General features: G+C 71.0%; 45 protein-coding genes and 2 tRNA genes. 26 read left to right on the top strand and 21 right to left on the bottom strand.

The window, feature by feature from the left end:
* Nucleotides 1–42 precede the first annotated feature (42 nt).
* The 8 genes from JAN01S_RS08760 to JAN01S_RS08725 all read left to right on the top strand — a co-directional run bounded on the left by JAN01S_RS08760 (nucleotide 43) and on the right by JAN01S_RS08725 (nucleotide 8474).
* The gene (locus JAN01S_RS08760) at nucleotides 43–783 is read left to right on the top strand and encodes a 16S rRNA (uracil(1498)-N(3))-methyltransferase (protein WP_068316755.1); all 741 of its coding nucleotides are present in this window, start codon (nucleotides 43–45) and stop codon (nucleotides 781–783) included.
* On the top strand, nucleotides 780–1562 hold the full coding sequence (locus JAN01S_RS08755) for a hypothetical protein (protein ID WP_068316753.1): 783 nt from the start codon (nucleotides 780–782) through the stop codon (nucleotides 1560–1562). Before JAN01S_RS08760 ends, JAN01S_RS08755 begins: the two co-directional genes overlap by 4 nt.
* 49 nt (nucleotides 1563–1611) lie before the next feature.
* Nucleotides 1612–2664: a PhoH family protein gene (locus JAN01S_RS08750; RefSeq protein WP_084360119.1), complete on the top strand. Its 1053-nt coding sequence runs from the start codon at nucleotides 1612–1614 to the stop codon at nucleotides 2662–2664.
* The gene (gene ybeY, locus JAN01S_RS08745) at nucleotides 2661–3131 is read left to right on the top strand and encodes an rRNA maturation RNase YbeY (protein WP_068316750.1); all 471 of its coding nucleotides are present in this window, start codon (nucleotides 2661–2663) and stop codon (nucleotides 3129–3131) included. The genes JAN01S_RS08750 and ybeY overlap by 4 nt, the downstream gene beginning before the upstream one ends.
* Complete coding sequence (locus JAN01S_RS08740) at nucleotides 3128–4423, top strand: hemolysin family protein (protein ID WP_068316748.1); 1296 nt, start codon at nucleotides 3128–3130, stop codon at nucleotides 4421–4423. The genes ybeY and JAN01S_RS08740 overlap by 4 nt, the downstream gene beginning before the upstream one ends.
* The gene (gene era, locus JAN01S_RS08735) at nucleotides 4420–5352 is read left to right on the top strand and encodes a GTPase Era (RefSeq protein ID WP_068316746.1); all 933 of its coding nucleotides are present in this window, start codon (nucleotides 4420–4422) and stop codon (nucleotides 5350–5352) included. The genes JAN01S_RS08740 and era overlap by 4 nt, the downstream gene beginning before the upstream one ends.
* A 161-nt stretch (nucleotides 5353–5513) precedes the next feature.
* Nucleotides 5514–7373: a BCCT family transporter gene (locus tag JAN01S_RS08730; protein ID WP_084360118.1), complete on the top strand. Its 1860-nt coding sequence runs from the start codon at nucleotides 5514–5516 to the stop codon at nucleotides 7371–7373.
* Nucleotides 7374–7436: 63 nt separating this feature from the next.
* A complete protein-coding gene (locus tag JAN01S_RS08725) occupies nucleotides 7437–8474 on the top strand; it encodes an aspartate-semialdehyde dehydrogenase (RefSeq protein WP_068316743.1) in 1038 nt (345 codons plus the stop codon).
* Nucleotides 8475–8564: 90 nt separating this feature from the next.
* Here the strand turns inward: JAN01S_RS08725 and JAN01S_RS08720 are convergent, their stop codons facing one another.
* From JAN01S_RS08720 to JAN01S_RS08705, 4 genes are read right to left on the bottom strand one after another with little or no spacing between them, the layout of a single operon-like run.
* On the bottom strand, nucleotides 8565–8957 hold the full coding sequence (locus JAN01S_RS08720; RefSeq protein ID WP_068316740.1) for a universal stress protein: 393 nt from the start codon (nucleotides 8955–8957) through the stop codon (nucleotides 8565–8567).
* A complete protein-coding gene (locus tag JAN01S_RS08715; RefSeq protein WP_068316738.1) occupies nucleotides 8954–10465 on the bottom strand; it encodes a tripartite tricarboxylate transporter permease in 1512 nt (503 codons plus the stop codon). Before JAN01S_RS08715 ends, JAN01S_RS08720 begins: the two co-directional genes overlap by 4 nt.
* Entirely contained in the window at nucleotides 10465–10995 is a 531-nt protein-coding gene (locus JAN01S_RS08710) for a tripartite tricarboxylate transporter TctB family protein (RefSeq protein WP_174522285.1), read from the bottom strand. Before JAN01S_RS08710 ends, JAN01S_RS08715 begins: the two co-directional genes overlap by 1 nt.
* Entirely contained in the window at nucleotides 10992–11981 is a 990-nt protein-coding gene (locus JAN01S_RS08705) for a Bug family tripartite tricarboxylate transporter substrate binding protein (protein WP_068316735.1), read from the bottom strand. Before JAN01S_RS08705 ends, JAN01S_RS08710 begins: the two co-directional genes overlap by 4 nt.
* Nucleotides 11982–12084: 103 nt before the next feature.
* On the opposite strand from JAN01S_RS08705, the gene JAN01S_RS08700 reads away from it, so the two are divergent.
* The 3 genes from JAN01S_RS08700 (at nucleotide 12085) to leuA (ending at nucleotide 16289) form a co-directional block, all read left to right on the top strand.
* Nucleotides 12085–13680 (top strand): sensor histidine kinase, encoded by a 1596-nt coding sequence (locus JAN01S_RS08700; protein ID WP_218000017.1) that lies wholly within the window; start codon nucleotides 12085–12087, stop codon nucleotides 13678–13680.
* On the top strand, nucleotides 13677–14399 hold the full coding sequence (locus JAN01S_RS08695) for a response regulator (protein ID WP_068316730.1): 723 nt from the start codon (nucleotides 13677–13679) through the stop codon (nucleotides 14397–14399). Before JAN01S_RS08700 ends, JAN01S_RS08695 begins: the two co-directional genes overlap by 4 nt.
* 153 nt (nucleotides 14400–14552) lie before the next feature.
* Nucleotides 14553–16289 (top strand): 2-isopropylmalate synthase, encoded by a 1737-nt coding sequence (gene leuA / locus JAN01S_RS08690; protein ID WP_068316727.1) that lies wholly within the window; start codon nucleotides 14553–14555, stop codon nucleotides 16287–16289.
* A gap of 81 nt (nucleotides 16290–16370) precedes the next feature.
* Here the strand turns inward: leuA and JAN01S_RS08685 are convergent, their stop codons facing one another.
* Nucleotides 16371–16994 carry an alpha-ketoglutarate-dependent dioxygenase AlkB gene (locus JAN01S_RS08685; protein ID WP_068316724.1) on the bottom strand — a complete coding sequence of 208 codons (624 nt, stop codon included), beginning with the start codon at nucleotides 16992–16994 and terminating at the stop codon, nucleotides 16371–16373.
* Nucleotides 16995–17089: 95 nt separating this feature from the next.
* On the opposite strand from JAN01S_RS08685, the gene recO reads away from it, so the two are divergent.
* Nucleotides 17090–17851, top strand: coding sequence for a DNA repair protein RecO (gene recO, locus JAN01S_RS08680; protein WP_068316721.1), 762 nt, complete (start codon nucleotides 17090–17092; stop codon nucleotides 17849–17851).
* A complete protein-coding gene (locus JAN01S_RS08675) occupies nucleotides 17848–18630 on the top strand; it encodes an isoprenyl transferase (RefSeq protein WP_068316718.1) in 783 nt (260 codons plus the stop codon). The genes recO and JAN01S_RS08675 overlap by 4 nt, the downstream gene beginning before the upstream one ends.
* 234 nt (nucleotides 18631–18864) lie before the next feature.
* On the opposite strand, the gene JAN01S_RS08670 is transcribed toward JAN01S_RS08675, so the two are convergent.
* From JAN01S_RS08670 to JAN01S_RS08645, 6 genes are read right to left on the bottom strand one after another with little or no spacing between them, the layout of a single operon-like run.
* Entirely contained in the window at nucleotides 18865–19107 is a 243-nt protein-coding gene (locus tag JAN01S_RS08670) for a metallothionein (RefSeq protein WP_068316715.1), read from the bottom strand.
* 49 nt (nucleotides 19108–19156) lie between these two features.
* Nucleotides 19157–19558, bottom strand: a complete 402-nt coding sequence (locus JAN01S_RS08665; protein WP_068316713.1) for a Fur family transcriptional regulator — start codon at nucleotides 19556–19558, stop codon at nucleotides 19157–19159.
* Nucleotides 19555–20550 carry a metal ABC transporter permease gene (locus JAN01S_RS08660; RefSeq protein WP_068316710.1) on the bottom strand — a complete coding sequence of 332 codons (996 nt, stop codon included), beginning with the start codon at nucleotides 20548–20550 and terminating at the stop codon, nucleotides 19555–19557. The genes JAN01S_RS08665 and JAN01S_RS08660 overlap by 4 nt, the downstream gene beginning before the upstream one ends.
* Nucleotides 20547–21341 (bottom strand): metal ABC transporter ATP-binding protein, encoded by a 795-nt coding sequence (locus JAN01S_RS08655; protein WP_244884793.1) that lies wholly within the window; start codon nucleotides 21339–21341, stop codon nucleotides 20547–20549. The genes JAN01S_RS08660 and JAN01S_RS08655 overlap by 4 nt, the downstream gene beginning before the upstream one ends.
* Nucleotides 21338–22282: a metal ABC transporter substrate-binding protein gene (locus tag JAN01S_RS08650; RefSeq protein WP_068316706.1), complete on the bottom strand. Its 945-nt coding sequence runs from the start codon at nucleotides 22280–22282 to the stop codon at nucleotides 21338–21340. The genes JAN01S_RS08655 and JAN01S_RS08650 overlap by 4 nt, the downstream gene beginning before the upstream one ends.
* Before the next feature lie 48 nt (nucleotides 22283–22330).
* Nucleotides 22331–22639 (bottom strand): DUF6703 family protein, encoded by a 309-nt coding sequence (locus JAN01S_RS08645; protein ID WP_068316703.1) that lies wholly within the window; start codon nucleotides 22637–22639, stop codon nucleotides 22331–22333.
* A 60-nt stretch (nucleotides 22640–22699) separates the two neighbouring features.
* Between JAN01S_RS08645 and JAN01S_RS08640 the strand changes: the two genes are divergently transcribed.
* Both JAN01S_RS08640 and JAN01S_RS08635 read left to right on the top strand, forming a co-directional pair.
* Nucleotides 22700–24106: a glycine--tRNA ligase gene (locus JAN01S_RS08640; protein WP_068316701.1), complete on the top strand. Its 1407-nt coding sequence runs from the start codon at nucleotides 22700–22702 to the stop codon at nucleotides 24104–24106.
* Nucleotides 24107–24110: 4 nt separating this feature from the next.
* A complete protein-coding gene (locus JAN01S_RS08635; RefSeq protein ID WP_068316699.1) occupies nucleotides 24111–24854 on the top strand; it encodes an alpha/beta fold hydrolase in 744 nt (247 codons plus the stop codon).
* Nucleotides 24855–24857: 3 nt separating this feature from the next.
* Here JAN01S_RS08635 and JAN01S_RS08630 read toward each other — a convergent pair whose 3' ends face one another.
* From JAN01S_RS08630 to JAN01S_RS08620, 3 genes are read right to left on the bottom strand one after another with little or no spacing between them, the layout of a single operon-like run.
* Nucleotides 24858–25682, bottom strand: a complete 825-nt coding sequence (locus tag JAN01S_RS08630; protein WP_068316697.1) for a sulfurtransferase — start codon at nucleotides 25680–25682, stop codon at nucleotides 24858–24860.
* Nucleotides 25679–26641: a cation diffusion facilitator family transporter gene (locus tag JAN01S_RS08625; protein WP_068316694.1), complete on the bottom strand. Its 963-nt coding sequence runs from the start codon at nucleotides 26639–26641 to the stop codon at nucleotides 25679–25681. Before JAN01S_RS08625 ends, JAN01S_RS08630 begins: the two co-directional genes overlap by 4 nt.
* On the bottom strand, nucleotides 26638–27312 hold the full coding sequence (locus JAN01S_RS08620; RefSeq protein ID WP_169797194.1) for a DUF5808 domain-containing protein: 675 nt from the start codon (nucleotides 27310–27312) through the stop codon (nucleotides 26638–26640). Before JAN01S_RS08620 ends, JAN01S_RS08625 begins: the two co-directional genes overlap by 4 nt.
* A 49-nt stretch (nucleotides 27313–27361) precedes the next feature.
* Between JAN01S_RS08620 and dusB the strand changes: the two genes are divergently transcribed.
* Together dusB and JAN01S_RS08610 are read left to right on the top strand one after the other, a co-directional pair.
* Entirely contained in the window at nucleotides 27362–28597 is a 1236-nt protein-coding gene (gene dusB / locus JAN01S_RS08615; protein ID WP_068316757.1) for a tRNA dihydrouridine synthase DusB, read from the top strand.
* A 31-nt stretch (nucleotides 28598–28628) separates the two neighbouring features.
* Nucleotides 28629–30221, top strand: coding sequence for a N,N-dimethylformamidase beta subunit family domain-containing protein (locus JAN01S_RS08610; RefSeq protein ID WP_157075671.1), 1593 nt, complete (start codon nucleotides 28629–28631; stop codon nucleotides 30219–30221).
* A 3-nt stretch (nucleotides 30222–30224) separates the two neighbouring features.
* Here JAN01S_RS08610 and JAN01S_RS08605 read toward each other — a convergent pair whose 3' ends face one another.
* A complete protein-coding gene (locus JAN01S_RS08605) occupies nucleotides 30225–33599 on the bottom strand; it encodes a pyruvate carboxylase (protein WP_068316685.1) in 3375 nt (1124 codons plus the stop codon).
* 103 nt (nucleotides 33600–33702) lie between these two features.
* On the opposite strand from JAN01S_RS08605, the gene JAN01S_RS08600 reads away from it, so the two are divergent.
* The 8 genes from JAN01S_RS08600 to JAN01S_RS08565 all read left to right on the top strand — a co-directional run bounded on the left by JAN01S_RS08600 (nucleotide 33703) and on the right by JAN01S_RS08565 (nucleotide 40426).
* A complete protein-coding gene (locus JAN01S_RS08600) occupies nucleotides 33703–34935 on the top strand; it encodes a deoxyguanosinetriphosphate triphosphohydrolase (protein WP_068316682.1) in 1233 nt (410 codons plus the stop codon).
* A 73-nt stretch (nucleotides 34936–35008) separates the two neighbouring features.
* Nucleotides 35009–36085: a C2 family cysteine protease gene (locus tag JAN01S_RS08595; protein ID WP_068316679.1), complete on the top strand. Its 1077-nt coding sequence runs from the start codon at nucleotides 35009–35011 to the stop codon at nucleotides 36083–36085.
* 14 nt (nucleotides 36086–36099) lie between these two features.
* Nucleotides 36100–36372 carry a DUF6406 domain-containing protein gene (locus tag JAN01S_RS16910; protein ID WP_068316676.1) on the top strand — a complete coding sequence of 91 codons (273 nt, stop codon included), beginning with the start codon at nucleotides 36100–36102 and terminating at the stop codon, nucleotides 36370–36372.
* Nucleotides 36369–36731 carry a hypothetical protein gene (locus JAN01S_RS08585; RefSeq protein WP_068316673.1) on the top strand — a complete coding sequence of 121 codons (363 nt, stop codon included), beginning with the start codon at nucleotides 36369–36371 and terminating at the stop codon, nucleotides 36729–36731. Before JAN01S_RS16910 ends, JAN01S_RS08585 begins: the two co-directional genes overlap by 4 nt.
* Nucleotides 36732–36796: 65 nt before the next feature.
* On the top strand, nucleotides 36797–38719 hold the full coding sequence (gene dnaG / locus JAN01S_RS08580; RefSeq protein ID WP_068316671.1) for a DNA primase: 1923 nt from the start codon (nucleotides 36797–36799) through the stop codon (nucleotides 38717–38719).
* Between the two features lie 41 nt (nucleotides 38720–38760).
* Nucleotides 38761–39231, top strand: coding sequence for a hypothetical protein (locus JAN01S_RS08575; RefSeq protein ID WP_157075670.1), 471 nt, complete (start codon nucleotides 38761–38763; stop codon nucleotides 39229–39231).
* A 58-nt stretch (nucleotides 39232–39289) separates the two neighbouring features.
* Entirely contained in the window at nucleotides 39290–40288 is a 999-nt protein-coding gene (locus JAN01S_RS08570) for an isopenicillin N synthase family dioxygenase (RefSeq protein WP_068316666.1), read from the top strand.
* 65 nt (nucleotides 40289–40353) lie between these two features.
* Nucleotides 40354–40426: transfer RNA gene (locus tag JAN01S_RS08565), tRNA-Asn, on the top strand.
* A 75-nt stretch (nucleotides 40427–40501) separates the two neighbouring features.
* On the opposite strand, the gene JAN01S_RS08560 is transcribed toward JAN01S_RS08565, so the two are convergent.
* A complete protein-coding gene (locus JAN01S_RS08560; RefSeq protein ID WP_068316661.1) occupies nucleotides 40502–41479 on the bottom strand; it encodes a transporter substrate-binding domain-containing protein in 978 nt (325 codons plus the stop codon).
* A gap of 70 nt (nucleotides 41480–41549) precedes the next feature.
* Nucleotides 41550–41626, bottom strand: a tRNA-Ile gene (locus JAN01S_RS08555).
* Between the two features lie 227 nt (nucleotides 41627–41853).
* On the opposite strand from JAN01S_RS08555, the gene JAN01S_RS08550 reads away from it, so the two are divergent.
* Nucleotides 41854–42366, top strand: a complete 513-nt coding sequence (locus JAN01S_RS08550; RefSeq protein ID WP_068316659.1) for a DUF3145 domain-containing protein — start codon at nucleotides 41854–41856, stop codon at nucleotides 42364–42366.
* Between the two features lie 110 nt (nucleotides 42367–42476).
* Here the strand turns inward: JAN01S_RS08550 and JAN01S_RS08545 are convergent, their stop codons facing one another.
* The 4 genes from JAN01S_RS08545 to JAN01S_RS08530 form a co-directional block, all read right to left on the bottom strand.
* A complete protein-coding gene (locus JAN01S_RS08545; RefSeq protein ID WP_068316656.1) occupies nucleotides 42477–43343 on the bottom strand; it encodes an amino acid ABC transporter permease in 867 nt (288 codons plus the stop codon).
* Nucleotides 43340–44020 (bottom strand): amino acid ABC transporter permease, encoded by a 681-nt coding sequence (locus tag JAN01S_RS08540; RefSeq protein WP_068316652.1) that lies wholly within the window; start codon nucleotides 44018–44020, stop codon nucleotides 43340–43342. Before JAN01S_RS08540 ends, JAN01S_RS08545 begins: the two co-directional genes overlap by 4 nt.
* Before the next feature lie 76 nt (nucleotides 44021–44096).
* Nucleotides 44097–44927, bottom strand: coding sequence for a glutamate ABC transporter substrate-binding protein (locus tag JAN01S_RS08535; RefSeq protein WP_068316649.1), 831 nt, complete (start codon nucleotides 44925–44927; stop codon nucleotides 44097–44099).
* A 31-nt stretch (nucleotides 44928–44958) separates the two neighbouring features.
* Entirely contained in the window at nucleotides 44959–45717 is a 759-nt protein-coding gene (locus tag JAN01S_RS08530; RefSeq protein WP_068316645.1) for an amino acid ABC transporter ATP-binding protein, read from the bottom strand.
* Nucleotides 45718–45799 lie beyond the last annotated feature (82 nt).

The following is a 45799-nucleotide window of genomic DNA, read 5'->3' as shown; positions in this document are numbered from 1 at the left end:
CCCGCCGCTGTGGCGGGCCCGACCAGAGGCAGGATTGGGGCCATGACCGCACCACTCTTCGTCGTCGACCCCGGTGCCCTCGACCGTCTCGGGGTCGCCGACGTCGTCGACCTCACCGGGCCGGAGGCCCACCACGCCGCGGCCGTCGTGCGGCTCGCGGTGGGGGAGCACGTGCTCGTCGCCGACCGGCAGGGCGCCCGCGTGCTCACCGAGGTCACCGAGGTCACCCGAGAGCTGGTGCGGCTGCGGGTGCTCGAGCGCGCCGACGAGCCGGAGCCCTCCCTTCGCCTCACGCTCGTGCAGGCCCTGTCCAAGGACGGACGCGACGAGGACGCCGTCGAGGCGGCCACCGAGCTCGGCGTCGACCGGGTCATCCCGTGGCAGGCCGACCGATCGATCGTGCGGTGGCGGGGGCCCAAGGCCGACAAGGGCCTGCGCAAGTGGGCCAACGTCATCGAGCGCGCCGCCAAGCAGTCGCGACGGGGCCGCTGGCCCCAGCTCTCGCCGATGGTCACGACGAGCGGTCTGGCGCTCGAGTGCCCTGGGCGCACCCCCTTCGTCCTGCACGAGGACGCGACGACGCCATTGGCCGGGATCGATCTGCCGACCGAGGGCGAGGTGCTCCTCGTCGTCGGGCCCGAAGGGGGGATCTCGCCGCAGGAAGTCGACCGCCTCGTCGCGGCCGGCGCGACCCCCGTGCGCCTCGGTCCGCAGGTGCTGCGGGCGTCCACCGCCGGGCCGGCGGCGATCGCGGTCCTGAGCGCCATGGGTCGCTGGCGGTGACGCGCGCCTTCTACCAGTGGTCCGGCGGGACCGAGGCGGACCACGCGGCGCTCGCGTGGTTCGCCGGTGCCCGGCCCGAGCAGATGGGTCCGCGCCTGGCCACCTTCCGAGGCGGCCTGACGGGACGAGCCTGGCTCGGCGCTCTCGTCCTGGTCTCGGTCGTGAGCATCGCCCTGTCGGTCCTCGTCGCGCTGCTCGCGCCCGACCCGGGGGTGGGCACGGTCGTGGGCACCTGCGTCGTGACTGCCGGTCTCTCGCTACTCGTCCTGCTCGCCGTGTGGCTCCTCGCCCGCCGTCACCGCTGCGACGTGCATGCTCACGGACTCGTCGCCTCCGGGGCCTGGGGCGGTGCCGAGGCCATCCCGTGGGCGACGATCGATCCGGGTCGGGTCTTCGTGGCCACGACGGTGCGGGCCATGACCCGGATGCCGCTGGCGCTCTACCGGCAACAGGCCACGCTCCCGCCGGGCGTCGTCGTCAACGGCTGGACGCAGCGTCCGGTCGGCACCACGTGGTGGTTCGAGGCCTTCTCCAGCGCCTACCGCTACCAGCCGCAGCCGAGCGACTCGCCCTTCGGGTGGTGGCAGCTGGGGCCCACCGACCCACGCGCCTTCCTCACGGCGATGGAGCAGGCCATGGTCGCGGACGGCTATCCGGCCGCCGGGCTGACCCCCTTCGCCCTCAGCCGGTCCGTCGACGCCGGTGACCTGCGGCGCGATCCCGCCCTGCAGCGCGAACGCCTGCTCACCGACCCTGTCCTCGGCCTGCCACGACGGTGAGCCAAACGGGTCGTCCCTGCGACCCGGCCCCCGTAGACTGGGCCGCACGATGCCTCAATCAGACCATCCCGACCTGCGCGCCCTCGACGCGATCCCCGACGAACCGCGAGCCGCCGCGCCGGGCAGCGCGCCCAGCGTTCGCCAGACCATCGTCCTGCCCGACAACGTGCCGATGGTCAGCCTGCTCGGCCCGACCGACGAGCTGCTGCGCACGATGGAGCGAGCCTTTCCCCGCACCGAGATCCTCGTGCGGGGCAACGAGTTCCGCCTCGAGGGCCCGCGCGGTGACCTCGAGGTCATCGACCGGCTCCTCGACGAGATGACCGAGATCGTCGAGGCCGGCCAGCCGCTCAACAAGGACGCCGTGGAGCGCTCGATCACCATGTTGCGCGGTCAGACCCGCGAGCGTCCCGCCGACGTGCTGACGATGAACATCGTCTCCAGCCGCGGCCGCACGATCCGCCCCAAGACCCTCGGGCAGAAGCACTACGTCGACGCGATCGGCGACAACACGGTGATCTTCGGCATCGGCCCCGCCGGCACCGGCAAGACCTACCTGGCCATGGCCAAGGCGGTCGCTGCGCTGCAGGCCAAGGAGGTCAACCGGATCATCCTCACCCGCCCGGCGGTCGAGGCCGGCGAAAAGCTCGGCTTCCTGCCCGGCACGCTCAACGACAAGATCGACCCGTACCTGCGCCCGCTCTACGACGCCCTGCACGACATGATCGACCCGGAGTCGATCCCGCGGCTCATGGCGGCCGGGACGATCGAGGTGGCGCCGCTGGCGTACATGCGTGGCCGCACGCTCAACGACGCGTTCATCATCCTCGACGAGGCGCAGAACACCTCGCCCGAGCAGATGAAGATGTTCCTCACCCGCCTCGGCTTCGGCTCGAAGATGGTCGTCACCGGCGACACGAGCCAGGTCGACCTGCCCGGCGGGATGGAGTCCGGCCTCAAGGTCGTCCAGCGCATCCTCACCGACATCGAGGGCGTCCACTTCGCCCACCTCGACGCCTCCGACGTCGTCCGCCACCGGCTCGTCGGGGAGATCGTCGGGGCCTACGACCGATACGACGCGACGAAGGGGCAGCGCCGATGAGCATCGACGTGCTCAACGAGACCGACCACGACGTCGACGAGGGCGAGTTCGTCGACCTCAGCCGCTACGTGCTCGAGCAGATGCGCGTGCACCCGCAGGCCGAGCTGTGCATCCGCTTCGTCGACGAGGCGACGATGACCGTCCTGCACGAGCAGTGGATGGACCTCGCCGGCCCGACTGACGTCATGAGCTTCCCGATGGACGAGCTGCGGCCCGGTCGCGAGGGCGAGACCTCCGCCGAGGGGGTCCTCGGCGACATCGTCGTGTGCCCGTCGGTCGCGGAGCGGCAGGCCGCCGCGGCGGGCCACGCCGCCATCGAGGAGATGCTCCTGCTGACGACGCACGGGATCCTCCACCTGCTCGGCTACGACCACGCGGAGCCCGATGAGGAGAAGGAGATGTTCGAGCTGCAGCGCCAGCTGCTGCTCACCTTCCTCGCCGGCCGCGGCCGGGAGGCCCAGGGGTGACCACCCTGATCATCGGCGCGGTCGTCGCGATCGTCGCCGCCTTCGTCCTCACCCTCGTCGACGCCGCCATCGGCTCGGCCTCCCGCGTCGCCGCGGAGGAGGCCGACAGCGCGGGACGAAGGGGGGCACCCGCCCTGCGCGAGATCCTCGCCGACAGCGCGGGACCGATCTCCGTCCTCGCCTTCCTGCGCGCCGTCGCCGAGGCGACCGCCGCGGTCCTGATCACCCTCGTCGTCGTCGACCAGGTCGAGCGCACCTGGGTGGCGCTGCTCGTCTCCGCGGCGATCATGGTCGTCGTGACCTTCGTCCTCGTGGGCGTCTCGCCGCGGACCCTGGGGCAGCAGCACAGCACGGCGATCGCGGTGGCGGCCGCCCCCTTCGTCATCGGGCTGCGACGCGTCCTCGGGCCGGTCGCCCGACTGCTCGTGTCCATCGGCAACGCCGTGACGCCCGGCCGCGGGTACCGCGACGGGCCCTTCCGCTCCGAGGCCGAGCTGCGCGACCTGCTCGACCTGGCGGGGGAGTCCGCGATCATCGAGGACGAGGAGCGCGACATGCTGCACTCCGTCTTCGAGCTCGGCGACACGATGGCCAGTGAGGTCATGGTGCCGCGCACCGACATGGTGACGATCGAGTCGGACAAGCCCGCCCGCAAGGGGCTCAACCTCTTCATCCGCTCGGGGTTCTCCCGCGTGCCCGTCGTCGGTGAGTCGAGCGACGACATCGTGGGGCTGCTCTACCTCAAGGACGTCGTGCGTCGCCTGCTCGCCGACGAGGAGACCCGCGACCTGCCCGTCTCCGAGTTCATGCGGCCGGCCCCCTTCGTCCCCGAGAGCAAGCCCGTCGACGAGCTGCTGCGCGAGATGCAGCGCGACCAGACCCACGCCGCGATCGTCGTCGACGAGTACGGCGGTACGGCGGGGCTGGTGACCATCGAGGACATCCTCGAGGAGATCGTCGGCGAGATCACCGACGAGTACGACCGCGAGGGACCGAGCGTGGAGGACCTCGGCGACGGCCGCCACCGCGTGCCGGCCGGACTGCACCTCGACGACCTCGGCGAGCTCTACGGCATCGAGCTCGACGACGAGGAGGTCGACACCGTCGGGGGACTCATCGGCAAGGTCACCGGACGGGTCCCGATCATCGGCGCGCACTGCGAGGTCGCCGGACTCTCGCTCACGGCTGAGAAGATGTCGGGGAGACAGCACCGCATCGCCACCGTCATCGTCGAGCCGGTTCCGACCGAGCAGGCGCACGGTGGGCGCGAGCACGAGGAGATCGGGGCATGAGCGTGGACCAGCCGCAGGAGACATGGCACGCAGGATTCGCCTGCCTCGTCGGTCGGCCCAATGCGGGCAAGTCGACCCTGACCAATGCCCTCGTGGGTGACAAGGTCGCCATCACCTCGAGCAAGCCGCAGACGACCCGGCACGTCATCCGGGGGATCGTGACGCGCGAGCAGCGGCAGCTGATCCTCGTCGACACGCCGGGGCTGCACAAGCCGCGCACCCTGCTGGGGGAGCGGCTCAACGACCTCGTCCGCGAGACCCTGCTCGAGGTCGACGTCATCGGCTTCTGCCTGCCGTCCGACCAACGGATCGGGCCCGGCGACACCTTCATCGCCAAGGACCTCGCCGAGCTGCAGCGGGCCAAGCGGGTGCCGGTCGTGGCGATCGCGACCAAGAGCGACAAGGTCGACCGCGAGCGACTCGCCGAGCACCTCATCGCCATCGACCAGCTCGGTGACTGGGCGGCCATCGTCCCGTGCTCCGCCACGCGGGGGGACCAGGTCGAGGACGTCCTCGAGGTGCTCGGGTACCACCTGCCCCCGTCGCCCGCTCCGCTGTACCCCGAGGACCAGCTCACCGACGAGGACGACGAGCGGATGATCGCCGAGCTCGTGCGCGAGGCCGCCCTCGAGGGGGTGCGCGACGAGCTGCCGCACAGCCTCGCCGTCGTCGTCGAGGAGATCGTGCCCCGCGAGGGCCGACCCGAGGACGACCCCATGCTCGACGTGCGGGTCAACGTCTTCGTCGAGCGTGACAGCCAGAAGGCGATCATCATCGGACGTGGTGGCTCACGGCTGCGCGAGGTGGGCACCAACGCCCGCGTCGGCATCGAAAAGCTGCTCGGCAGCAAGGTCTTCCTCGACTTGCACGTCAAGGTGGCCAAGGACTGGCAGCGCGACCCCAAGCAGCTGCAACGCCTCGGTTTCTGAGGTCACGAGTCGGTCACAAGGATTTGGGCCACGGCTCGCCCGTGGGCCATGGTGGGCGATTGGGCAGCATGCTGCCCGGTAACCGCCACCGACTCTGACTCGTAACGACTGATACCTGGGAGGAGCGGGCGGGACGACTCGCTCGCCCCGACCCGACCTGAATCGTGACTGAACCTACGCAACCACCCACCTCCGGCAAGGACGCCGCCCCGCGCGACACCCGTCGTGTCGACCACCCGGCCCTCGAGCCGCGGATCGTGCCCAAGTCCGACAAGGCCGGGCTCGACACCATCGTCTTCGGCGTGACCGCCGTCCTCGCCGTCGCCTTCGTCCTCTGGGGCGTCATCAGCACCGCCTCGCTCGCGGACGCGTCCGCCAGCGGGCTGGACTGGGTCGTCACCAACACCGGGTGGCTCTTCGCGCTCGCGTCGACCGGCTTCGTCTTCTTCGTCATCTGGCTCGCGGCGAGCAAGTACGGCAACATCCCGCTCGGCGCCGACGGCGAGCAGCCGGAGTTCCGCACCGTCTCGTGGATCGCGATGATGTTCTCCGCCGGCATGGGCATCGGCCTGATGTTCTGGGGCGCCGCCGAACCGCTCGCGCACTTCCTCACCCCACCGCCCGGCACCGGCGAGGCGGGCAACGAGCACGCGACGCGCACCGCGATGGCGACGACGCTCTTCCACTGGACCCTGCACCCGTGGGCCATCTACACCGTCGCTGGTCTGGCGATCGCCTACGGCGTCTTCCGCAAGGGTCGTGGGCTGACGATCAGCGCGGTCTTCGAGCCGCTCATCGGCAAGCGCCAGGTCCACGGGCCGGCCGGCAAGGTCATCGACATCTTCGCCATCTTCGCCACGCTCTTCGGCTCCGCGACGTCGCTCGGCCTGGGTGCCCTGCAGATCGCGTCCGGTGCCAAGATCGTCGGCTGGGCCAACGACGTGACCAACACGGTGCTCGTCCTCATCATCGTCGTGCTGACGATCTGCTTCATCTTCTCCGCCGTCTCCGGCGTCGAAAAGGGCATCCAGTGGCTGTCCAACACCAACATGGTGCTGGCGCTCGTCCTCGCCCTGTTCGTCTTCATCGTCGGCCCGACGATCTTCATCCTCAACCTGGTGCCCACGTCCCTCGGCACCTACATGCAGCACCTGATGGAGTACTCCGCCCGCACCAACGCGCAGGGTGAGCACGGCATCAAGTCGTGGCTGTCGGGCTGGACGATCTTCTACTGGGCCTGGTGGGTCAGCTGGACCCCCTTCGTCGGCATGTTCATCGCCCGCATCTCGCGCGGCCGCACCATCCGTGAGTTCGTCACCGGCGTGCTGCTCGTGCCGAGCACGGTCAGCCTGCTGTGGTTCGCCATCTTCGGCGGTGCCGCCATCAAGGCGCAGGAGATGGGCCAGGCCCTCGACAAGTTCGGCGACGGTGAGGAGAGCACGCTCTTTGCGCTGCTCGACTCCATGCCGTGGGCCGGTGTCACCTCCGTGCTCGTCATGGTGCTCGTCGCGATCTTCTTCGTCTCCGGCGCCGATGCCGCCTCGATCGTCATGGGCTCGCTCAGCGAGCACGGCACGCTCGAGCCCAACAAGGTCACGGTGGTCTTCTGGGGTGTCGCGACCGGTGCCGCTGCCGCGATCATGCTGATCATCGGTGGTGAGGACTCGTTGACGGGTCTGCAGCAGATCACCATCGTCGCGGCACTGCCCTTCGTCCTCATCATGATCGGCATGGCGGTCTCCTTGGTGAAGGACCTGCAGTCCGACCCGATGGCGGTGCGTCGTGCCTACGCGCGGGAGGCCCTCAAGCAGGCGGTCGTCACCGGTGTCACCGAGCACGGCGACGACTTCGTCCTGTCGATCGACCCGGTCCAGCCGGGCGAGGGCATCGACCGCGACCGGGTCGCGGCCGTCGTCACCCCGACCGAGGCGGCATCGAGCCCTGCGCAGGGGTCGAGCGCATCCGCTGACACTGCCGGCGAGAGCACCGACGAGGAGGGGCAGCAGCGCCCCACCTCCTGATCTGCTCGTCCGGGGCCTGAACACCGATGTGGGTGTTCAGGCCCCGACGCCTATCCTTGGACCATGCACATCGGAGTTTTCGGAGCCACCGGCCAGGTCGGACAGGTCATGCGAGCGCTGCTCGAGGAGCGGGACTTCCCCGTCACCTCGATCCGCTACTTCGCCTCTGCGCGGTCCGCCGGGTCGACCCTGCCGTGGAAGGACCAGGAGGTGACGGTCGAGGACACCGCGACCGCCGACTTCTCGGGTCTGGACATCGCGCTGTTCTCCAACGGCGGGTCCACCAGCAAGGAGTGGGCGCCCAAGGTCGCCGCCGCGGGCGCGACCGTGGTCGACAACTCGAGCGCCTGGCGCAAGGACCCGGAGGTGCCGCTCGTCGTCTCCGAGGTCAACGCCGACGACATCGCCGAGCTGCCCAAGGGGATCATCGCCAACCCCAACTGCACGACCATGGCCGCGATGCCGGTGCTGAAGCCGCTGCACGACGAGGCGGGGCTGGTCGCCCTTCGCGTCGCGACCTATCAGGCCGTCTCCGGCTCGGGTGGCGCGGGCCTGACCGAGCTCGACAGCCAGCTGCGCGCCGGCTACGCCTCGGGCGACCCCAAGGACCTCGCCCGGGACGGGTCCGCGCTCACCCTGCCCGCCCCGCAGGTCTACGAGGCCAACATCGGCTTCAACGTCGTGCCGGTCGCCGGGTCCGTCCAGGACGACGGCACCCTCGAGACCGACGAGGAGCAAAAGCTGCGCAACGAGTCGCGCAAGATCCTGCACATCCCCGACCTGCGCGTCAGCGGCACCTGTGTGCGCGTCCCCGTCTTCTCCGGCCACGCGCTGGCGATCCACGCGGAGTTCGACCGCGAGATCACCCCGGAGCGGGCGCAGGAGATCCTCGAGGCCGCGGACGGCGTCGTCGTCACCGACGTGCCCAACCCGCTCGAGGCCGCGGGCAAGGACGAGGTCTTCGTCGGCCGCATCCGCGCCGACCAGTCCGTCGTGGAGGGCAAGGGCCTCACCCTCTTCGTCGTGGGTGACAACCTGCGCAAGGGTGCTGCGCTCAACGCCGTGCAGATCGCCGAGCAGATCGTCGCCCGCCAGGCCTGATCCCGCTGGTCGAGGCACGAGCCTCGAGACCACGCAGGGCGCCGCTCACCATCACGGTGAGCGGCGCCCCGCGTCGTGGCCGCCCTCGGGTCAGCGCGGGGGCTTGACCGCCAGGACCGGGCAGGTCGCGTCGAGGAGGATGCGCTGGGCGGTGGAGCCGAGGAGCAGCTTGCCGACGGGGGTGCGGTGGCGCAGCCCGATGACGATGCAGGAAGCGTCGACCCGCTCGGCCTCGTCGAGGACGAGGTCGGCGATGTCGGGCCCCATCGGCTGGGAGATCTCGAACGGCACGCTCGACTCCTCGAGCTGCTGCCGGACCTGCCCGATCTCGGAATCGGTGCCGTAGCGGGTGTCGACGAAGGCATCCCCCTTCGTCGCGTTGACGACGAGGACCGACTCGCCGCGCCGGCGGGCCTCCTCGAGTCCGCGCTCGAGCGCCTGGGTGCTGGCGGGCTCCGGGGTGAAGCCGATGACGATGGTCATGCCGAGACCTCCGTGGTCGTGGGGGAGTTGCGGCCCCGCAGGTAGCCGGAGACCGTCAGGCCGATGGCGCCGAGGGCGATGATCGCGTAGACGATGACGGCGGTCGGCTCGCTGACGAGGCCGCCCCAGTCGCCGCTCGACAGGAGCAGCGTCTTGCGCAGCTCCTCCTCGACGCGAGGGCCGAGGATGACGCCGATGATCATCGGCAGCACGGGGACGCCGAAGCGGCGCATGCCCAGCCCGACGAGACCGAAGAACAGGAGCAGGGCCAGGTCGAACCACTGCAGGTTGACCGCGAGCGCACCGAGCGAGGCGAAGAAGAGGATGCCGGCGTAGAGGTACGGCCGTGGGGTGCGCAGGATCTTGGCCCAGAGCGGTGCCAGGGGCAGGTTGAGCACGAGCAGCAGCAGGTTGCCGATGAAGAGGCTCGCGATGAGGGCCCAGACGAGGGTGGACTCGGACTCGAAGAGTGCGGGGCCGGGCGGGATCCCGTAGCTCATGAGGGCGGCGAGCATGATGGCCGCGGTCGCGTTGGTCGGCAGGCCGAGGGCGAGCATCGGCACGAGCGTGCCTGCGGCCGAGGCGTTGTTGGCGGCCTCGGGGCCGGCGACGCCCTCGATCGCGCCCTTGCCGAACTCCTCGGGGTGCTTCGACAGCTTGCGCTCGGTGATGTACGACAAGAAGGTCGGCAGCTCGGCGCCGCCTGCCGGGACGGCACCGAAGGGGAAACCGAAGGCGGTGCCACGCAGCCACGGCCGCCACGAGCGACGCAGGTCGTCCTTGCCCAGCCACGGGCGGCCGACGGGGATGATCTCGAGCGGACGCCGGCGCAGGAAGGCCGCGACCCACAGCGCCTCGCCGATGGCGAAGATCGCGACCGCCACGACGACGATGTCGATGCCGTCGCCGAGCAGGGGGATGCCGAAGGTCAACCGGTTCTGCCCCGTGAGGCTGTCGATGCCGACGATGCCGACCGCCAGACCGAGGAAGAGCCCAATGAAGCCACGCAGCTTGGAGCTGCCGAGGACGGCCGTCACGGCGACGAGGGCCAGCACCATGATCGCCAGGTACGACGGGGCGCCGAGCTTCACCGCCTGGACGGCGATCCACGGGGCGAAGAAAGCCAGCAGGGCGGTACCGATCGTGCCGGCGACGAAGGAGCCGATCGCGGCGGTGGCGAGGGCTTGTGCGGCCCTGCCCGCCTTGGCCATCTTGTTGCCCTCGATGGCGGTGATGACCGAGGAGGACTCTCCCGGGGCGTTGAGCAGGATCGAGGTCGTCGACCCGCCGTACATGCCGCCGTAGTAGATGCCGGCGAACATGATGAGTGCGCTCGAGGGCTCGACGTTGTACGTGATCGGCAGCAGGAGGGCGACCGTCATGGCCGGTCCGATGCCGGGCAGGACGCCGACGGCGGTGCCGAGGAGGACGCCGACGCAGGCGAAGAGCAGGTTGGTGGGGGTCAGCGCCGAGCCGAACCCCTCGATGAGGTGGTTGAGGTTGTCCATCAGAGGATCCCGTCCAGGATGCCCGCGGGGAGCGGGACGCCGAGGGCGACGTAGAAGGCGTAGAAGGAGCCGACCGACAGGGCCGTGCCGATGACGAGGTCACGCAGCCAGGTGCGGCTGCCGAGGGTCAGGGAGCACCCGGCGAAGAAGAGGGCTCCGGAGATCGCCCAGCCGAGCAGGTCGACGGTGGCGATGAGGAAGACGAAGACGGCGACGAGCTTGGCCACGGTGAGCCAGTCGGCGCGCTGCGTGAGGTCGATGTCCTCGCCGCCCTCCTCCTCCGGGATCGAGCCGTGCAGGATGGCGATGCTCAGCAGGGCTGCGGTGAGGTAGAGGGCACCGGCGACGAACCAGGGGAAGAACTTCGGACCGACGGGGTCGGTCTCGGCGAAGTCGTTGCGCAGGCCGGACGCGTCGACGACGAGGATCGTCGCGACGACGACGAGGAAGGCCACGACGATGAACTGGGCCAGGTCGCGACGACGCTCGGGGGCGGCGGCCGGGGTGGTGGTCTCGATCGTGTCGCTCACAGCAGTCCCAGCTCCTTGAGGGTCGTCTCGACGCGCTCGTCCTGCGAGGTGAGGAACTCGCCGAACTCGTCGCCGGTCATCCACGCATCGGTCCAGTTGTTGGTCTTGAGCGCGTCGGCCCACTCCTGCGTGTCGTGCATCTGCTGCAGCAGGTCGATCAGCTGTCTCCGTCGCTCGGCGGAGATGCCGGGTGGCGCGAGGATCCCGCGCCAGTTGATGAAGGTCAGGTCGACGTCGGACTCCTTGAGGGTCGGGGCGTCGATCCCGGGCACCCGCTCCTCGCCGGAGACCGCGAGAACCTTGACCTGCCCCTTGTCGATCTGCTCGGCGTACTCGCCCAGACCGCTCATGCCGGCCTTGATCTTCGACCCGAGCAGGGCGGGGAGCAGGTCGCCACCGCCGTCGTAGGTGATGTAGTTGACGTCGCGGGGGTCGATGTCGACCGCCTTGGCGAACTCCATCGGGAAGAGGTGGTCGGGACCGCCGGGGGAGGAGCCGCCACCGATGCTGACCGCCTTGGGGTCCTTCTTCCAGGCGTCGATGAGGTCCTGGATGCTCTTGTGGGGGGAGTCGGCGGGGACGATGACGCCCTCGGACTCCTGGATGAGGCGGGCCAGGGGCGTCATGCTCGAGACGCGGGCCTGCGACTTGTTGGTGAAGGTCGCGCCGACCACGCCCAGACCCATGGCCATCATGAGGTCCTCGTTGCCACGCTCGTTGGACAGTCGCGCCATGGCGACGGTGCCGCCGGCGCCGATGACGTTGAAGACCTCGAAGCGGCTCGTGATCTCGGTGTCCTCCATGACACGCACGGCGGCACGACCGGTGAGGTCGTAGCCGCCACCGGGCGAGTTGGGGATCATCATGCGCAGCCGGGTCGAGCCGGCGTCGTCGCCGCGGGTGACACCGCAGGCGGCGAGCGAAGGGAGGGCGAGGGCTCCGAGGGAGGCCAGCAGCACGCTGCGGCGTGGGGGGCCGGGAGGCATGTCGGGCACTCCTTCCTGGGGATGGTGGAGGATGGGCACGTTCGATGGTCACCCGGTGGTGTGCCGCCCGTCACCATTGCGGACACAAAGGAGGTTGTGGTCATTGCGGTCACGTGCGCGTCACTGGAGCCTCGCCGCCCAGCTGCTCGTGTGGCAGCTCGTCGCGCTGCTGCTCGTGCTCCTCGTCGTCGCCGCGATCACGGTGCAGCAGTCGACCTCCGACTTCCGCTCATCGCGCCAGACCCGCATGCTGGCCGTCGCCGAGTCCCTCGCGGCCACGCCGGTGGTCCGGTCCGAGCTGGTCGAAGGGGGCAACCGTCGCGCCCTCGAGGCACAGCTGGGTCGGGCGGCGAGCCTGTCCGGTGCCCGTCGGGTCCAGCTCGTCGGGCTGGACGGCAAGGTCGCGGCCTCGACCGACGCCACCGACATCGGGACGACGGCCACGCTGGCGGTGCCCGTGGCGGACGGCCGCTCGTGGTCGGGTGACCTCCGGATCGACGGCACGCGGGCGGTCGGTGGGCAGGCACCGGTCATCGGCGACGACGAGCAGGTGCAGGGTGTCGCCCTCGTCGTCGAGGACTACCCTCCGTGGTCGGAGCGCCTCCTCGGCGCGGCGCCCGACCTGCTGCTCTTCCTCGGTGCCGCCGGAGTGCTCGGCATCGCGGGAGCCTTCGGCCTCTCCCGATTCATCCGGCGGCAGACCCGCGGGCTGGAGCCGGCCGACATCGGCCGCCTGGCCGACCACCAGGAGGCCTTGCTCACCGGCATCCACGAGGGCGTCGTCGGGGTGAACGGCTCCGGCGTCATCACACTGGTCAACACCTCGGCCCAGGAGCTGCTCGGTCTCGGCGAGGCGGACGTGGGTCGCGAGGTCCGCCAGGTCGACCTGCACCCGGGGGTCGGGGACTTCCTCGTCGCCGGCGGCGACAGCGACCCGACACTCATCGTCGTCGAGGACCGCACCCTGGTCCTGACTCGTCGACGCACCTACTTCGCCGGTCGTGCCGTCGGCACCGTCACGACGATGGTCGACCGCAGCGACCTGCTGGCCCTGCAGAGCCAGGTCGCGGCGCAGGCGAGCATCACCGACGCGCTGCGGGCCCAGACCCACGAGTTCGACAACCGGTTGCACACGATCTCCGGGCTGGTGCAGCTGGGGGAGTACGACGAGGTCGTGGCGCTCGTCGCCGACGTCACCCGTCGACGCACCGAGATCAGCCACGCCGTGACCAGCCACGTCGAGGACCCGCGGGTCGCCGCGCTGCTCATCGCAAAGGTCACCGCCGCGTCCGAGGTCGGCATCGACCTGTCGATCGAGCCCGAGTCACGCCTGGAGCGGCTCGACCCAGCGGTGTCGGCCGATGTCATCACCGTGTTGGGCAATCTCATCGACAACGCGCTCGACGCGACCCGTTCGCACGGGGGCCGGGAGGTGTCGGTGCGGCTGGCCGGCGGGCCGCACGGGCTGACGGTGCGGGTCGCCGACACCGGGCCCGGCATCGCGCCCGAGGACATCGACCGCGTCTTCGAGCGGGGGTGGTCCAGCAAGCCGGCCGGGTCCGCCGGTCGCGGCATCGGGCTGGCCCTCGTCCAAGCCGTATGCTCCCGGGGTGGTGGCCGGGTGACCGTCACGCAGGGCGACCACGGCGCGGTCTTCACCGCGTCGCTCGGTGGGGTACCGGCCCAGGAGGAGCGATGAGCCAGACCCTCGACGTCGTCGTCGTCGACGACGACTTCCTCGTCGTGAAGGTGCACACCCGCTTCGTCGAGAGCGTCGCCGGATTTCGCGTCGTCGCGACCGCCGCCACCGGGCAGGCCGCGCTGGACGCGGTGCACGAACACGACCCGCACCTGCTCCTGCTCGACGTGCACCTGCCCGACATGACCGGCATCGAGGTGCTGCGCCGGCTGCGGGCCGAAGGGCTCGATGTCGGCGTCCTCATGGTGACCGCGGCCCGTGAGGTCGAGCAGGTCCGCGCGGCGCGCAGCGGCGGCGCCTTCGGCTACCTCGTCAAGCCCTTCGGCCAGGTCGACCTGGCGACGCGCCTCGAGGACTTCCGCCTCGAGCTGCAGCGGCTCGAGGGCGTCGCCGGCGAGGCCGCGGCGCAGGGGGACATCGACGCGATCTTCGCCGGCGGGTCAGGCGCCTCGGGACCGATCCCGGTGCTGCCCAAGGGATTGAGCGCCGACACGGGCGAGCTGGTCCTGGGCGCGGTGCGCGAGGCCGGGGACCTGTCGGCGAGCGAGTGCGCGCAGCTCGTCGGCCTGTCCCGGGTGACGGCGCGCCGCTACCTGGAGCACTTCGCCGCGACCGGCGCGCTCGAGGGGCGCCAGCAGTACGGCCGGGTGGGCCGACCCGAGCGGCGCTACCGCCCCCCTTCGCCTGCATCGCCCCAGGCAGGCTCGTCCGCATGGTGACCGGGGTCATCCCTGGGTCCGGCGAGGAGTATGGTGCTGGGCATGCGGACGGACCTCCTCCTTCTCTGCCGCGGCGAGGCCTGACAGACGGCCACCCTCGTCGCGGAGTTCGTGGTGCCGACCAGCACAGAGACGCGTGACGAAGGACAGAGCATGATCCATCCCCAGCAGCCCACCGCGATGCCGGTGCGCAAGTACGTCCCCTTCCAGGACCAGATCAGCGTCGAGCTGCCCGACCGCACCTGGCCCGACCAGGTGATGACGCAGGCGCCCCGCTGGTGCGCGGTCGACCTGCGCGACGGCAACCAGGCCCTCATCGACCCGATGGACGCCGAGCGCAAGCTGACGATGTTCCAGCTGCTCGTCAAGATGGGCTACAAGGAGATCGAGGTCGGTTTCCCCAGCGCGAGCGAGACGGACTACAACTTCTGCCGGCAGCTGATCGACGGCGGACACATCCCCGACGACGTGACGATCCAGGTGCTCACGCAGTGCCGCGACCACCTCATCGAGAAGACCTTCGACGCCATCGCCGGCAGCAAGCAGGCGATCGTCCACTTCTACAACTCGACGTCGGTGCTGCAGCGCCGCGTGGTCTTCAACAGCGACCAGGACGGCATCGTCGACATCGCGCTGCAGGGCGCCCGCCTGTGCAAGAAGCTCGAGGAGACCATCCCCGACACCGACGTGTACTACCAGTACTCGCCGGAGTCCTACACGGGCACCGAGCTCGATTTCGCCGCGCGCATCTGCAACGAGGTCATCGACGTCATCGACCCGACGCCGGACCACAAGATGATCATCAACCTGCCGGCGACCGTCGAGATGGCCACCCCCAATGTCTACGCCGACTCGATCGAGTGGATGAGCCGCAACCTCGAGCGCCGCGAGTCGATCGTGCTGTCGCTGCACCCGCACAACGACCGCGGCGAAGGGGTGGCTGCCGCCGAGCTCGGCTACCTCGCCGGAGCCGACCGGATCGAGGGCTGCCTCTTCGGCAACGGCGAGCGCACCGGCAACGTCGACCTGGTGACGCTGGGGATGAACCTCTTCAGCCAGGGCATCGACCCGCAGATCGACTTCTCGCAGATGGACGAGATCCGTCGCACCGTCGAGCACTGCACACAGCTGCCGGTGCACCCGCGCCACCCGTGGGGCGGCGACCTCGTCTACACCGCGTTCTCCGGGTCGCACCAGGACGCGATCAAGAAGGGCTTCGAGGACATGGAGGTGCGGGCCAAGGAGGCCGGCACCGACGTCAACGGCATCGACTGGGGTGTGCCGTACCTGCCGATCGACCCGCACGACATCGGCCGCTCGTACGAGGCGGTCGTGCGCGTAAACAGCCAGTCGGGCAAGGGCGGCGTCGCCTACCTGCTGAAGTCCGAGCACGGCCTGGACCTGCCGCGCCGCCTGCAGATGGAGTTCTCCGCGGTCGTGCAGCGCAAGACCGACACCGACGGCGGCGAGATGAGCGGCCTGGCGCTGTGGGAGGTCTTCAACGACGAGTACCTGCACAGCGAGGACAAGGACGGCTGGGGCCGGTTCCAGCCCGTGCGCTCCACGCTCACGGGTGAGGACAGCGGCCTGGACCGGATCGACGGGCACATCCTCGACAACGGCACGGAGGTGCAGATCGCCGGGACCGGCAACGGCCCGATCGCGGCCTTCCTCGACGCCCTGCAGCCGTTGGGCATCGACGTGCGGGTCCTCGACTACGCCGAGCACGCCCTCTCCGCCGGCGGCGACGCCCGCGCTGCTGCGTACGTCGAGTGCGCGGTGGGTGAGCGGGTCCTGTGGGGCGTCGGCCTGCACGACTCGATCGTCAAGGCGTCGCTGCGGGCGATCCTCTCGGCGGTCAACCGCGCCGAGCGCGACGCCACGGCCTGAGTCGCCGTCACCCGCCCTTCGAAGAAGGACCGCGACCTCCTGGTCGCGGTCCTTCTTCGACTCGCCCTTCGATGGGATCGCTCAGCGGACGCCGGCCACGCGGAACTGGATCGACACCCGCGGCCCGACGGCGGCGCTCGTCTTGGGGACGGCGTGGTCCCAGGTGCGCTGGCAGGCGCCACCCATGACGACGAGGTCGCCGTGGCCGAGCGAGACCCGCTGCGAGCTGCCGCCGTCCCGCGGACGCAGCGCGAGGTGGCGGGCGGAGCCGAGGGAGACGATGGCGATCATCGTGTCCTGCTCCCGGCTGCGGCCGATGCGGTCGCCGTGCCAGGCGACGGAGTCCTGCCCGTCGCGGTAGAGGCACAGCCCCGCGGTGACGAAGGGTTCACCGAGCTCGATCGCGTAGTGCGCCGAGAGTTGGTCACGCATGTCGGTGACCAGCGGGTGGGGAAGGGTCTCGCCTGCGGTGTAGAAGCAGGTCAGGCGAGGGACGTCGACGACCGCGTCGTACATCTGCCGGCGCTCCGAGCGCCACGGCACCTCGTGGAGCAGCGTGGCGAGGACCTCGTCGGTGCCGCAGGCCCACCCGGGCAGGAGGTCCAGCCACGCGGTCTCGTCGAGGAAGCGGCGGTGGCGCCGGTCGAGGTCGCCGAGCGTGGGGGAGTCGGCGGTGTCGAAGAGCGAGGACTGGAGCGCCTGCATGCCTCGACCGTAGCAGCATCTCGAACACGTGTTCGATACCTGCGCGATCGGCGTGGGGTGCGTGTCGCGCCCGGACGAAGGGGGAGAATGGAGCGATGCCCCTCTACCGCGACTCCGGGGTCGTCCTGCGCACCCACAAGCTGGGTGAGGCCGACCGGATCATCACCGTGCTCACCCGCGGTCGCGGCAAGATCCGCGCGGTGGCGAAGGGGGTGCGTCGCACGAAGTCCAAGTTCGGCGCGCGCCTGGAGCCGGGCATGCACGTCGACCTCCAGTGCTACGAGGGGCGCAACCTCGACACCGTGACGCAGGCCGAGTCGCTCGACCCGTGGGGCGACGCGCTCGCCCGTGACTACTCGCGCTGGACCGCGGCGAGCGCGATCCTCGAGACCGCCGACCGGCTCACCGAGGAGCACGAGCCGGCGCTGCAGCAGTACCTGCTGCTCGCGGGCGCCCTGCGCACCCTCGCCCACGAGGGACATGCCTCGGAACTCGTCCTCGACGCCTACCTCCTGCGGGCGCTCGCGATCGCCGGCTGGGCGCCGAGCTTCCACGACTGCGCCCAGTGCGGTGACGAGGGGCCGCACCGCGCCTTCCACGTCGCCTCCGGCGGGGTGCTCTGTCGCCTGTGCCGCGTGCCCGGCTCGAGCTCGCCCGCACCCGAGACCCTCGGTCTGCTCGCCGCCCTGCTCGCCGGGGACTGGCCGACCGCCGACGCCTCGATCGAGCGCCACCGGCGCGAGGGGTCGGGGCTGACCGCCGCCTTCCTCCAGTGGCACCTCGAGCGCGGGGTGCTCTCCCTGCGTCATGTCGACCGCACGCGCCCCGACCACCACCAACCGCAGAGGACCGGATGAGTCGCTACGAGCCCCCCTTCGCCCACCCGAGCGGAGCGACGCCGCCGCCCGTGCCCGCCGACCTGGTCCCCGGGCACGTCGCCGTCGTCATGGACGGCAACGGTCGGTGGGCCAACCAGCGGGGCCTGCCCCGGACCAAGGGGCACGAGGCGGGGGAGGGCGCGCTGCTCGACGTCGTCGCCGGAGCCCTCGAGATCGGGGTGCAGCACCTGTCGACGTACGCGTTCTCCACGGAGAACTGGCGCCGCTCGCCCGAGGAGGTGCGCTTCCTCATGGGCTTCAACCGCGACGTCATCCGCCGCCGACGCGACCAGCTGCACGCCTGGGGCGTGCGCATGCGGTGGGTGGGCCGTCGGCCGCGACTGTGGAGCTCGGTCATCAAGGAGCTCGAGATCGCCCAGGAGATGACCCGGGACAACGACGCGATGACGCTGTACTTCTGCGTCAACTACGGCGGCCGCGCCGAGATCGTCGACGGGGTGCGGCGCATCGCCGACGACGTCAAGGCAGGACGGCTCAAGGGCTCGGGCATCGACGAGCGCACGATCGCGCGCTACCTCACCGAGCCGACGATGCCCGACGTCGACCTCTTCCTGCGCAGCTCGGGCGAGCAGCGCACGAGCAACTTCCTGCTGTGGCAGAGCGCCTACGCCGAGATGGTCTTCCAGGACACGCTGTGGCCCGACTACGACCGGCGCCACCTGTGGGAGGCCATCGAGACCTACGCCCGGCGGGAGCGGCGGTACGGCGGGGCGGTCGACGCGCCGGCGGTCAGCTAGGCGATCTCACCGCCGGCTTCGATGATCTTTTGGACGAGGCTGATTTCGACGTCCGCTTCGGCAGGCAGACCATCGTCGTGCGACACGTCACCGAAAGAGTCGTCCTCCGCGAGGTGCGGATACTTCTCAAGGGGGAATCGTCGACGGTAGGCGACGTCTGGTCGGACAGCCACTGCCCTGACGACGCCGCCAGTTGCACCCCTCGAGGTTCACCGGTCGACGGCTCGATAGCAGCTAGGCCCGGTCAGCCACCGGAGCATCCTCAGCACCCTCGGCGTGCTTCGCGCAGTGGGCGCAGCAGTAGAAGTGACCGTCCACCTCGGTGCCGTGGCCGATGACTTTGCACCCACAGTGCTCGCACACGGGCGCGATCGCGTGGATCGCGCACTCGAAACTGTCGAATGTGTGGGTGGCGCCGGCGGCCACCACGTCGAAGGACTTGTCGTAGTCGTTGCCGCAGACCTCGCACGTGGCCATGTCTGCCTCCTCTGGTCGGGTCCCGTGGCCCTACCCGAGGTCGGTGTCGTCAAACCCGCGCGGTGCACTCCCCGCACCGGCCGAAGAGCTCGAGCGTGTGCGCGACGTCGGTGAAGCCGTGCTCCTCGCTCACCCGCTCGGCCCAGCGCTCGACGGCCGGGCCCTCGACCTCGACCGTGCGGCCGCAGTCGCGGCAGACGAGGTGGTGGTGGTGGCCGGTGCTGCAGCGGCGGTAGACCTGCTCCCCGTCGTCGGTACGAAGGGAGTCCAGCGCGCCCTCGTCGACCATCGCCTGCAGCGTCCGGTAGACGGTCGCCAGGCCGATCTTGTCGCCGCCGGCGACGAGGCTGGCGTGCACCTCCTGAGCGGAGCGGAACTCGTCGGAGCGGTCGACGTCGGCCTCGATCGCGGTGCGTTGCCGCGTGGGGCGGCGGGTGCGGGTGTCGGTCATCGGTGGCTCCCCTCGAGCTCGGTGTGGTCGGGGTCGTGCTCGTCCCAGTGGTCCCCGTGGCGGGCGTGCCGGTGCCCGTCGTGGAGGAAGTCGACGTGGTCGCCGTGCAGGACCACCTCGTGGCCGCACTCCTCCCAGTGCACGTGCTCGTGCGCCTCGGCGGTCTGGTGGTGCCGGCCGCGCAGGGTCCGGGCGGCGGTGACGACCGCGGCGGAGACGACGAAGACGGCGATCGCGAGCAGGACGATCGTCGCGCCGGACGGGGTGTCGGCGTAGAAGCTCGTCACGACGCCGCCCACGCTCGTCAGCGTGCCGACGATGACGGCCCACACGAGGCCGCCGCGGAAGGAGCGGCCGAGGTACTGGCCGGTGGCATTGGGCAGGATCATCAGGGCGCTGATGAGCAGCAGCCCGATGACCCGCATCGAGATGACGACGGTGACGCCGGTGAGCACGGCGAGCAGGATGTTGGTCGCGAGGACCGGCAGGCCCGAGGCGCGCGAGTACTCCTCGTCCTGGGCGACGGCGAAGAGGCGCTCGCGCAGCAGCATCACGGTGACCAGTACGACGGCGGCGAGCACGGCGAACTGGACGAGGTCACCGCGCGAGACGGTCGTCAGGGCACCGAAGAGATAGCCCTGCAGGTTGGTCGCCGACCCCTGCGGCGCCTTGGCGATGATGACGACACCGGCGGCGAGACCGCCGTAGAACATGATGGCCAGCGCGAGGTCACCGCCGGTGCGACCCAGGTGGCGCAGCACCTCGATGGCGACGGCCGCGAGCACGACGACGACGAGGGCCGTGAGGACGGGGCTGGTGCTCGTCAGCAGGCCGACGCCGACGCCGGCGAGGGCCACGTGGCCCATGCCGTCGCCGACGAGCGACATGCCCCGCTGGACGAGGAAGACGCCGACGAGGGGCGCGGACGCGCCGACGAGCAGCGCGGCGAGCAGCGCGTGCTGCATGAACTCCAGGGCGAGCAGGTCGATCACCGGGATCCCCCCTTCGTCGTGATCATCGTGGTCGGGACGGACGAAGGGGGCGCCTCGCCGTCGTCGTCGTGGTGCGCGTGGGCGACGTCGGCCGGGGGCAGCCGGTCGGGGGGACCGTCGTGGCTGATGCCGCCGCCCCGGACGACGATCGCGCGGGTGACGATATCGGCCAGCGCATCGAGCTCGTGGGTGACGATGACCAGGGTCGCGCCGCGCTCGACGAGGCGACGCATCACCGCGACGAGCACCTGCTGGTGGCCCCGGTCGACCCCGGCGGTCGGCTCGTCCATGAGGAAGACCTCGGGGCGGCTGGCCAGCGCGCGCGCGATGAGCACGCGGCGCTGCTGGCCGCCGGAGAGGGTCGTCACATCCTGCGTGGCGAGGTCGCCCAGCCCGACGACGGCGAGGGACTCCTCGACGATCGCGCGGTCGGCCGCGGAGCGGATGCGCCACGGCGCCCACCACGGGGTGCGCACGGTGCGTCCCATCGTGACGATCTCGGAGGCAGTGGCGCGCACGGCGGAGGCCAGCGTGTGCCGCTGCGGCACGTAGCCGATGCCCGCGCGCGCCGGGGCGCTGCCGACCTCGTGGCCGAGGACGCGCGCCGTGCCGGCGTGCTGCTCGGCGATGCCGAGCAGTCCCTTGACCAGGGTCGACTTGCCCGCGCCGTTGGGGCCGAGCACGGCGACGACCTCACCGCGGCGCACGGTGAGGTCGAGGCCGCTCACGACCGTGCGGTCGCCGTGGCCGAAGGCGGCTCCGGAGAGCTCGATGACGGGTTGGTCGGTCACTCGCACCCCTGTCCCTCGCGGACGGTGGCCAGGTTGCTGCGCATGACCTCGACGTAGCTGTCGCCGGCGGACTCGTCCGTCAGGCCCTCGATCGGGTCGAGGACCGCGACCTCGGCGCCGGCGTCGCGGGCGATCGTGTCGGCGACGTCGGTCGGCACGAGGGTCTCGGCGTACACGGTCGTGATCCCCTCGTCCTTGATGTGCGTGATCAGGTCGGCCAGCGCGGCCGGGCTCGGCTCGGCGCCGGGCGAGAGCCCGCTCACCGACTCCTGGTGGAAACCGTAGCGGTCGGCGAAGTAGGCGAAGGCGGAGTGGCCGGTCACGAGGTCGGTGCTCGTGCACTCGGCCAGGCCCTCGGTGAGGTCGGTGTCGAGGGTCGACAGCTCGGCGGTGAAGGCCTTGGCGTTCGCCCGGTAGTCGGCCGCGTGGTCCGGGTCGATCTCGGCGAAGTGGTCCGCGAGGGCGTCGACGACGTCGGCGTAGCGGGTCGGGTCGAGCCAGAAGTGCGGGTCGACGGAGCCGTGGTCGTGGCCCTCGTGGTCCTCCCCTTCGTGCTCGTCGCCGTGCTCGTCCTCGTGGGGCTCGATGTCGAGCCGGGCGAAGGGGGAGACCTCGAAGGCGGTGTCGCCCGCCTCCGCGGCGGCGTCGTCGACGGAGGGCTGGAAGTCCTTGAGGTAGACGAGGGCGTCGGCCTGGGACGCCTCGAGGATCTGCTTGGGGGTCAGCTCCAGGTCGTGCGGCTCGGCGCCGGCCTGGGTGAGGTTGGTGACCTCGACGTGGTCACCGCCGACCTGCTCGGCCGCGTGCTGCAGGGGGTAGAAGCTCGTCGCGATCGTCAGTGCGTCGCCGGAGGCGTCGTCGTCATCGCTCGAGCCGGACCCGCATCCGGTGACGGCGAGCACGAGGGCCGAGGCGGCGAGGACGAGCCGGTTGATCTTCATGAGAACGATTCTCAGGCGAAGTGAGAACCGTTGTCAACTCGGCGCTCGTCAGCGGGGGAAGAGCTTGATCGCCGTCAGGCCGATGACGAGCACGATGACGGCGATGCGCATGAGGCGCTCGCTCGCGGTGAGCCGCGGCCACGATAGGCCGAGCATCCACAGCAGGAAGAGCACGACGAGCCCGAGCGGAATGGCTCCCCACGGGCCGAGGAAGGAGCCCACGAGGACGAGGGCGAAGACGACGAGGATCGGCACGAGCGGCGGCATCCTGGCGATGAGCCGGGTGAGCGGCAGGCTGGCGCGCTCGAAGGCATTGGTCGCGATGGGCTCGGGACGGGGCGAGGGGCTGCTGGACACCCCCACAGGGTAGGCGGCCCGATTCCGTGGTCCGGCACGGTGCCGGATAGCCTCTCCCTCATGGCCAAGCAGACCTCCACCGTGGACACCGTCGTCAACCTGTGCAAGCGCAGGGGCTTCGTCTTCCCCTGCGGTGAGATCTACGGCGGGACCCGCTCCGCCTGGGACTACGGTCCCCTCGGCGTCGAGCTCAAGGAGAACATCAAGCGGCAGTGGTGGAAGTCGATGGTCACCGGCCGCGACGACGTCGTCGGCCTCGACTCCTCGATCATCCTGCCCCGCGAGACCTGGGTCGCGTCCGGCCACGTCGGCACCTTCACCGACCCGCTCACGGAGTGCCTCAACTGCCACAAGCGGCACCGCCAGGACCACCTGCAGGAGGCCGTGGCCGACAAGGCCGCCAAGAAGGGGGAGGAGATCGACCCCGACTCCATCCCCATGAGTGAGATCGTCTGCCCCGACTGCGGCACCCGCGGCCAGTGGACCGAGGCGCGCGAGTTCAACATGATGCTCAAGACCCACCTCGGGGTCATCGAGGACGAGTCCGGGCTGCACTACCTGCGCCCGGAGACCGCCCAGGGCATCTTCATCAACTTCAACAACGTGCTGCAGACCTCACGCAAGAAGCCCCCCTTCGGCATTGCGCAGACCGGCAAGTCCTTCCGCAACGAGATCACGCCGGGCAACTTCATCTTCCGCACCCGCGAGTTCGAGCAGATGGAGATGGAGTTCTTCGTCAAGCCGGGCGAGGACGAGGAGTGGCACCAGTACTGGATCGACGAGCGCACCCGGTGGTACACCGACCTGGGCATCAACCCCGACAACCTGCGCCACTTCGAGCACCCGCAGGACAAGCTGAGCCACTACTCCAAGCGCACCGTCGACATCGAGTACCGGTTCAACTTCGCCGGCAGCGAGTGGGGTGAGCTCGAGGGCATCGCCAACCGCACCGACTTCGACCTCAGCAGCCACAGCGAGCACTCGGGCACGGACCTCACCTTCTTCGACCAGGCCAACAACGAGCGCTACACGCCCTACGTCATCGAGCCGGCGGCGGGCCTGTCCCGCTCGATCATGACCTTCCTCGTCGACGCGTACGCCGAGGACGAGGCGCCCAATGCGAAGGGGGGCGTGGACAAGCGCACCGTCCTGCGCCTGGACCACCGGTTGGCTCCGGTCAAGGCCGCCGTCCTGCCCCTTTCGCGCAATGCCGACCTCTCGCCCAAGGCGCGCGACCTCGCCGCGCAGCTGCGCAAGAACTGGAACGTCGACTTCGACGACGCCCAGGCCATCGGCAAGCGGTACCGCCGCCAGGACGAGATCGGCACCCCCTTCTGCATCACGGTCGACTTCGACACCCTCGAGGACAACGCGGTGACCATCCGCGAGCGCGACACGATGGCGCAGCAGCGGGTCTCGATCGACCAGGTCGAGGCCTACCTCGCGCCGAAGCTCCTCGGGTCCTGACCCGGTGAGCGGGCAGGCCCGGCCCGTCCGGTTGCTGCTCGTCCACGGCAGCCGGCTCAACGCGGCCTCGTGGATGCCGCTCGAGGAGGTCCTCCTGGGCCGTCTCGTCTGCTCGCACATCGACCTGCCCGGTCACGGGACGTCTGCCGGCGAGCCGTTCACGATGGCCGGAGCCCTCGAGGTCGTGGGCGAGGCCGTCGAGGCGCTCGAGCCGGACCTGCACCGCGTGGTCCTCGTCGGGCACAGCCTGGGCGGATACGTCGCGATGCAGTGGGCGGCCGCCCACCACGACGTGCTCTCCGGCCTGGTGCTCATGGGCGCGACGGCACAGCCGTCCTCCCGGTTGGCCGGCATCTACCGCGCGTTCGGCAGCGCCTTGCGCGCCGGCTTGGGGGACGAACGGCGGGCGGGGCGCATCGAGGAGAGCGATGCGGCGTCCTTGCGGCGGATCATCGGCACCCGTGCCGCGCAGGCGGTCATCGAGCGGGGGACCGGCCTCGCGGCGATCCCCGACGCCTGGGACGCCGTCATCGACGGGGTCGACCTCAGCGTGCTGGGCAACGTCGACGTGCCGATCCTCGCGATCAACGGCGAGTTCGACCAGTTCCGGGTGGGCGAAGGGAGGGCCCGTCGCCTGCGTCAGGACCTCGAGATCGTCCACGTCGCCGGAGCGACCCACTTTGCGCCGGTCACGCACCCGGCACCGGTGGCACGGGCGCTCGTGGACTTCGTCGCGACGCTGCCTTGAGACTCAGTCGCCGGTGGCGACCGGGCGCGAGGAGTCGGTGATCCACTCGCTCCAGCTGCCGACGTACACGTCCGCCTCGACCCCGGCCTCGTGCAGCGCCAGCGCGGTGTGCGCAGCGGTGATGCCGGACCCGCAGTAGGTGCCGACGACGGTCACCTCGTCGATGCCCTCCCGGGCGAAACGCTCGCGCAGCTCCCGCCCCGGCCGCAGACGGCCGTCGTCGGTGGCGAGGTCGGCCATCGGCACGTTGACCGCGCCGGGGATGTGCCCGGCCACAGGGTCGATGGGCTCGCTCTCCCCGCGGAACCGTTCGGGGGTGCGCGCGTCGACGAGGACACCGAGGCGGGCGGTGGCCGCGGCGTCCTCGGCGTCGAGGGCGACGAGCTGGTCCGGGTCGAGCACGACGTCGCCGGGCTCGGTCTCGACGGGGTCGGTGTCCACGGCGCCCCCGGCCGCCCGCCAGGCGGCCAGCCCGCCGTCGAGGACGAGGACCTCCTCGATGCCGGCCCAGCGCAGGACCCACCACGCGCGCGCCGCGCCGAGGGACGGGCCTTGGTCGTAGACGACGACCACGGAGTCGGTCATGACGCCGGCCGTCTGCAGACCCGCCTGCAGCGTCGCCACGTCGGGGAGGGGGTGTCGTCCCCCTTCGCCCGCCGGGCCCGCGAGGACCGAGTCCAGGTCGACGAAGGGAGCGCCCGGCACGTGCCCGTCGGCGTACAGGGCCGGGCCCTGCCCGTCGAGGGTGTACTGCACGTCGAGGACGACGAGCTTGGGGTTGTCGAGCAGCTCGTGCTGCAGGTCGGTGGCGCTGATCAGGGCACTCACGGGGTCTCCTCCGGGGTGGGGTCGTCGCCGTCGGGCAGCGGCTCGATCGGGATCTCGTACCCGCCGAAGTCATCGTAGGCACGCGGGTCCTCGCGCGGCTCGATGTGGGCGGTCACGCGCAGGTCGGGATGATGCTCGGCGATGACCGCCTCCATGTCCTCGACGACGTCGTGCGCTCGCCGTACCGACCATGCGCCGGGGACGAGGACGTGGAGCTCGGCGAAGGAGACGTGCCCGGCCACTCGGGTGCGCAGCCCGTGGACGGCGACCTCGTCGGTGGTCAGCCCGGCGATGGTGTCGGCGAGGTCCGCGTTCTCCTCCGGGGTGAGCGCGGCATCCATCAGCCCGGTCCCGGACTCGCTCACCAGGCGCCACCCGGTCCACAGGATGTTGGCACCGACGAGCAGGGCGACGATCGGGTCGAGGACCTCGATGCCGGTGACGACGACGAGCGCCACCCCGACGACGACGCCGACGGAGGTCCACACGTCGGTCAGGAGGTGCTGGCCGTCGGCGCGCAGTGTGATCGAGCGGTGTCGACGACCGGCGCGGATGAGCACGTAGGCCACGGCTCCGTTGATGACCGAGGCCACGACGGAGATCGCCAGACCGGTACCGACCTGGTCGATCTCGCGGGGGTCGAGCAGGCGGCCGATCGCCTGCCAGATGATGAATCCGGCGGCGACGAAGATCATCGCCCCCTCGATCGCCGCGGAGAAGTACTCCGCCTTGGAGTGGCCGAAGTGGTGGTCGTCGTCGGCAGCCCGGCCGGCCACCCGCAGGGCGACCAGCGCGGCGACGGCGGCCACGAGGTTGACGATCGACTCCGCCGCGTCGGCGAGCAGGCCGACCGAGTCGGTGATCCACCACGCACCGGTCTTCAGGGCGATCGTCGACAGCGCGGCGGCGATGGACAGCCAGGCGAACCGCTCGAGGTGGCGGCGCGACGAGGTGCTCATGCGCTCACCGAGACGAGCACGACGACGAGGGCCACGGGCAGCAGGACCAGGGCCAGGACGACCCACCCCAACGGGCGACCGAGGTTGAGCGTGACCCCGACACCCACGCGCTTGCTGACGAAGACCTCCGGGTCGTCGGGGTCGGCGTAGACGAGCCCACCGAGCCTCCACCCCTCACGGTCGTCCGGCCTCGCTCTCCCCACACGCACGGCGGCGGCGACGACCCAGACGGTCGTGACGACGATCCCGGCCAGCAGCGCCCAGAAGGTCCACGGCGGTGCCACCGTGTCGGCGGACAGGTACTGGGCGATGGAGACCAGGGAGATCCCACCCCCGATGACGCAGGCCAGGGCCGCCAGCGGTGCGACGAGCCGCCGGTGCCCCTGGCCACGGACGAGCAGCAGGCAGGCGAAGACCGACAGCGCGCTCAGCTGTCCGACGACCACGGGCATGAGGACGTTGGCGTGGCTCCTGTCGTCGAACCGGTCCGGGTCCCCGGCAAGGCCGAAGTGCACCGGGTACGGGTCGGGCAGCTCGGCGAAGCGGGCGACGCCGACGACCACGGCGGCCACACCGAGTCCCAGCGTGAGCGCGAGCCAGGGCAGTGCCGGGCGCAGGGAGACCGGCGGGTCGCCGTCGCCCGCGGTGTCCACCGATGTCTGCTGCCTCATGGCGACGATTGTCCCCGTCGGGGCCCGCGGTGCGACACTGGGTGGCGCGATGACCAGCCAGACCCTTGCCCCGATCACCCCGGCGACCACGGGGGAGCGCGTGCTGCCTCCCCTTCGTCTCGGGAGGCATGTCATCGACTCACCGGTCGTCCTCGCGCCGATGGCGGGCATCACCAACCGCGCCTTCCGCCGCCTGTGCCGGGAGGCCGGCGACGCCGGGCTCGCCGCGAGCGGTGCGACCGGCGCGAGCAGCCTCTACGTCAACGAGATGGTCACCTCGCGCGCGCTCGTCGAGCGCACCCCCGAGTCGATGCGCCTCATCGAGCACGACGAGGACGAGCGCCCGCGCAGCGTGCAGCTCTACAGCGTCGACCCGGCGACGACCGCGGCGGCGGTGCGGATGCTCGTCTCGGAGGAGCGCGCCGACCACATCGACCTCAACTTCGGCTGCCCGGTGCCCAAGGTCACCCGCAAGGGCGGCGGGGCGGCGCTGCCGTGGAAGCGCGACCTCTTCCGCGCGATCGTGTCCGCGGCCGTGACCGAGGGGGCGAAGGGGGATGTCCCCGTCACCGTGAAGATGCGCGTCGGCATCGACGACGAGCACCACACCTACCTCGACGCCGCGACCGCGGCCGTCGAGGAGGGTGTCGTCGCGGTCGCGCTGCACGCCCGCACGGCGAGCCAGGCCTACTCCGGCCAGGCGGACTGGTCGAAGATCAAGCTGCTCAAGGAGACGATCACGACCGTCCCCGTGCTCGGCAACGGTGACATCTGGTCCGCCGAGGACGCGCTGCGCATGGTCGCCGAGACCGGCTGCGACGGGGTCGTCGTCGGGCGCGGCTGCTTGGGCCGCCCGTGGCTCTTCGCCGACCTGGCCGCGGCCTTCGCCGGCACCGAGGTCCGGGTGCGTCCCGACCTCGGTGAGGTCACCGCGACGCTGCGTCGGCACGCGGAGCTGCTCACCGACTTCTACGACGGCGACGAGCTGCGTGCCTGCCGCGACATCCGCAAGCACATCGCCTGGTACCTCAAGGGGTTCCCGGCAGGCTCGACCGTGCGCAACCAGCTCGCGCTCGTCGACTCGCTCGCCGCGCTCGACCGGCTCATCGAGACGATGGACCCGACCAGTCCGTGGCCCGGCGAGGCCGCCGAGGGCCAGCGCGGCCGCGCCGGCTCCTCCCGCGTCGTCGCGCTCCCGGAGAACTGGCTCGCCTCGCGCGAGCTCGACGAGGCCCAGCGCGCGCAGGTCGCCTCCGCGGAGTCCTCGGTCGCCGACGGGGGCTGACGCCCCCTTCGCCCGTTGCTATCTTCGGGCCATGGGTGCAGGCGGGAAGGGCCCGGCGCGTCGCGACGTCATGGGTGCACTGGGTCTCGGAGCGCTCGGCCTGGGGGCACTGGGGGCGTGCAGCGGCGACGCCGCGGGCGACCCGACGAGCGCCGCGACGACGACGGCCGACGAGCCGACCGCCACGACGACCGGGCACGACCCGGCCTGGGTCAGGGCGGAGAACGCACGACCGGGGAGCACGGGGTGGCGGATCTACGCGCCCTCTACCGCCGGCGAGGACCTCGTCGGCTACGCGGGGGCGACGAGCGTGCGGCCGGGGGAGCCGGTCGAGCTCTTCGTGCGCTCGCGCCGCGGTCCGGTGGACGTGAGCGTCTTCCGCCTCGGACACTACGGCGGCACCGGCGGTCGCCTCGTCCACGAGACGAAGGGGGTGCGCGTCGCCGCGCAGCCCGAGCCGGAGGTCGACGACCTCGGCACCGTCCGCTGCCGCTGGACCAGCACCCTGACGCTCGACACGAGCGACTGGCTCGAGGGCACCCACCTCGTCCGGCTCGAGGCCCGCGGCCGGAGCAAGCTCGTCCCCATCACCGTCCGCTCGGCCGACGTCACCGACCGGCTCGTCATCGTCAACGCGACCGCCACGTACGCCGCGTACAACGAGTGGGGCGGCGCGTCGCTCTACCACGGGCGCGCGGACGGGGAGCGCACCTTCGCCGCGCGCTCGGGCGCGGTCAGCTTCGACCGCCCCTACGACGGCAACGGCGCGAGCATCGTCCTCAAGTACGAGCAGGCCCCGATCCAGCTGGCCGAGGAGCTCGGCCTCGACCTCGCCTACCTGACGAGCGCCGACCTCGAGACGACCGACCTCACGGGCGCCCGCGGGATCATCTCCCTCGGCCACGACGAGTACTGGAGCGTCCCGATGCGCGACGCGGTCGAGCAGGCGCGCGACGCCGGGACCAACCTGGCCTTCCTCGGCGCCAACGCCTGCTACTGGCGGGTGCGCCTCACCGACGAGGGCCGCACCGTCGTCTGCCACAAGTCCGCCGACCTCGACCCCACACGTGACGAGACGACGACCGCCCTGTGGCGTGCGGACCCGCAGCCCCGGCCGGAGAACTCGCTGACCGGCATGCTCTACGAGGCCTTCCCCGCCGTGGGGCCGCTCGTGGTGCACGACCCCGACCACTGGCTGCTGGAGGGGACCGGGGCGCGGGCCGGGTCGAGCTATGCCGGTCTGGTCGGCAGCGAGATCGACCGGGTCTACCCGATCGACGGCACGCCGCCGACCCTGCGGATCATCGCGCACTCACCGACCCCGCTCGCGGGCGGTCGTGCGACCCACGCCGACCTGACCTGCTACACCACCGACTCCGGCTCGGCCGTGGTCAGCACCGGGACGATGTCGTGGTGCTACGGCATCCGGGGCGAGTACCCGCGCCTCGGGATCGACGCTGCCGCAGTCGAGTTCGCACGCACCGTCTCCACCACGCTCTTCGAGGCGATGGCCGCCGGACCGATCGGGCGACGGCACCCGGGCGCCGGCAACCTCGACGACTTCGACCTGTCGCCGAGCACGTCGACCGGCACCGGGGGAGCGGTGGCCGCCGCAGGCGGCTGAGGCTCACCCCACGACGACGAGCAGGTCGCCCCCTTCGACCTGCTGGCGGCCACCGATCGCCAGGCGGCTCACCGTGCCCGCCTGCGGCGTGGTGATGGAGGCCTCCATCTTCATCGCCTCGATCGTCGCGACCACGTCACCGGCCGCGACCTCGTCGCCCTCGGCGACCTGCGGCGTCACCACTCCGGCGAAGGGAGCGGCCACCTGGCCGGGCACGGACGGGTCCGCCTTCTCCGCGGCGACGACATCGGCCTCGACCGTGCGGTCTCGGACCTGCACCGGCCGCAGCTGGCCGTTGACGGTGCCCAGGACGGTGCGCATGCCGAGCTCGTCGGGCTCGCTGATCGAGGTCAGACCGAAGGTGAGCGTCTTGCCCGGCTCGATTTCGACCTCGTGCTGCACGCCCTGCTCGAGGCCGTGGAGGAAGAGCCCCGTGTCGAGCACCGAGGTGTCGCCCCAGGACGCGCGGGCGGTGCGCAGCTCCTCGGTGGGGGCTGGGAAGAGCAGCTCGTTGAGCGTGCCGCGCGGGTCCTCGCGCAGGGCCTGCTCCTGCTCGGGCGTGAGGTCCGCGGTCGGCGGTGCCTCGCGCCGGCCCTCGAGCGCCTTGGTGCGGAAGGGCTCGGGCCAGCCGGCCGGGGGGTCACCGAGGTCGCCGCGCAGGAACCCGATGACCGAGTCCGGGATGTCGAAGCGCGCCGGGTCGGCCTCGAACTCGGCCGGGTCGGCACCGAGCCCGACGAGCGAGAGGGCGAGGTCCCCGACGACCTTGCTGCTCGGCGTCACCTTGACGATGTGGCCGAGCATCGCGTCCGCCGAGGCGTACATGTCCTCGATCTCCTCGAAGCGCTCGCCGAGGCCGAGGGCGATCGCCTGCTGGCGCAGGTTGGACAGCTGCCCGCCGGGGATCTCGTGCCGGTAGACGCGGCCGGTGGGCGAGGCCAAGCCGGACTCGAAGGGGGCGTAGAGCCGCCGCACCGCCTCCCAGTACGGCTCGAGCGCGAAGACCTGCTCGATGTCCAGACCCGTCGGACGGTCGGTGCCGTCGGTGGCCGCGACGAGCGCGGACAGGGAGGGCTGGGAGGTCGTGCCGGCCATCGTCGCGCTCGCGGCGTCGACGGCGTCGACGCCCGCGTCGATCGCCGCGAGGAGCGTGCCGATCTGGCCGCCTGCGGTGTCGTGGGTGTGTAGGTGGACGGGCAGGTCGAACCGCTCACGCAGCGCCCTCACCAGGCGTGCCGCGGCGGGTGCGCGCAGCAGGCCGGCCATGTCCTTGATGGCCAGCACGTGCGCACCGGTGTCGACGATCTGCTCGGCCAGGCGCAGGTAGTAGTCGAGCGTGTAGGTGCGCTCACCCGGGTCGAGGAGGTTGCCGGTGTAGCACAGCGCGACCTCGGCGACGGCGGTGTCGGTGGCCAGGACCGACTCGACGGCCGGGCGCATCTGGCTCACGTCGTTGAGCGAGTCGAAGATGCGGAAGATCGACAGGCCGCTGCGGGCGGCCTCGGCGACGAAGGCGTCGGTGACCGTCGTCGGGTAAGGCGTGTAGCCGACGGTGTTGCGGCCGCGCAGCAGCATCTGGAGAGCGACATTGGGCATGGCCTCGTGGAGCGCGGCCAGACGCTCCCAGGGGTCCTCGTGGAGGAAGCGCAGGGCGACGTCGTAGGTCGCACCGCCCCAGGCCTCGACGGACAGCAGCTGCGGCGTCAGGTGCGAGACGTGCTCGGCGACGTGCAGCAGGTCGCGGGTGCGCACGCGCGTGGCGAGCAGCGACTGGTGCGCGTCGCGGAAGGTCGTGTCGGTCACCTGCACGTCGGTGCGCCGGCGCAGGTCGGCGGCGAAGCCGGCCGGGCCGAGGCGCAGGAGCCGGTCGCGACTCCCTTCGGGTCGCTCGTCGGTGGTCAGGTCCGGCAGCTTCGTCCGCGGACGCACGTCGCTCGTGCGGGGTCCGTGCGGCTGGTTGACGGTGACGTCGGCGAGGTAGGTGAGCAGCTTGGTGGCCCGGTCCTTGCCCGTGGGCGCGTCGAGCAGCTGGGGGCGCTCGTCGATGAAGCTCGTCGTGACCCGGCCCTCCTGGAAGGCCGGGTCGGCGAGCACCGCCTCGAGGAAGGGGAGGTTGGTCGCGACGCCGCGGACGCGGAACTCGGCGAGCGCGCGCCGGGCGCGCCGCACGGCGAGGGGGAAGGTGGCGGCGCGGCAGGTGAGCTTGACGAGCATCGAGTCGAAGTGGGCGCTCACCTCGGCGCCGACGAAGGTCGTGCCGCCGTCCAGGCGCACGCCCGAGCCGCCCGCGGAGCGGTAGGCGGAGATCGTGCCGGAGTCGGGGCGGAAGCCATTGGCCGGGTCCTCGGTCGTGATCCGGCACTGCAGTGCGAAGCCGTGCGTCGCGATGTCCTCCTGGCGGTGCCCGAGCTCGGCCAGGGTCGCGCCGGCCGCGATCTGCATCTGCATGACGACGAGGTCGACCTCGGTGACCTCCTCGGTCACCGTGTGCTCGACCTGGATGCGCGGGTTCATCTCGATGAAGACGTACCGACCGTCCTCGCCGAGGAGGAACTCGACGGTCCCCGCGTTGACGTAGCCGATCGAGCGGGCGAAGGCGACCGCGTCGGCGCACATCCGCGCGCGCAGGTCCGGGTCGAGGTTGGGCGCGGGAGCGATCTCGACGACCTTCTGGTGGCGGCGCTGCACCGAGCAGTCGCGCTCGAAGAAGTGGAGCACCTCGCCGCTCGCGTCACCGACGACCTGCACCTCGATGTGCCGCGGGTTGACCACCGCCTCCTCGAGGTAGAGCGTCGGGTCGCCGAAGGCCGACTCGGCCTCGCGCTGCGCGGCCTCGAGCGCGGCACGCAGGTCCTCGCGGCGCTCGACCCGGCGCATGCCGCGGCCGCCGCCACCGCTCACGGCCTTGACGAAGACGGGGAAGCCGATCCGCTCGGCCGCTGCCTCGAGCTCGTCGAGGTCGGTCGTGGCGTCGGCGCCGTCGAGCGTCGGCAGCCCGGCCGCCTTGGCCGCGGCGATGGCGCGCGCCTTGTTGCCCGTGAGCTCGAGGACCTCTGCCGGCGGGCCGATGAAGGTGATGCCGTGGGCGGCGCACTCCTCGGCCAGCTGCGGGTTCTCGGAGAGGAACCCGTAGCCGGGGTAGATCGCGTCGACGCCCGCCTCGCGGGCCACACGAACGATGTCCTCGTGGTCGAGGTAGGCGCGGACCGGGTGCCCCTCCTCGCCGATCTGGTAGGCCTCGTCGGCCTTCATCCGGTGCTCCGAGAGCCGGTCCTCGAGGGGATAGACGGCGACGGTGGTCGCGTCGAGCTCGGTGGCCGCGCGGAAGGCGCGGATGGCGATCTCGCCTCGGTTGGCGACGAGGATCTTGCTGAACATGGGACCTCCGGGGTGGGGAAGTGGCGTCCGCCACACCCTGACACGGTCCGGCGCCCCGACGTCCGGGCGGTTCTCTCTGTGAGAACGGCATAGGCTCGCCGGCGTGAGCAGGCAGAGCGACCGCGAGCGCTGGGTCTCGGAGGACCCGGTGCACAAGCGCGCCGACCGCGACGACTTCGCCCGCGACCGGGGGCGTCTCGTCCACTCGGCCGCGCTGCGCCGCCTGTCCGCCAAGACGCAGGTGCTCGGGCCGGGCAGCGACGACTTCGTGCGCAACCGGCTGACCCACAGCCTCGAGGTCGCCCAGATCGGCCGGGAGTTCGGCGGGGCCCTGGGCTGCCAGGCCGACGTCGTCGAGGTGGCCTGTCTCGCGCACGACCTGGGGCACCCTCCCTTCGGCCACAACGGGGAGACGGCGCTCGACGAGGTCGCCGCCGGGATCGGGGGCTTCGAGGGCAACGCGCAGACGCTGCGCATCCTCACCCGGCTGGAGCCCAAGCGGGTCCATCCCGACGGACGGCCCGCCGGGCTCAACCTCACCCGGGCGAGCCTTGACGCGGCGACCAAGTACCCGTGGCGACGTGGGCACGGCCCGGTGCCCACCCCCAAGTTCGGCGTCTACGAGGACGACCTGCCGGTCTTCGAGTGGCTGCGCGCCGGGAGCCCCGGTGGTGTCGTGCGCTGCCTCGAGGCCGACGTCATGGACTGGTCCGACGACGTCGCCTACTCCGTCCACGACGTCGAGGACGCGATCGCCTCCGGGCGGCTGGACCTGCGCCGGCTGCGAGATGCCGACGACAGCCAGGCGGTCGTCGACGTGGCGGCCGAGCACTTCGCCCGTGACCTGGGGCGCGACACGCTCGCCGAGGGTCTCGAGAGGCTCCTCGCGACGGGCGCCGTGCCCGATGGCTACGACGGCTCGCGGGCCGGGCTCGCGGGGCTCAAGGACATGACCTCACGGCTCATCGGGCGCTTCGTCCACGCGGCCGAGCAGGCAACCCGTGCCGTTCACGGGCCCGGCGACCTCGGCCGCTACGAGGCCCGCCTCGTCGTGCCCGAGGACTCGCGCGCCGAGGTCGCGGTGCTCAAGGCGGTGGCCGCCCACTTCGTCATGTTCACCGGTGAGCGCGACGACGAGTACGCCTACCAGCGGCAGGTCGTCGCCGACCTCGCGGCGTGGTTCGCCGCCGACCCCGAGGCACGGCTCGACGCTGACCTGAGGGCCGATTTCGTTGCGGCGCAGGACGATGCGGCGCGATTGCGGGTCGTCGTCGACCAGGTGGCGAGCCTGACGGACGTGCGGGCGCTCGCCCTGCACGCGCAGCACTGCCCCTAGGGGGAGCGCTCCCCCTCGCCGCAGCGGTGTGGCGTCGCTAGTCTCCTGACCACACAGACAACGGGGACCAGGGATGACACTGACCGACGGCATGGACGTGGCGCGCATGCGCCAGATCGCCGAACAGCTGGTGCTGCAGTCGAAGCAGCTCACCGGCGTGGCACAGGACGGATCGGCCTCGATGAGCAGGCTCGTCGAGGCGTGGCAGGGGCCGGACACGGAGTTCTTCGCGCAGGGGTGGACGCAGGTGGGGCGCCAGTGCGACGAGACCGCCGAGACGCTGCGCTCCTTCGGGGAGCGGATGCGCGCCCAGGCCGACCAGCAGGACGAGGCCAGCGGCAGCCGCCGAGGCGGCGGGGGCGGTGGAGGCGGCCCCCGAGGCCCCGGTGGGGACGGCGACGGGGTCAGCTCCTCCAACCCCGACATCAAGGACGACACCGAGAACGCCGAGTACAAGGACGTCGACGGCCCGCTGATCGACGAAGGTGGGGTCGAGCCCGACGACGTCAAGCAGGGCGCCCTGGGTGACTGCTGGCTGATCAGCTCGATGAAGGGCATCGCCGGCACACCCTCGGGCCAGGAGCTCATCGAGAAGAACATCAAGGACAACGGGGACGGGACCTACGACGTCACCCTCTACCGCGATGGGGAGCCGGTCGTCGTCACGGTCGACGGCAAGCTGCCCGTCGGTCCCGATGGCGAGCCGGTGTACGCCAACAACGACGGCGGCGGACGCGAGCTGTGGCCCCTGCTCTACGAGAAGGCCATGGCCAAGGAGTTCGGCGGGGACTACGAGGATCTCGACAGCGACTGGCCCGCCAAGGCCATCGAGGCCATGACGGGCAACGAGGTGGAGACCTACGACGAGGGGCTCATGCCCTGGGACGACAAGGACTTCCCCGGCGCCTCGGACCTGCAGGCCAAGTTCGACGACGGCGGCGTCGTCGTCGCCTCGACCGACGGCGACGGCAAGAAGCACTCGGACGGCGACCTCTACAGCAACCACGCCTACACCGTCACCGACGTCAACCCCGAGACCGGCGAGGTCACCGTGCAGAACCCGTGGGGCAAGGGTGAGGCACCGATCACCATGAGCTACGAGGAGTTCGAGAAGAACTTCGCCCGTCTCGACGTCGGGTCGACCAAGTGAGTGCAGGAGAGGCGATGGACACGACGATCACGCTGCAGCAGAACATCCCGACCCCGGCATGGGGCATGCGCCTCATCGCCGCCAACGTCCACGAGGGGGCGGCCACGGTCATCGTCGAGCCGCCCGGTGAGCCGATGGTCAAGCACCAGGTCGGGGCGGGCGACACGGTGCCCTTCGGGGATCGCGCCCTGCACGTCGACGAGATCACGGGAGGTGGCGACGCCGGCCGGCCCGGTCGTGCGTCCGGTCGCGTCACCCTCTCCGTGGTGGACGGTGCCGCCCGGTGAGCACCGCGCGGGGAGTGCGGGCGCTCGCTCTCGTGCCACTGCTGGCCCTGGCCGTCGCCGCGTGCGGTGACGACGGGGACTCCGCCCCGGAGAGCACGCCCGAGGGCGCCGTCGTGCTGGTCGAGAACCAGCCGGGCACCGTGGACGGGATGTCCGTGGTCGCCACCGACGTCGAGGGCGACGACGCGACGCTGCGCATCACCGTCGACGGCCCGTCGGAGGCCACGGACGTGAGCGAGGGAGCGACCGTGGACATCGCCGGGGCGAGCTATCGCGTCGAGGCGGTGTGGTCCGAGGAGGACGGCGACAGCCCGGGCAGCATGGGTGGGCACGTCATGGTGGTCCCGGCCGAAGGCTGACCTCCGCGTCGTCAGGCCGTCCGCCTACACTCGACCCAACGAGCGAGCAGGGAGCGAGGTGGCCCGTGGCGGGACGGATCCGCGCCGATGACGTGCAGGCGGTCAAGGAGCGCTCCTCGATCACCGACGTCGTCCGTGAGCACGTGAGCCTGCGCCCTGCTGGCATCGGGTCGATGAAGGGCCTGTGTCCCTTCCACGACGAAAAGACGCCGAGCTTCACGGTCCGCGAGACGGTCGGCGCCTACCACTGCTTCGGGTGCGGGGAGGGCGGCGACGTCATCTCCTTCGTGCAAAAGCTCGACCACCTGACCTTCGCCGAGGCCGTCGAGCGCCTCGCGGGCAAGCTCGGCATGGAGCTGCGCTACGAGGAGGGCGGCGGTCCGCGCGACGGCGTCGGCCTGGGCAAGCGCGGCCGACTGCTCGAGGCGCACCGCGCGGCGGCGGAGTTCTACCATGAGCGGCTGCTCGGCTCGCCCGAGGCGCGCATCGGGCGGGACTTCCTGCGGGAGAGGGGCTTTGCCTCGCCCGAGGCCAAGCTCTTCGGCATCGGCTACGCGCCGCGTGGCGGCGAGGAGCTCGCCCGCCACCTGCGGGGCAAGGGCTTCACCGACGACGAGCTGACCATCGGCGGGCTCTGCGGCAAGGGCTCGCGGGGGCTGTACGACCGCTTCCGTGGCCGGCTCGTCTGGCCGATCCGCGACATCACCGGCGACACGATCGGCTTCGGTGCCCGGCGCCTCTACGACAACGACCGCATCGCGGCGAAGTACCTCAACACGACCGAGACGCCGATCTACAAGAAGTCGACGGTCCTCTACGGGCTCGACCTGGCGAAGAAGTCGATCCGCGACGAGCGGCTGGCCGTCGTCGTCGAGGGCTACACCGACGTCATGGCGGCGCACCTGTCCGGGGTCGAGGAGGCGGTCGCGACGTGCGGCACCGCCTTCGGCGAGGACCACATCAAGGTCATCCGGCGGATCGTGCGCGACGAGGCCGACCTGGCGCCGGCGCGCATCGTCTTCACCTTCGACGGCGACGCCGCGGGGCAGAAGGCGGCTATGAAGGCCTACGCCCAGGACGACAAGTGGGCCAGCCAGAGCTTCGTCGCGGTCGCAAAGGACGGGATGGACCCGTGCGACCTGCGGTTGCGCGAGGGCGACTCCGCCGTGCGCGAGCTCGTCGCCGACGCGGTGCCGATGTTCGAGTTCGCGGTGCGCACGACCCTGGCCCGCTTCGACCTCGACACGGCCGAGGGCCGGGTGCGGGGGATGGGGGCCGTCGCCCCGATCATCAACAGCATCCGCGACTCGTCGTTGCGCCCGGAGTACGTGCGCACGGTCGCCGGCTGGGTCGGTGTCGAGGTCGAGCAGATGCGTGATGCCGTGACGCGGGCCGGGCGCATCCAGGCCCGCGAGGAGGCGAAGGGGGAGACCCGCGCCAACCCGGAGACCCCCGAGCCCACGGTGGGCGAGGCGGCCGCCGGCGTGCCGGCACCGGACCTGCGCGACCCGATCGTCATGGCCGAGCGGCAGCTGCTCCAGTCGATGCTGCAGCACCCGTCGATGTTCACGCCGACCGACCTGGACGCAGTCGAGCCGGAGGGCTTCGTCGCGCCGGCCCACCGCGCCGTCTTCGACGCGGTTCGCGCCGTCGGTCCCCTGACCGAGGGCACGACGCTGGCGGCGTGGCACGCGCGGATCGACGAGGCGACCCCGCTCGCGGTCGCGCCGCTCGTCGCGGAGCTGTCGGTCGCCCCCCTTCCCGTCGTGCACGACCCGTCCACCGGGCTGCCGCCGCCGCACTACACCCGCTCGCTCCTGGTGCGCGTGCGTGAGGTGTCGATCGGGCGGCGCATCTCCGACGCCATGTCGCAGATGCGGCGGATGGCCGCCGACCCGAGCGCCGACCCCGGGGCGATGCGCGAGCTGTCCCTGTCGCTGCAGACCCTGGAGCGCGAGCGGGCGGCCCTGCGCGAGGCGGTCCAGTGAGCCCGACGTGGAGCCGGTGGCAGCGTGCGCGGGGTGTGCCCGTGCCCGACGGTGTCGAGCTCGCCCGGGGCGAGCGCGTGCTCGCGACGGCGGCCACGACCGGGGACGAGGTCGTGGTCATCACCACCCACCGGCTCGTCGTGCCCGGGGGAGAGCTGGCCGAAGGGCGTCCCTGGCACCTCGTCGACCGCGGCCGGTGGGACCCCGACACCGACGAGCTGGACGTGACCTGGGTCGACCACGGCGCGCCCGGGCGGTGGACGCTGCCCGAGCCGGGCGCGGTGCCGGACCACTTCCGCGCCCGGGTGCAGGCGACGATCGTGCTCGTCGAGGAGGTCGCGCTCGACCGCACCCGCCGGGCCAGGGTCGTCCTGCGCAAGGACCTCGCGACCGACCGGCTGCTCGCCCAGACCATCGTGGGGCGGGGCTGCGATCCCGACGACCCGGAGCTCGTCGCCGCGACCGAGGCCGCTGCCGCCCGGCTGGCCGAGCAGGTCGGCCGCGAGCCCTGACGGTCTGCCTTGCGGCACGAGACTCGATCCGACCGGACCGCCGACCTATGGTGCGGTCATGTCCGACCGCACGTTGCCGCTGCTCGACCTCGCCGATCTCGATGCCGGACCCGAGGCCGCCGAGCGCTTCCGTGAGGCGCTGCGCACGGCCACGCACGAGGTCGGCTTCTTCCACCTGAGGCACGGCATCGATCCGCAGGTCATCGGCGAGCTCTTCGAGGTGGCCCGACGCTTCTTCGCCCTGCCGGAGGCCGACAAGCGGGCGATCGAGATGACCCGCAGCCCGCAGTTCCGCGGGTGGACGCGACTGGCCGGTGAGCTGACCCAGGGGCAGGTCGACCACCGCGAGCAGATCGACATCGGATCGGAGCGGCCGGTCACGGGCATCGTCGACCCGCCGTACATGCGACTCGACGGGCCCAACCAGTGGCCCGACGCGCTGCCGGAGCTGCGCACCGTCATCACCGCGTGGATGGACCGGTTGGAGCAGCTCGGTCACCGGCTGCTGGCGCAGTGGGCGATCTCCCTGGGCGGCCCTGCGGACCACTTCGTCCCGACCTTCGACCCGGCCTCGATCCTGCTCAAGCTCGTCCGGTACCCCGGCACCGCCGACACCCCGCAGGGCGTCGGCGCGCACAGCGACCCGGGCATCCTCACCCTGCTGCTCATCGAGCCCGGCAAGGGTGGCCTGCAGGTGCGGACCGATGACGGGTGGATCGACGTGCCGCCCACCGACGACTGCTTCGTCGTCAACATCGGCGAGCTCATGGAGGTCGCGACGGACGGGTACCTGCGCGCCACCCAGCACCGCGTCACCGCCCCGCCTCCGGGGAGCGAACGGCTCTCGATCCCCTTCTTCTTCAACCCGGCGCTCGATGCCCCGGTGCCCTCCGTCGAGCTCCCACCGGAGCTCGCGGCCCGGGCGAAGGGGGTCACCCGGGACGCCGCCAACGTCCTCGGCGGGCGCTACGGCGAGAACCTCCTCAAGGCCAGGTTGCGGGCCCACCCCGACGTCGCCGCACGTCACCACGCGGACCTCGTCGCGTCCTCGGACTGAGTCCGACGTTTCGTTTTCGTTTCGCGGCCACCTTCTTGCTATGGTGGCGCAGCGCTTCGGCGCGATCCCCTGTAGCTCAATTGGCAGAGCATTCGGCTGTTAACCGGAGGGTTGTTGGTTCGAGTCCAACCGGGGGAGCACAGCAAGCAGGCCGGTACCCATTGGGTGCCGGCCTTCTGCGTGCCCTCGGCGCAGTGCTGCTGGGCCGGCTGCTCAGCTGGACGAGGGGGAGGGGGACCCGGAGGTCGAGCTGCTCGACGGTCGGGGCGGCGGGCAGGCCTTGAGCTGAGGTGGCGTCGCGGTCCGCTTGCCGATCGCCTTGGTCGGGCCGAGGTTCTCGCGCACGGACCGCTTCCACGCACCGGTGTCGACCATGTCGGCCAGGGCAGCGCGCACGTCCTGGCACAGGTCGGTGTCCTCACGGCGCATGGCCACGCCCCACTGCTCAGTGGTGAAGGTCGTGCCGCCCGTGCGCAGCTTGTCCGGCGCCTCGGACGCCCTCGCGTACCCGCGCAGGATCGCCGCGTCCGATGTCACGGCGTTGACCTTGTTGTCCTCGAGCAGGTCGACGCAGTCGGAGAGGCGCTCGCGCATCGTCAGGTGCAGACCCGGGTGGTTGTCCACCAGCTCGGCCGTGGACCGGGAGCCCTGCACGCTGCACGTGGTGAAGCCCGGGAGGTCCGCCGGTGTGCGGATCCTGCTGCGGGAGCGCACGAGCAGGCCCTGACCGGTCGTGAGGTAGGGGCCGGCGAAGGTGACCTCCTCGGCCCGCTCGGGTGTCATCGTGTAGGCCCCGAGGACCAGGTCGGCCTGGCCGGTGGCGAGCAGGGTCTGGCGCTGGTCGGTCACGCCCTCGACGAAGGTGATCCGGGAGATGCCCAGGTACCGCGCGACGTACCGGGCCACGTCGGTGTCCAGGCCCGAGTAGGTGTCGCCCTCACGCAGGCCGACGCCCGGCTGGTCGAAGGAGATCGCCACGCGCAGGGTGTCCGGCAGGTCCGTCTCCTGCAGGGTCGGGCCGGTGGTGCTGCTGGACGAGGAGCTGTGCTCGCTCGTCGAGGTGCTCGTGGGCGTGCTGCTGGTGGTGTCGGGTGCTGCCGTCCCCGTGGGGTCGACGTCGACCGGGCGCACGCAGGCGGCCAGGAGGGTAGCGGTGAGTGCGGTCGCGGCCAGCACGCGGACACGGCGCACGTCATCCCCCTTCGTCGGACGGGTCCATCCTCGCAGGTCGGCCCGCAGGACGAAGGGAGTGACCGCGTCGTGGTGGGGCGACTGGGGCTTGAACCCAGGACCGACGGATTATGAGTCCGCTGCTCTGACCGACTGAGCTACCGCCCCGTGCGCCCGAGGGCGACGGCGTGAGGTTACCCCGTCACGGCGTGGGACGAGTGGGGTGGCCGGGGTTGGCGTGAGGACTGGTGCTCGTGTGGTACATGGGGCATGATGGGCGGCACAACCGAAGATCGTCGAGCAGCACACCACGATCGACACGTGGCGCAGCAGTTCGGTCCAGCACGAGTGCCTGGCGTTGGGGAAGACGTCCATCGCACTCAAGGAGGATCGAGATGTCTGCAGGAAAGCGTGTCAGCACGCGAGGTGTGGTGTTCATCCACAGCACCCCGACGGCGTTGTGCCCCCACATCACGTGGGCGCTCGAAGCCGTGCTGGGTCAGGCCGTGACCCTCGACTGGACCGAGCAGCAGCTCGGCCGGTCGCTCAAGCGTGCCGAGTTCTCCTGGACGGGAGAGCCGGGCACGGGGGCGAAGCTTGCCTCCGCGCTGCGCGGTTGGGACAACGTGCGCTACGAGGTGACCGAGGAGCCCACCCCGGGCCTCGACGGTTCCCGCTGGAGCCACACGCCGACCCTCGGCATCCACCACGCGACGATCTCCGCCTCCGGCGACGTCGTCCTCCACGAGAACCGTCTGCGCGAGGTCATGACCCTCGCCCAGGGCGCCGGCGAGGCCGTCGAGGACATGCTCGGCGAGCTCCTCGGCGACGCCTGGGATGCCGAGCTCGAGCCCTTCCGTCACGCCGGTGACGGCGCGCCCGTGCGTTGGCTGCACAAGGTCGGCTGACACGCCCGACCCAGCACCACGCCCCACGACGAAGGGCGCCGCGCACCCTCCTTGGCGCGGCGCCCTTCGTCGTGGGCGTGCAGAGCAAGCTCCTGTGCTCGCTGTTGGTGTCAGTCCTCCGCCCCGGCCGCCACCGGTGCCGTCTGGATGGCCTCGCCGGCGGTGCGTCCGCGGCGGTTGATCCGCCGCTCCAGCAAGCCCGCGAGGGCCGTGAGGGCCCAGTTGACCGTGATGAAGATCAGGGCGACGACGACGAGCGCGGCGAAGATGTTCGAGTGCAGGGAGGACAGGTTCTGCCCCTGCTGCAGCAGCTCCGGGTAGGTGATGACGGTGCCCAGGGCGGTGTCCTTGAGGATGACGACGAGCTGGCTGACCAGTGCCGGCAGCATGGCCGTCACGGCCTGCGGGATCTGGATCGAGCGCAGCACCTGGCCGGGGGACAGGCCCACCGACAGTCCCGCCTCCGCCTGACCGGCGGGCAGTGAGTGGACACCCGAGCGCAGCAACTCGGCCATGACCGCGCCGTTGTAGAGCGTCAGCGCGGTGACGACCGCCGCGAGCGGGTTGAGCTCGGCGGAGAAGACCCCGTTGTAGGCGTAGATGCCGAAGAAGAAGATCATCATGATCAGCACGGGGATCGCGCGGAAGAACTCGACCACCGCTCCACTGATCCAGCGCACAGGTGCGTGCTGCGACAGTCGGCCGGAGCCGAAGACGAACCCGAAGACGGTGGCCCCGAGCACCGACAGCCCGGCGGCCTTGATGGTGTTCCACAACCCGAGCAGCAGGTAGTAGCGCCACGTCGACCAGGTCGCCATCGGTGACCACTTGGCGCCGGAGAACTCCTGGTACTGGTTGAGTCGGTCGACGACGACCCAGCCGATGGCGAGCGCGACCAGCAGGCCGAGAACCGCGATGACCCGGTAGCGGGCGCGGGCCCGCGGGCCGGGGGTGTCGAAGAGGACGCTGGTGCTCACCGCTTCACCGCCATCCGCCGCGACAGGCTCGTCAGGCCGATGCCGATCGGCAGGGTGATGAGCAGGAAGAACCCGGCGACGAGCGCGAAGGTCACGTAGTTCAGATCCGCCCGCAGCTCGATGGCCGCGCTCATCAGCGCCGCGGTCTCGGCGACGCCGATGGCGGCGGCGACGGTCGTGTTCTTGATCAGGGCGATGGTCACCGACGCCAGCGGGGCGATGGCCCCACGGATCGCCTGCGGCAGGACGACGTGTCGCAGGTTCTGGCCGAAGCCCAGGCCCAGCGAGCGGGCGGCCTCCGCCTGACCCGGTGGCACGGTGTTGATGCCGCTGCGCAGGGCCTCGCAGACGAAGGCCGCGTGGTAGACCGCGAGCCCGACGATCGCCCAGCGCACGCCGTTGTCCGTGATCGAGGTCGGGCTGGACTCGTCGGCGAGGTTGATGCCCAGGTCGTAGAGCATGACCAAGATCGTGAAGGTCAGGATCAGGGTCAGCGGGGTGTTGCGGATGATGTTGACGTAGGCCGCACCGACGAAGCGGAAGACCGCCACCGGTGAGACCCGCATGATCGCCACGACGGTCCCGATGACCAGGGCTCCCGCGAGGGAGAAGACAGCCAGCTTGATGGTGAGCCAGAAGGCGCCCCACACGTCGAACTGCTGGAAGAGCTCGTTCATCCACTACTCCTTGTGCCTACGCGTCGTCCGTGCTCGACGGGGTGGTCCGGTGGACCGGACCACCCCGTCGGTCATCTCAGGAGCAGGCGTCCAGCTTGGGCGGGTTGGTCTTGGAGTCGACCTTGAACCCGGCCGGGCCGAAGTTGTCCTCGACCGCCTTGTCCCACGAACCGTCCTCGACCATCTTGGTCAGGGCCGCGTTGACGTCCTCGCACAGGGCCGTGTCGCCCTTCTTGAGGCCGACGCCGTAGCGCTCCTCGGAGAAGGGGGCGCCCACCACCTTGAGCTTGCCCTTGTACTGCTCCTGCGCCGCGTACCCGGCGAGGATGGTGTCGTCCGTCGTCAGTGCGTCGAGCTGGCCCTTGGAGACCGCCTCCGCGCACTTGGAGTAGGTGTCGAACTCCTGCAGGTTGACGCCCGGGACCTCCTCCTTGACGTTGTCGGCGGAGGTGGAGCCGGTGACCGAGCACAGCTTCTTGCCGTCGAGGTCCTTCGGCCCGGTGATCTTGGCGTCCGTGGCGACGAGCAGGTCCTGACCGGCGATGAAGTACGGGCCGGCGAAGGAGACCTTTTCCTTGCGCTCGTCGGTGATCGAGTAGGTCGCGAAGATCAGGTCCACCTGGCCGGTGGCGATGAGGTCCTCACGCTGCTTGCTTGGTGCCTGGACGAACTGGATGTCGGTCTTGCCGAGCTCCTTGGCGACGTAGTTGGCCACGTCGACGTCGAAGCCGGTGTAGGTGTTGCCCTCCTTCAGGCCCAGTCCCGGCTGGTCGAACTTGATCCCGATCTTGATGCTGCTGTCGTCGCCGCCACCGCCCCCACTGTCGCCGTCGTCGCTGCCGCAGGCCGCGAGGCCGGCGGCGAGGACGAGGGTGGTGGCTGCTGCGCCGATGCGTCGCGTGATCATGGTGCTCCTCCTGGGTTGGGTCGTGCGATGGTCAGTGGCTGAGGATCTTGCCGAGGAAGTCCTTGGCCCGGTCGCTCTGCGGGTTGGTGAAGAACTCGTCCGGGGTGGCCGTCTCGACGATCTGTCCGTCGGCCATGAAGACGACGCGGTCGGCCGCGCGGCGGGCGAAGCCCATCTCGTGGGTGACGACGACCATGGTCATGCCCGTCTGTGCCAGCCGGATCATGACGTCGAGGACCTCGTTGATCATCTCGGGGTCGAGGGCCGACGTCGGCTCGTCGAAGAGCATGACCTTGGGGTCCATGGCGAGGGAGCGGGCGATGGCCACGCGCTGCTGCTGCCCTCCGGACAGCTGCGCGGGGAACTTGCTCGCCTGGGCCTCGACGCCGACACGCGTCAGCAGCTCGCGGGCGCGCTCGGTCGCCTCGGCCTTGGACTTCTTGCGCACCTTCATCGGCCCGAGGGTGACGTTGTCCAGGATCGTCTTGTGCGCGAAGAGGTTGAACGCCTGGAAGACCATGCCGACGTCGGCCCGCAGGCGCGCGAGCTCCTTGCCCTCCTCGGGCAGCGGCTGGCCGTCGATGGTGATGCTGCCGGACTCGAAGGTCTCGAGGCGGTTGATCGTGCGGCACAACGTCGACTTGCCGGATCCGGAGGGACCGATGACGACGACGACCTCGCCCTTGCCGATCGTCAGGTTGATGTCCTTGAGGACGTGCAGCTGCCCGAAGTGCTTGTTGACGTCGGTGAGCACGACGAGGGGTTCATGGGTCGCGGTGTCGCTCGGCATGCCGAGAAACCTAGCGGCCCGGACGTGCCAGAGGTCACACGACAGGGCCGGCGTGATCGGAGTGAGACACTCCGATCACGCC

Source organism: Janibacter anophelis NBRC 107843 (assembly GCF_001570945.1).
Lineage (GTDB): Bacteria > Actinomycetota > Actinomycetes > Actinomycetales > Dermatophilaceae > Janibacter > Janibacter anophelis.
This window is presented reverse-complemented; position numbering and strand designations above follow the sequence as displayed.

What these genes read in the sequence shown, in the direction of transcription:
- JAN01S_RS08760 (WP_068316755.1), top strand. Translation starts at nt 43, where the DNA reads ATGACCGCACCACTCTTCGTCGTCGACCCCGGTGCCCTCGACCGTCTC.
- JAN01S_RS08750 (WP_084360119.1), top strand. Translation starts at nt 1,612, where the DNA reads ATGCCTCAATCAGACCATCCCGACCTGCGCGCCCTCGACGCGATCCCC.
- ybeY (WP_068316750.1), top strand. Translation starts at nt 2,661, where the DNA reads ATGAGCATCGACGTGCTCAACGAGACCGACCACGACGTCGACGAGGGC.
- era (WP_068316746.1), top strand. Translation starts at nt 4,420, where the DNA reads ATGAGCGTGGACCAGCCGCAGGAGACATGGCACGCAGGATTCGCCTGC.
- JAN01S_RS08725 (WP_068316743.1), top strand. Translation starts at nt 7,437, where the DNA reads ATGCACATCGGAGTTTTCGGAGCCACCGGCCAGGTCGGACAGGTCATG.
- JAN01S_RS08720 (WP_068316740.1), bottom strand. Translation starts at nt 8,957, where the DNA reads ATGACCATCGTCATCGGCTTCACCCCGGAGCCCGCCAGCACCCAGGCG.
- JAN01S_RS08715 (WP_068316738.1), bottom strand. Translation starts at nt 10,465, where the DNA reads ATGGACAACCTCAACCACCTCATCGAGGGGTTCGGCTCGGCGCTGACC.
- JAN01S_RS08705 (WP_068316735.1), bottom strand. Translation starts at nt 11,981, where the DNA reads ATGCCTCCCGGCCCCCCACGCCGCAGCGTGCTGCTGGCCTCCCTCGGA.
- JAN01S_RS08695 (WP_068316730.1), top strand. Translation starts at nt 13,677, where the DNA reads ATGAGCCAGACCCTCGACGTCGTCGTCGTCGACGACGACTTCCTCGTC.
- leuA (WP_068316727.1), top strand. Translation starts at nt 14,553, where the DNA reads ATGATCCATCCCCAGCAGCCCACCGCGATGCCGGTGCGCAAGTACGTC.
- JAN01S_RS08685 (WP_068316724.1), bottom strand. Translation starts at nt 16,994, where the DNA reads ATGCAGGCGCTCCAGTCCTCGCTCTTCGACACCGCCGACTCCCCCACG.
- recO (WP_068316721.1), top strand. Translation starts at nt 17,090, where the DNA reads ATGCCCCTCTACCGCGACTCCGGGGTCGTCCTGCGCACCCACAAGCTG.
- JAN01S_RS08675 (WP_068316718.1), top strand. Translation starts at nt 17,848, where the DNA reads ATGAGTCGCTACGAGCCCCCCTTCGCCCACCCGAGCGGAGCGACGCCG.
- JAN01S_RS08670 (WP_068316715.1), bottom strand. Translation starts at nt 19,107, where the DNA reads ATGGCCACGTGCGAGGTCTGCGGCAACGACTACGACAAGTCCTTCGAC.
- JAN01S_RS08665 (WP_068316713.1), bottom strand. Translation starts at nt 19,558, where the DNA reads ATGACCGACACCCGCACCCGCCGCCCCACGCGGCAACGCACCGCGATC.
- JAN01S_RS08650 (WP_068316706.1), bottom strand. Translation starts at nt 22,282, where the DNA reads ATGAAGATCAACCGGCTCGTCCTCGCCGCCTCGGCCCTCGTGCTCGCC.
- JAN01S_RS08640 (WP_068316701.1), top strand. Translation starts at nt 22,700, where the DNA reads ATGGCCAAGCAGACCTCCACCGTGGACACCGTCGTCAACCTGTGCAAG.
- JAN01S_RS08625 (WP_068316694.1), bottom strand. Translation starts at nt 26,641, where the DNA reads ATGAGCACCTCGTCGCGCCGCCACCTCGAGCGGTTCGCCTGGCTGTCC.
- JAN01S_RS08620 (WP_169797194.1), bottom strand. Translation starts at nt 27,312, where the DNA reads ATGAGGCAGCAGACATCGGTGGACACCGCGGGCGACGGCGACCCGCCG.
- dusB (WP_068316757.1), top strand. Translation starts at nt 27,362, where the DNA reads ATGACCAGCCAGACCCTTGCCCCGATCACCCCGGCGACCACGGGGGAG.
- JAN01S_RS08610 (WP_157075671.1), top strand. Translation starts at nt 28,629, where the DNA reads ATGGGTGCAGGCGGGAAGGGCCCGGCGCGTCGCGACGTCATGGGTGCA.
- JAN01S_RS08605 (WP_068316685.1), bottom strand. Translation starts at nt 33,599, where the DNA reads ATGTTCAGCAAGATCCTCGTCGCCAACCGAGGCGAGATCGCCATCCGC.
- JAN01S_RS08595 (WP_068316679.1), top strand. Translation starts at nt 35,009, where the DNA reads ATGACACTGACCGACGGCATGGACGTGGCGCGCATGCGCCAGATCGCC.
- JAN01S_RS16910 (WP_068316676.1), top strand. Translation starts at nt 36,100, where the DNA reads ATGGACACGACGATCACGCTGCAGCAGAACATCCCGACCCCGGCATGG.
- JAN01S_RS08570 (WP_068316666.1), top strand. Translation starts at nt 39,290, where the DNA reads ATGTCCGACCGCACGTTGCCGCTGCTCGACCTCGCCGATCTCGATGCC.
- JAN01S_RS08550 (WP_068316659.1), top strand. Translation starts at nt 41,854, where the DNA reads ATGTCTGCAGGAAAGCGTGTCAGCACGCGAGGTGTGGTGTTCATCCAC.
- JAN01S_RS08540 (WP_068316652.1), bottom strand. Translation starts at nt 44,020, where the DNA reads ATGAACGAGCTCTTCCAGCAGTTCGACGTGTGGGGCGCCTTCTGGCTC.
- JAN01S_RS08535 (WP_068316649.1), bottom strand. Translation starts at nt 44,927, where the DNA reads ATGATCACGCGACGCATCGGCGCAGCAGCCACCACCCTCGTCCTCGCC.
- JAN01S_RS08530 (WP_068316645.1), bottom strand. Translation starts at nt 45,717, where the DNA reads ATGCCGAGCGACACCGCGACCCATGAACCCCTCGTCGTGCTCACCGAC.